The organism is Streptomyces sp. NPDC052043, assembly GCF_044548235.1.
GTDB lineage: Bacteria > Actinomycetota > Actinomycetes > Streptomycetales > Streptomycetaceae > Streptomyces.
Genome location: NZ_JBIUBT010000011.1, coordinates 56047 through 111121, shown reverse-complemented (window position 1 = coordinate 111121; position 55075 = coordinate 56047). Strand labels below are relative to the sequence as shown.

At 71.6% G+C, this 55075-nt stretch carries 56 protein-coding genes and 2 pseudogenes (2 of these 58 running past the window's edge); 22 read left to right on the top strand and 36 right to left on the bottom strand.

Annotated elements, in window-relative coordinates; genetic code table 11:
* On the bottom strand, window positions 1-103 hold the 5' portion of the coding sequence (locus ACIHCX_RS26310) for an FAD-dependent oxidoreductase (protein WP_400033520.1). 1514 nt of this gene lie to the left of the window's left edge; the window shows 103 of its 1617 coding nt (coding positions 1-103); the start codon lies at window positions 101-103; the stop codon falls past the left edge of the window.
* 294 nt (window positions 104-397) lie between these two features.
* Here ACIHCX_RS26310 and ACIHCX_RS26305 point away from each other — a divergent pair, with 294 nt between their 5' ends.
* On the top strand, window positions 398-1657 hold the full coding sequence (locus tag ACIHCX_RS26305; RefSeq protein WP_400033928.1) for a cytochrome P450: 1260 nt from the start codon (window positions 398-400) through the stop codon (window positions 1655-1657).
* A gap of 90 nt (window positions 1658-1747) precedes the next feature.
* Here the strand turns inward: ACIHCX_RS26305 and ACIHCX_RS26300 are convergent, their stop codons facing one another.
* The 3 genes from ACIHCX_RS26300 to ACIHCX_RS26290 form a co-directional block, all read right to left on the bottom strand.
* Window positions 1748-1876, bottom strand: coding sequence for a hypothetical protein (locus ACIHCX_RS26300; protein WP_400033518.1), 129 nt, complete (start codon window positions 1874-1876; stop codon window positions 1748-1750).
* Window positions 1851-3176 carry an OFA family MFS transporter gene (locus ACIHCX_RS26295; protein ID WP_400033516.1) on the bottom strand — a complete coding sequence of 442 codons (1326 nt, stop codon included), beginning with the start codon at window positions 3174-3176 and terminating at the stop codon, window positions 1851-1853. Before ACIHCX_RS26295 ends, ACIHCX_RS26300 begins: the two co-directional genes overlap by 26 nt.
* Before the next feature lie 106 nt (window positions 3177-3282).
* Entirely contained in the window at window positions 3283-4269 is a 987-nt protein-coding gene (locus ACIHCX_RS26290) for an NAD-dependent epimerase/dehydratase family protein (protein ID WP_400033926.1), read from the bottom strand.
* Window positions 4270-4408: 139 nt separating this feature from the next.
* On the opposite strand from ACIHCX_RS26290, the gene ACIHCX_RS26285 reads away from it, so the two are divergent.
* Window positions 4409-4978: a GNAT family N-acetyltransferase gene (locus ACIHCX_RS26285; protein WP_400033514.1), complete on the top strand. Its 570-nt coding sequence runs from the start codon at window positions 4409-4411 to the stop codon at window positions 4976-4978.
* Window positions 4979-5073: 95 nt separating this feature from the next.
* On the opposite strand, the gene ACIHCX_RS26280 is transcribed toward ACIHCX_RS26285, so the two are convergent.
* Window positions 5074-6984, bottom strand: coding sequence for an SMI1/KNR4 family protein (locus tag ACIHCX_RS26280; RefSeq protein ID WP_400033512.1), 1911 nt, complete (start codon window positions 6982-6984; stop codon window positions 5074-5076).
* A gap of 177 nt (window positions 6985-7161) precedes the next feature.
* Here ACIHCX_RS26280 and ACIHCX_RS26275 point away from each other — a divergent pair, with 177 nt between their 5' ends.
* Window positions 7162-8100: a GlxA family transcriptional regulator gene (locus ACIHCX_RS26275; protein ID WP_400033510.1), complete on the top strand. Its 939-nt coding sequence runs from the start codon at window positions 7162-7164 to the stop codon at window positions 8098-8100.
* Window positions 8101-8212: 112 nt separating this feature from the next.
* Window positions 8213-9088 carry a PhzF family phenazine biosynthesis protein gene (locus ACIHCX_RS26270; protein WP_400033508.1) on the top strand — a complete coding sequence of 292 codons (876 nt, stop codon included), beginning with the start codon at window positions 8213-8215 and terminating at the stop codon, window positions 9086-9088.
* 35 nt (window positions 9089-9123) lie between these two features.
* Here ACIHCX_RS26270 and ACIHCX_RS26265 read toward each other — a convergent pair whose 3' ends face one another.
* The 4 genes and pseudogenes from ACIHCX_RS26265 to ACIHCX_RS26250 all read right to left on the bottom strand — a co-directional run bounded on the left by ACIHCX_RS26265 (window position 9124) and on the right by ACIHCX_RS26250 (window position 12473).
* Window positions 9124-10092 (bottom strand): nitrilase-related carbon-nitrogen hydrolase, encoded by a 969-nt coding sequence (locus ACIHCX_RS26265; RefSeq protein ID WP_400033506.1) that lies wholly within the window; start codon window positions 10090-10092, stop codon window positions 9124-9126.
* 113 nt (window positions 10093-10205) lie between these two features.
* Window positions 10206-11021 (bottom strand): SAM-dependent methyltransferase, encoded by an 816-nt coding sequence (locus tag ACIHCX_RS26260; RefSeq protein ID WP_400033504.1) that lies wholly within the window; start codon window positions 11019-11021, stop codon window positions 10206-10208.
* A gap of 97 nt (window positions 11022-11118) precedes the next feature.
* A pseudogene (locus tag ACIHCX_RS26255) lies at window positions 11119-11643 on the bottom strand (SDR family NAD(P)-dependent oxidoreductase); the annotation flags it as partial.
* Between the two features lie 176 nt (window positions 11644-11819).
* Entirely contained in the window at window positions 11820-12473 is a 654-nt protein-coding gene (locus ACIHCX_RS26250) for an NADPH-dependent F420 reductase (RefSeq protein WP_400033502.1), read from the bottom strand.
* Between the two features lie 203 nt (window positions 12474-12676).
* Here ACIHCX_RS26250 and ACIHCX_RS26245 point away from each other — a divergent pair, with 203 nt between their 5' ends.
* The 4 genes from ACIHCX_RS26245 (at window position 12677) to sufC (ending at window position 16207) form a co-directional block, all read left to right on the top strand.
* A complete protein-coding gene (locus tag ACIHCX_RS26245; protein ID WP_400033500.1) occupies window positions 12677-13285 on the top strand; it encodes a TetR/AcrR family transcriptional regulator in 609 nt (202 codons plus the stop codon).
* Window positions 13286-13638: 353 nt separating this feature from the next.
* Window positions 13639-13992: a YciI family protein gene (locus tag ACIHCX_RS26240; protein ID WP_400033498.1), complete on the top strand. Its 354-nt coding sequence runs from the start codon at window positions 13639-13641 to the stop codon at window positions 13990-13992.
* Window positions 13989-15242, top strand: coding sequence for an RNA polymerase sigma factor (locus ACIHCX_RS26235; RefSeq protein WP_400033496.1), 1254 nt, complete (start codon window positions 13989-13991; stop codon window positions 15240-15242). The genes ACIHCX_RS26240 and ACIHCX_RS26235 overlap by 4 nt, the downstream gene beginning before the upstream one ends.
* Before the next feature lie 200 nt (window positions 15243-15442).
* On the top strand, window positions 15443-16207 hold the full coding sequence (sufC, locus tag ACIHCX_RS26230) for a Fe-S cluster assembly ATPase SufC (protein ID WP_400033494.1): 765 nt from the start codon (window positions 15443-15445) through the stop codon (window positions 16205-16207).
* 142 nt (window positions 16208-16349) lie between these two features.
* On the opposite strand, the gene ACIHCX_RS26225 is transcribed toward sufC, so the two are convergent.
* From ACIHCX_RS26225 to ACIHCX_RS26180, 10 genes are all read right to left on the bottom strand, one after another.
* Entirely contained in the window at window positions 16350-17111 is a 762-nt protein-coding gene (locus ACIHCX_RS26225) for a sugar phosphate isomerase/epimerase family protein (RefSeq protein ID WP_400033492.1), read from the bottom strand.
* A gap of 517 nt (window positions 17112-17628) precedes the next feature.
* Window positions 17629-18645, bottom strand: a complete 1017-nt coding sequence (locus ACIHCX_RS26220) for a metallophosphoesterase family protein (RefSeq protein WP_400033490.1) — start codon at window positions 18643-18645, stop codon at window positions 17629-17631.
* 194 nt (window positions 18646-18839) lie between these two features.
* Window positions 18840-18968 (bottom strand): hypothetical protein, encoded by a 129-nt coding sequence (locus ACIHCX_RS26215; RefSeq protein ID WP_400033488.1) that lies wholly within the window; start codon window positions 18966-18968, stop codon window positions 18840-18842.
* A gap of 185 nt (window positions 18969-19153) precedes the next feature.
* The gene (locus ACIHCX_RS26210; RefSeq protein ID WP_400033486.1) at window positions 19154-20050 is read right to left on the bottom strand and encodes a methylenetetrahydrofolate reductase; all 897 of its coding nucleotides are present in this window, start codon (window positions 20048-20050) and stop codon (window positions 19154-19156) included.
* 252 nt (window positions 20051-20302) lie between these two features.
* Complete coding sequence (locus ACIHCX_RS26205) at window positions 20303-20746, bottom strand: VOC family protein (RefSeq protein ID WP_400033484.1); 444 nt, start codon at window positions 20744-20746, stop codon at window positions 20303-20305.
* 69 nt (window positions 20747-20815) lie between these two features.
* Window positions 20816-21211, bottom strand: coding sequence for a helix-turn-helix transcriptional regulator (locus tag ACIHCX_RS26200; protein WP_400033924.1), 396 nt, complete (start codon window positions 21209-21211; stop codon window positions 20816-20818).
* Window positions 21212-21326: 115 nt separating this feature from the next.
* A complete protein-coding gene (locus ACIHCX_RS26195; protein ID WP_400033922.1) occupies window positions 21327-22472 on the bottom strand; it encodes an RNA polymerase sigma factor in 1146 nt (381 codons plus the stop codon).
* Window positions 22473-22480: 8 nt separating this feature from the next.
* Window positions 22481-22888, bottom strand: a complete 408-nt coding sequence (locus tag ACIHCX_RS26190) for a YciI family protein (RefSeq protein WP_400033482.1) — start codon at window positions 22886-22888, stop codon at window positions 22481-22483.
* 154 nt (window positions 22889-23042) lie between these two features.
* Complete coding sequence (locus ACIHCX_RS26185) at window positions 23043-23837, bottom strand: SDR family NAD(P)-dependent oxidoreductase (RefSeq protein WP_400033480.1); 795 nt, start codon at window positions 23835-23837, stop codon at window positions 23043-23045.
* A gap of 149 nt (window positions 23838-23986) precedes the next feature.
* The gene (locus ACIHCX_RS26180) at window positions 23987-24514 is read right to left on the bottom strand and encodes a MarR family winged helix-turn-helix transcriptional regulator (protein ID WP_400033478.1); all 528 of its coding nucleotides are present in this window, start codon (window positions 24512-24514) and stop codon (window positions 23987-23989) included.
* A 40-nt stretch (window positions 24515-24554) separates the two neighbouring features.
* Here ACIHCX_RS26180 and ACIHCX_RS26175 point away from each other — a divergent pair, with 40 nt between their 5' ends.
* Both ACIHCX_RS26175 and ACIHCX_RS26170 read left to right on the top strand, forming a co-directional pair.
* The gene (locus tag ACIHCX_RS26175; protein ID WP_400033476.1) at window positions 24555-25517 is read left to right on the top strand and encodes a DMT family transporter; all 963 of its coding nucleotides are present in this window, start codon (window positions 24555-24557) and stop codon (window positions 25515-25517) included.
* Window positions 25518-25570: 53 nt separating this feature from the next.
* Window positions 25571-27040: an MFS transporter gene (locus ACIHCX_RS26170; RefSeq protein ID WP_400033474.1), complete on the top strand. Its 1470-nt coding sequence runs from the start codon at window positions 25571-25573 to the stop codon at window positions 27038-27040.
* 200 nt (window positions 27041-27240) lie between these two features.
* Here ACIHCX_RS26170 and ACIHCX_RS26165 read toward each other — a convergent pair whose 3' ends face one another.
* The 4 genes from ACIHCX_RS26165 to ACIHCX_RS26150 all read right to left on the bottom strand — a co-directional run bounded on the left by ACIHCX_RS26165 (window position 27241) and on the right by ACIHCX_RS26150 (window position 30741).
* The gene (locus ACIHCX_RS26165) at window positions 27241-28458 is read right to left on the bottom strand and encodes an MFS transporter (protein ID WP_400033472.1); all 1218 of its coding nucleotides are present in this window, start codon (window positions 28456-28458) and stop codon (window positions 27241-27243) included.
* Window positions 28452-29093 carry an ankyrin repeat domain-containing protein gene (locus tag ACIHCX_RS26160; RefSeq protein WP_400033470.1) on the bottom strand — a complete coding sequence of 214 codons (642 nt, stop codon included), beginning with the start codon at window positions 29091-29093 and terminating at the stop codon, window positions 28452-28454. Before ACIHCX_RS26160 ends, ACIHCX_RS26165 begins: the two co-directional genes overlap by 7 nt.
* Before the next feature lie 97 nt (window positions 29094-29190).
* Complete coding sequence (locus ACIHCX_RS26155) at window positions 29191-29475, bottom strand: hypothetical protein (RefSeq protein WP_400033468.1); 285 nt, start codon at window positions 29473-29475, stop codon at window positions 29191-29193.
* Window positions 29476-29478: 3 nt separating this feature from the next.
* The gene (locus ACIHCX_RS26150) at window positions 29479-30741 is read right to left on the bottom strand and encodes an MFS transporter (protein ID WP_400033466.1); all 1263 of its coding nucleotides are present in this window, start codon (window positions 30739-30741) and stop codon (window positions 29479-29481) included.
* A 329-nt stretch (window positions 30742-31070) separates the two neighbouring features.
* Between ACIHCX_RS26150 and ACIHCX_RS26145 the strand changes: the two genes are divergently transcribed.
* Together ACIHCX_RS26145 and ACIHCX_RS26140 are read left to right on the top strand one after the other, a co-directional pair.
* A complete protein-coding gene (locus ACIHCX_RS26145) occupies window positions 31071-31853 on the top strand; it encodes an acetamidase/formamidase family protein (RefSeq protein WP_400033464.1) in 783 nt (260 codons plus the stop codon).
* Window positions 31735-32253: a substrate-binding domain-containing protein gene (locus tag ACIHCX_RS26140; protein ID WP_400033920.1), complete on the top strand. Its 519-nt coding sequence runs from the start codon at window positions 31735-31737 to the stop codon at window positions 32251-32253. The genes ACIHCX_RS26145 and ACIHCX_RS26140 overlap by 119 nt, the downstream gene beginning before the upstream one ends.
* Here the strand turns inward: ACIHCX_RS26140 and ACIHCX_RS26135 are convergent.
* Both ACIHCX_RS26135 and ACIHCX_RS26130 read right to left on the bottom strand, forming a co-directional pair.
* On the bottom strand, window positions 32142-33479 hold the full coding sequence (locus tag ACIHCX_RS26135) for a PP2C family protein-serine/threonine phosphatase (protein ID WP_400033462.1): 1338 nt from the start codon (window positions 33477-33479) through the stop codon (window positions 32142-32144). The two genes, ACIHCX_RS26140 and ACIHCX_RS26135, sit on opposite strands and share 112 nt — an antisense overlap.
* Window positions 33476-33646, bottom strand: coding sequence for a hypothetical protein (locus ACIHCX_RS26130; RefSeq protein ID WP_400033460.1), 171 nt, complete (start codon window positions 33644-33646; stop codon window positions 33476-33478). The genes ACIHCX_RS26135 and ACIHCX_RS26130 overlap by 4 nt, the downstream gene beginning before the upstream one ends.
* A gap of 249 nt (window positions 33647-33895) precedes the next feature.
* Here ACIHCX_RS26130 and ACIHCX_RS26125 point away from each other — a divergent pair, with 249 nt between their 5' ends.
* On the top strand, window positions 33896-35191 hold the full coding sequence (locus tag ACIHCX_RS26125) for a condensation domain-containing protein (RefSeq protein WP_400033458.1): 1296 nt from the start codon (window positions 33896-33898) through the stop codon (window positions 35189-35191).
* 46 nt (window positions 35192-35237) lie between these two features.
* On the opposite strand, the gene ACIHCX_RS26120 is transcribed toward ACIHCX_RS26125, so the two are convergent.
* A complete protein-coding gene (locus tag ACIHCX_RS26120; RefSeq protein WP_400033456.1) occupies window positions 35238-35837 on the bottom strand; it encodes a TetR/AcrR family transcriptional regulator in 600 nt (199 codons plus the stop codon).
* Between the two features lie 128 nt (window positions 35838-35965).
* Between ACIHCX_RS26120 and ACIHCX_RS26115 the strand changes: the two genes are divergently transcribed.
* Entirely contained in the window at window positions 35966-37657 is a 1692-nt protein-coding gene (locus ACIHCX_RS26115) for an amidohydrolase (RefSeq protein WP_400033454.1), read from the top strand.
* Entirely contained in the window at window positions 37650-39125 is a 1476-nt protein-coding gene (locus ACIHCX_RS26110) for an APC family permease (RefSeq protein WP_400033452.1), read from the top strand. The genes ACIHCX_RS26115 and ACIHCX_RS26110 overlap by 8 nt, the downstream gene beginning before the upstream one ends.
* A 127-nt stretch (window positions 39126-39252) precedes the next feature.
* On the opposite strand, the gene ACIHCX_RS26105 is transcribed toward ACIHCX_RS26110, so the two are convergent.
* Window positions 39253-40458 carry an MFS transporter gene (locus ACIHCX_RS26105; RefSeq protein ID WP_400033450.1) on the bottom strand — a complete coding sequence of 402 codons (1206 nt, stop codon included), beginning with the start codon at window positions 40456-40458 and terminating at the stop codon, window positions 39253-39255.
* A 211-nt stretch (window positions 40459-40669) separates the two neighbouring features.
* A complete protein-coding gene (locus ACIHCX_RS26100) occupies window positions 40670-41836 on the bottom strand; it encodes a PP2C family protein-serine/threonine phosphatase (RefSeq protein ID WP_400033448.1) in 1167 nt (388 codons plus the stop codon).
* Window positions 41837-42158: 322 nt separating this feature from the next.
* Here ACIHCX_RS26100 and ACIHCX_RS26095 point away from each other — a divergent pair, with 322 nt between their 5' ends.
* Both ACIHCX_RS26095 and ACIHCX_RS26090 read left to right on the top strand, forming a co-directional pair.
* Complete coding sequence (locus tag ACIHCX_RS26095; RefSeq protein WP_400033446.1) at window positions 42159-43862, top strand: SulP family inorganic anion transporter; 1704 nt, start codon at window positions 42159-42161, stop codon at window positions 43860-43862.
* 108 nt (window positions 43863-43970) lie between these two features.
* Window positions 43971-44324 (top strand): ArsR/SmtB family transcription factor, encoded by a 354-nt coding sequence (locus tag ACIHCX_RS26090; RefSeq protein ID WP_400033444.1) that lies wholly within the window; start codon window positions 43971-43973, stop codon window positions 44322-44324.
* A gap of 131 nt (window positions 44325-44455) precedes the next feature.
* Here the strand turns inward: ACIHCX_RS26090 and ACIHCX_RS26085 are convergent, their stop codons facing one another.
* The 4 genes from ACIHCX_RS26085 to ACIHCX_RS26070 all read right to left on the bottom strand — a co-directional run bounded on the left by ACIHCX_RS26085 (window position 44456) and on the right by ACIHCX_RS26070 (window position 47956).
* The gene (locus ACIHCX_RS26085) at window positions 44456-44947 is read right to left on the bottom strand and encodes a hypothetical protein (protein ID WP_400033442.1); all 492 of its coding nucleotides are present in this window, start codon (window positions 44945-44947) and stop codon (window positions 44456-44458) included.
* A 179-nt stretch (window positions 44948-45126) separates the two neighbouring features.
* Window positions 45127-45999, bottom strand: coding sequence for an amidohydrolase family protein (locus tag ACIHCX_RS26080; protein ID WP_400033440.1), 873 nt, complete (start codon window positions 45997-45999; stop codon window positions 45127-45129).
* 83 nt (window positions 46000-46082) lie between these two features.
* Window positions 46083-46751, bottom strand: a complete 669-nt coding sequence (locus ACIHCX_RS26075; protein WP_400033438.1) for a response regulator — start codon at window positions 46749-46751, stop codon at window positions 46083-46085.
* On the bottom strand, window positions 46748-47956 hold the full coding sequence (locus ACIHCX_RS26070; RefSeq protein WP_400033436.1) for a sensor histidine kinase: 1209 nt from the start codon (window positions 47954-47956) through the stop codon (window positions 46748-46750). Before ACIHCX_RS26070 ends, ACIHCX_RS26075 begins: the two co-directional genes overlap by 4 nt.
* 226 nt (window positions 47957-48182) lie before the next feature.
* On the opposite strand from ACIHCX_RS26070, the gene ACIHCX_RS26065 reads away from it, so the two are divergent.
* Entirely contained in the window at window positions 48183-48887 is a 705-nt protein-coding gene (locus ACIHCX_RS26065; RefSeq protein ID WP_400033434.1) for a class I SAM-dependent methyltransferase, read from the top strand.
* A 66-nt stretch (window positions 48888-48953) separates the two neighbouring features.
* On the opposite strand, the gene ACIHCX_RS26060 is transcribed toward ACIHCX_RS26065, so the two are convergent.
* Entirely contained in the window at window positions 48954-49757 is an 804-nt protein-coding gene (locus tag ACIHCX_RS26060; RefSeq protein ID WP_400033432.1) for an SAM-dependent methyltransferase, read from the bottom strand.
* A gap of 262 nt (window positions 49758-50019) precedes the next feature.
* Here ACIHCX_RS26060 and ACIHCX_RS26055 point away from each other — a divergent pair, with 262 nt between their 5' ends.
* Entirely contained in the window at window positions 50020-50652 is a 633-nt protein-coding gene (locus ACIHCX_RS26055) for a hypothetical protein (RefSeq protein WP_400033430.1), read from the top strand.
* A gap of 208 nt (window positions 50653-50860) precedes the next feature.
* Here ACIHCX_RS26055 and ACIHCX_RS26050 read toward each other — a convergent pair.
* Window positions 50861-51319 (bottom strand): annotated as a pseudogene (locus ACIHCX_RS26050) (IS5 family transposase); the annotation flags it as partial.
* Between the two features lie 10 nt (window positions 51320-51329).
* Here ACIHCX_RS26050 and ACIHCX_RS26045 point away from each other — a divergent pair.
* Window positions 51330-51512, top strand: coding sequence for a hypothetical protein (locus ACIHCX_RS26045; protein WP_400033951.1), 183 nt, complete (start codon window positions 51330-51332; stop codon window positions 51510-51512).
* A 41-nt stretch (window positions 51513-51553) separates the two neighbouring features.
* On the opposite strand, the gene ACIHCX_RS26040 is transcribed toward ACIHCX_RS26045, so the two are convergent.
* Window positions 51554-52207: a hypothetical protein gene (locus tag ACIHCX_RS26040; RefSeq protein WP_400033428.1), complete on the bottom strand. Its 654-nt coding sequence runs from the start codon at window positions 52205-52207 to the stop codon at window positions 51554-51556.
* Between the two features lie 237 nt (window positions 52208-52444).
* Here ACIHCX_RS26040 and ACIHCX_RS26035 point away from each other — a divergent pair, with 237 nt between their 5' ends.
* Both ACIHCX_RS26035 and ACIHCX_RS26030 read left to right on the top strand, forming a co-directional pair.
* Window positions 52445-53422: a Gfo/Idh/MocA family protein gene (locus ACIHCX_RS26035; RefSeq protein WP_400033426.1), complete on the top strand. Its 978-nt coding sequence runs from the start codon at window positions 52445-52447 to the stop codon at window positions 53420-53422.
* 1 nt (window position 53423) lies between these two features.
* A complete protein-coding gene (locus ACIHCX_RS26030; protein ID WP_400033424.1) occupies window positions 53424-54491 on the top strand; it encodes a Gfo/Idh/MocA family protein in 1068 nt (355 codons plus the stop codon).
* 112 nt (window positions 54492-54603) lie between these two features.
* On the opposite strand, the gene ACIHCX_RS26025 is transcribed toward ACIHCX_RS26030, so the two are convergent.
* Window positions 54604-55075, bottom strand: the 3' portion of a protein-coding gene (locus ACIHCX_RS26025; RefSeq protein ID WP_400033422.1) for an FAD-dependent oxidoreductase. Its footprint extends 695 nt past the window's final position; 472 of the gene's 1167 nt are visible here — the last part of the coding sequence; its start codon lies beyond the right edge, outside the window; its stop codon occupies window positions 54604-54606.

Genomic DNA, 55075 nt, shown 5'->3' with positions numbered 1-55075 from the left:
GGTGCGGGATGCCCAGGCGCCCAAGGAACACGGATGCGGACAAGCCCACGAGTGAGCCCCCCACAACCAGGACGGGCACATACTCGTTGCCGCGATCATTCATCGCGTTCACTCCTCTGGAATCAGCATCTCCGCAGCACGGTGGCCGATGGGTTCCGTGACTCGCTCTCATCTCTTGTGCCATGTACGGCGAGCCGATAAGCAGTGATCACCCGAACAGCGGAGAATCCGCCTCGCCGCGGCCCGTACGCACGGCCCCGACGACCGTGCGGGATGCCGGTGGGTGCGATCGGGCGAATCGCGTTTACGTAAGGGATCCTTCCGGGGACCCGTGGATCGTCAGTCGTACATCTGCTGTCCCGTGCCCGGGGCGGAAGCTTTGAGAAAGGCCGGGATGATGACTCAGCTCGACGAACGGGACACGACGGACTCGACGGCGGACGCGATCGCGGCGGCCTCGCGCGGTGCGATGGCGTATCGCGCCAACCCCTATCCGGTGTACGCGTGCCTGCGCGAGTCGGCCCCGGTGTGCCGCCTGTCTCCCCCGCACGGGGTGGAGACGTACCTGATCACCCGGTTCGACGACGCCAAGGCCGCCCTGACGGACCCGCGCATCAGCAAGGACATGTACGCGGCGATGGACGCGTACCACACCATTTTCGGTGACTCGTCCATCGCGCTCGACGACAACATGCTCTTCTCCGACCCGCCCAAGCACACCCGGCTGCGCCGCATCGTCAACAGGGCGTTCAGTCCGCGTCGTATCGAGTCCTTGGGTCCTCGGATCCAGCAGATCACCGACGAACTGCTGGACCGCTGCTCCACCGACGCGCCCGTCGACCTGCTGTCGTCCTTCGCCTTCCCGCTCCCCCTCATCGTGATCTGCGAGCTCATGGGAATTCCCGAGGACGAGCGCGCGGAGGTTCAGAAATGGTGCACCATTGTCGCGCGCACCGGATTCAGCAAAGAGGACAAGGAGAAACTGGCCCAGGCCGAGGGAGCGCTGCGCGACTATTTCGCCGAACTCATCCTGCGCAAGCGTAAGAACGCGTCCGACGACCTGCTCAGTGATCTGATCCGGACGCAGGACGAGCAAGGGGCCATGACCGACGGCGAGCTTCTGTCGACCCTGTGGGTGCTGCTCTTCGCCGGCCACAAGACGACCGCGTACCTCATCGGCAACGCCGTGTTCAACCTGCTGACCCACCGCGACCAGTTGCACGAGGTTCTGGAGGATCCGGAACTCCTGCCGAACGCCATCGAGGAGGTCATCCGCTTCGAGGGATCGGTGGAGAACGCGACGTTCCGGCACGCGCTGGAGGACATCGACATCAGAGGCACGCTCATTCCCAAGGGTTCCCTCGTGCAGATCGCGATCGCCTCCGCGAACCGGGATCCGGAGAAGTTCGCGTGCCCTGACGCCTTCGACGTCAAGCGGCAGGGCCTGCAGAGCGCGCACCTCGGCTTCGGCAGCGGGGCGCACTACTGCCTCGGCGCGCCGTTGGCCCGACTGGAAATGCGGACGGCGTTGACCACGCTCTTCCAGAGGTTCCCGAAGATCGACCTCGATTTCCCGGCGTCCGAGGCGGAGTGGCTCAAGGTCCCGTTCCCCGCGTTCCGGGGACTGGAGAGGCTTCCCGTCGCGCTGGTTCCGTGACCCCCTCCCCCGCAGGGACTGGACGCCCGTGTGGTCGGCTTCGCGCCGACCGCCGGGCGTCCGGGCGTCTCCCGTGCGGTGCCCGCGGCCTCACCCGGTGAAGAGTTGCTTGGCCTTCAGGACGAGTTCGTAGAGGCCGTAGCACAGGGGCGCGCCCACCCACAGCCAGGACAGGACGATCAGTGCTCGCCGGTCAGGCGGGCTGCTCGCGTCGGCCATCGGCGGCCTCCTTCGATGCGGGAACGTGGTGGCGGGGATGGACGGGCCGTACGAACTCGTTGGCGACGAACCCGACGACCAGCAACCCGATCATGATCATGAAGGAGAGGCCGTAGAGGGCCGAACCGTGCTTGCCGGCCTCCTCCTGGCGGTCGGCGATCCAGTTCACGATCAGTGGGCCGAGGACTCCGGCGGTCGACCAGGCGGTGAGCAGCCGGCCGTGGATCGCGCCGACCTGGTAGGTCCCGAACAGGTCCTTCAGATAGGCGGGGATCGTCGCGAAGCCGCCGCCGTAGAAGGAGAGGATCACGAAGGCGCACAGGACGAACAACGGCTTGGACGAGTCGCCGAACGACGCGATGAGCAGGTACATGAGCGCGCCGACGCCCAGGTAGACGCGGTAGATGTTCTTGCGTCCGATCAGGTCGGAGGTCGAGGACCAGCCGATGCGGCCCGCCATGTTGGCCGCGGACAGCAGGGCGACGAAGCCGGCGGCCGCGAGCGCCGACACCGGGGCGGAGGTGTCCGCGAAGAAGTCCGTGATCATCGGGGCGGCCTTCTCGAGGATGCCGATGCCGGCGGTCACGTTCATGCAGAGCACGAGCCACAGGCACCAGAACTGCGGGGTGCGCACGGCGCTGCGGGCGGAGACCTGCACGCCGGCGAGGGCGCTCGGCCCACTCTCGACCGGCTTCCTGGCGCGCGGGACCCGCACCAGCAGGACGCCCAGGGACATGAAGACGGCGTAGGTCAGCCCGTGCACGAGGAAGGCGAGAGCGATCCCCGAGTGGTCGGCGCCGAACGAGTCCAGCATCTGCGCCGACCAGGGCGAGGCGATCAGCGCGCCGCCGCCGAAGCCCATGATGGCGATGCCGGTGGCCATGCCGGGCCGGTCCGGGAACCACTTGATCAGGGTGGAGACGGGCGAGATGTAGCCGATGCCCAGTCCGATGCCGCCGACGAACCCGTAGCCGAGGACGATCAGCCAGTACTGCTCGGTCTGCGCGCCCAGTGCGGCGAGCAGGAATCCGGAGGAGAAGCAGACGAGGGCGACGGTCATCGCCCAGCGCGGTCCGTTGCGTTCCACGAGCGTGCCGCCGAACGCGGCGGACAGACCGAGCATCACGATGGCCAGCTGGAACGGCAGCGCGCTTTCGGTGCCGTCGAGGTGGAGCGCGGACTCCAGGGGTGGTTTGAACACGCTCCAGGCGTAGGCCTGGCCGATGGACAGGTGGACCGACAGAGCGGCGGGCGGAACCAGCCAGCGGCTCCATCCCGGGGGAGCTACAGGAGGACTCATGATCCCGGACGGTACGAACCCCGTGCCTGCTTGAACACCGCGCGGTCGACCGTATGCGGTAAGCGGTATCCATCGTGCGACGAACGGTCGTACCGGCCGGTTTCTCCTATCCCAGGGCCGCCAGGAGCGCGCGCTCCGTGTCCGGGGCGAGTCCCGCGCGGCGTGGCCGGTCGAGTCCCAACTCGTGTTCCCAGCGCAGGGTGTCGACAAGGAGGTCGGTGCGGGAACGGTGGCGCAGGCCTGCGGCAGCGGCGGCGGATCCGTCGCGCGCCGCCCAGCCCTCCCATCCCGGTTCGACCACCCACATGGGCAGTGAGTCGGGGCCCATGTACTGGGCCACTCCGTGCGCGAGGAGCTGCTGGGAGGCGACGGTGACGACCGGTCCGGTGTGCCCGCCGACGTCCCGGGACAGCTCGATCCACTCGGCGAAGGACACGGTCGGGCCCACCGCGTTGTACGTTCCCGTGGTGCGGCGTTCCGCGGCGTCCAGGAGCCAGGTCGCCAGGTCGCGCACGTCGATGGTCTGCGTCGGCGCCTGCGGGGTGTCGGGGACGAGCAGCGGTGCCCGGGGGGCACGGGCGGCGCGGGCGACCCAGTAGCCGGCGCGGTCGCTGCGGTCACCGGGCCCTCCGATGAGTCCGGCGCGTGCGATCAGGAGTCGGTCGGCCAGGGCCGTCCGGGAGAGCGTTTCGCAGGCGGACTTGGCCTCGCCGTACAGCTCGCGCTCGGCCTCTTCCCGCTCTGTGGCGGCCAACAGGGCGGCGGACTCGTCCGCGCCGGGCTCGCCCTGGGAGGCGTACGCGCTGACCGAGGAGACGTAGATCCAGTGCCGTGCCCGCGCGCCCAGGGCCGCGACAGCCCGCCGTACGAAGCCGGGTTGCCAGGACACCTCGAGCACGGCGTCCCATTCCCGGTCGGGCAGGCCCCCGTACGCGGCGGGGTCGCGCCGATCCGCGGCCACCAGATGCGCGCCTTCGGCCACGGGCCCGCTGTCGCCGCGCGCCAGACAGGTCACCCGGTGGCCGCGGTCGAGGGCCTGTCGGGAAACCTCACGCCCGAGCCAGGCCGTACCGCCGAGGACAAGGATCTCCATGCGTTCCATGACCGCACCCCATCAGCTCGGCCCCGGTCACGCCAAGGGGCTTCTGCCGTCGGCAGAAAGCGTCCACGGCTCCTGGTTCAGGCCCACTTCTCGTTGCGGTGACCCGTTCCACGAAACAATCATGGCGGTCATGGACCGACCGAGTCAGATCATCGAATGTGGAGACTTCGTCCTGCGGCGCTGGCGGGAGCGGAGCGATTTCGATCAGGTGTTCACGTTGATCGAGGAGTCTCGCGACCACCTGCTCCCGTGGATGCCGTGGGTCGCCCAGCACAGCGAGAAGACCACCCGGGACTTTCTGGCGAAGTCCGAGTCGAGGTGGGCGAGCGGCGAGGTCTACAACTACGCCGTGGTCAAGGACGGTACGCCCGTCGGCATGTGCCAGACCTACCGTGGGGCCGAACCTCAGGGGTGGAGGATGGGGTACTGGCTGCACCCCGCCGCCGCCGGCCGGGGCATCGCCACGAGAGCGACGGCCGCCCTGGTCGCCGAGATGTTCACCCTGCCGGACGTGGAGTACGTGGAGATCACCCACGACCTGGCCAACACCCCCAGCAGTGCCATACCGCGTCGGCTGGGGTTCACCGAGGTCCGGCGTGAGCAGGCACCACCGCCCACGGCTCCCTCCGGCTGCGGCATCGACGTGGTCTGGCGTCTGAACCGCCCCGCACAGCCCGTCAACGGCACTGCCTCCCCTTGAGCATCCTGACCGCCGCCGGCGCGCGATCAGCCTGAGCCGAGCCGTGGCCGATCGCGCCGGCGGGCCCGCCCTGGCAGGGGCGGGCCCGGCCGCGTTCAGCCGCGGTGCCGCACGAAGCCGAGGTAGGCGTAGGCGAACCCCTCCCCCGCGCGTGGCGCCCGCGTCCAGGATCGGGTGGTGAAGGTGCGCAGTCTGCCTCGGGTCAGCGCGAAGCGGGGCAGGGAGAGCCCGAGTTCGGTGTGCAGGGCCTCCAATATGCGCCGTTCGCAGTCCACTTCGGTGTCCTCCGGGCGGAACAGCCGTACGGGGTCCAGGGCCTCGGGTATCTCGCCGGTGCGCTGCATCTCCGTCCCCCGCACGGTGAACGCGTAGAGTTCCTCGCCCTGTTCGGCCACCGACAGGTGGAACGCGGTGGGGTGGTCACCCGGGGACGAGTGCCTCGGGTCGCGCCACACCTCCACCGCGCGGCCGGACGAGGAGGCGTCCGGCGCAAGGGACCGGAACCGGTTGTTCAGGTGCTGGCCGCAGTGGCCGTCGACGGCGAAGGCCCACGCTTCGGCGGTGCGGCCGACGGCGACCACGGCCCGGTCCTCCCAGAGTTCCACGCCCTCCCGCTCGTGGGGCCTGGGTGCCCGCCAGGACGCCCTGTACGCATCCATGGGCGCGCTCAGTTCCGCGCCTTCCTCACCGATCAGAGCGGGCAGGCGATCGGGGTCGACCCCCTGGACCCAGACACAGCGGTATCCGGCGCGCGGCCACTGGTTCGCCGCGGGCTCCGTCAGCCAGGCCAGGCCCGGCGGGTCGAGATCGGGCAGCGGCTCGGGAGCGGGTCCCCTCTCCCCGCACCGGGGTGTCGCGAGGATTTCCCGCCCGCGTTCCGGGGTGATCAGCGGACCCAGGACCGGATCGGCGAGCAGGCCGATCGGGGCGATCAGCAAGGGCCCGGGCGCCTCCCACAGCGGGAGCGCGTCCCGCAGCGCCCGCCACGCGGCGTCGGTCGCCCCCCAGCGGGCCGACTCCCGGGCCTCGGCGACGGCCCGGCCCCATGGACCGGAAGGCTCGTAGTGATGGGTGCCGTCCCGCAGCGCGCCCAGTACGGCCTCGGCGGTCCTGCGGGCGACCCCGCGGGCGGCCATCATCCCGAGCCAGTGGTCGTCCCCGCCCAGCCGCCATTCGCCACCGGCCGGCGTCATGGCCTGCAGAGGCAGGATCTCGGGCAGGTAGCGCGGGTCGGCCGCCAAGGTGCCGTAGTCCCTGATGTTGCCCGGAGCCAGCAGCTGCCGGAGCTGGTCCAGCAGGACGGCGCTCCGTGGCCGTCCGAAGGACAGCGCCTCCTCGAGCAGGGGCAGGGCCTCCTCGTAGCGCCCGCGCAGGGCCAGCAGGCGGGCCTCCTCCACCTGGGCGTCCTGGGCGCGGGTGGTCGCGTTCACGAAGTCGGGCCTGTCCACCCGGTTGGCGTGGAAACCGCGGTACATGACCTCCATGTACGCGCGGAACGAGGGGTAACGGTCCGGGAATTCACCGCTCCAACCCTTGTAGACGTAGAGCGCCCACTCGCCGTCCTGGTCGCTGTCGCCCGGGTCGAGCAGGGCGTACGACATGTCGGAGTCCGTCTCCAGCTGGAGCGCCCGCTGCCACATCCCGGCCAGCAGGACGTCCTCCTCGCTCGGGTTGTCGCCCAGGTTCTCCTCGTACAGCGGGGTCAGGTCGTGCGGATCCCGGAACCAGTCGATGTCCGCGGCGCCGCCGAGCTGATAGACCCCGGCCGTCTGCTCCACGTGCCACCCGTCGCTCACGGCCAGGAACTCCCGGTACGAGGGTGGCAGCCGCCGCCCCAGCCGCTCCTCGGCCGCGGCGATGGCCGCCTCGTCCGCCCCGGGCCTGCCCAGAGGGACGACGCTCTGCCCGCCGTCCTCGTCGACGTCCTCGTCCGCGCCCGCGCGCGGCACCCACTCCTCCTGCCAACGTCCCAGGAACCGGTGCCAGTTGAAAGACTCGTCGCTCATGACGGGATGGTGTCACCGGGCACTGACAACGGCGCCCCGGCCCTTCCCTCGTGGCATTCACGGCGGGTGCCAACGGGATACCGCCAAGCCGCGCGGAGTGGTCGTTCGGCGGCCCTCAGGTGCCGGTGGCGAGGTAGCGGCGATGGCGGGAAGACGTCGACGCGGTATGTTCTCGCCATGCGCACCATCGCCGTCCTGGCGCTGGATCAGGTGATCCCCTTCGACCTGTCCACGCCGATCGAGGTCTTCTCCCGTACTCGGCTCCCCGACGGGCGCCCCGGATACCGGGTCCGGGTGTGCGCCGAGCGCCCCGAGGTCGACGCCGGCGCGTTCACCCTCCGCGCGCACCGCGCACTCGACGGCCTCAAGGGCGCGGACACGGTCATCGTGCCGGGCACGGCCGCCCCCACCGCACCGCTCACACCCGCGGTCCGCGAAGCGCTGCTGGAGGCCGCCGCGGACGGCACCCGGATCGCGTCCATCTGCACGGGCACCTTTCCGCTGGCCGCCACCGGACTCCTCGACGGGCTGCGCGCCACGACGCACTGGATCGCGGCGGACCTGCTGGCCTCGCTGTACCCGAAGGTGACGGTCGACCCCGACGTGCTGTACGTCGACAACGGCCGGCTCCTCACCTCCGCGGGCGCCGCCGCGGGCCTCGACCTGTGTCTGCACATGATCCGCGGCGACTACGGCTCGGCGGTGGCCGCCGACGCGGCCCGGCTCTCCGTCATGCCGCTCGAACGGGAGGGCGGGCAGGCGCAGTTCATCGTCCACGACCACGCGCCCGCACCGCAGGGATCCTCCTTCGAACCCCTCCTCACCTGGCTCCAGGACAACCTGGACCGGAACCTGACCCTCGCCGACATGGCCGCGCACGCCGGGGTCAGCACCCGCACCCTGATGCGCCGCTTCCGCGAGCAGACCGGCACCACCCCGTTGCAATGGCTGCACCGGGCGCGCGTCCGGCGGGCCCAGCACCTCCTGGAGACCACACAGCACCCGGTGGAGCGGATCGCGGGGCAGGTCGGGTTCGGCTCGCCCACGGCGTTCCGCGACCGCTTCAAGCGGACGACGGGTGTCAGCCCGCAGGCGTATCGCCGCACATTCAGTTGAACCGGGTCGGGTACAGGGCGCCCCCCGCCTACCCCTCCCCCACCTCCGCCTCCGCCTCCGCCTCCGCCGGCGTCCAGGAATAGCCGCAGTGCCGGCCTGCGTTGCCGCGCGTATGACGACGAATGCTCCGCGGCCCGAGGTGTTGCGCTACACCGCCTTCTCCAGTGACCCCGACGGCGGCAATCCCGCCGGCGTCGTTCTGGACGCCACCGCCCTGGACGAGAGCCACATGCTGGCCATCGCCGCCGACCTCGGCTACTCGGAGTCCGCGTTCCTGACCGCGCCCCCGGAGGGCCTCGGCGGCCAGGTGGGACGGGCGTACAGCATCCGTTACTTCAGCCCCAAGGCCGAGGTGCCGTTCTGCGGGCACGCCACCGTCGCGACCGCCGTCGCTCTCGCCGAGCGGACAGGCCCAGGAAAGCTGGTGTTCGCGACCCGCGCCGGCACCGTGCCGGTGGAGGTGACCGAGGAGGGCGGAACGCTCAGGGCCACACTCACCAGTGTCGAGCCGCACCTCGAAGAGATCGCCCACCCCGACCTCGCGGAGGCACTCGTCGCGCTCGGTTGGCCGGCCGCGGATCTCGACCCGGCGTTTCCTCCCCGTGTCGCGTTCGCCGGCGCCCGTCATCTCGTTCTCGGGGCGGCGACTCGCGCGCGCCTCGCGGATCTCGCGTACGACTTCGCGCGCCTCGAAGCCCTGATGCACCGCCTGGACCTGACCACGGTCCAGTTGGTGTGGCAGGAGTCGGCCACCGTCTTCCACGTCCGCGACCCGTTCCCCGTCGGTGGCGTCGTCGAGGACCCGGCAACCGGTGCCGCGGCCGCCGCGTTCGGCGCGTACGCCCGTGAGTTCGGCCTGGTCCCCGAGGACGCCGTCCTCACCCTGCGTCAGGGTGAGGACCTGGGCCGCCCCGGCGAGCTCACGGTGACGCTGCGCGCCGGTGACCCGCGTGTCCGCGTCAGCGGCACGGGTGCTCGCATCGGCTGAGGCCCCGGACCGGGACCTCCGAGTGCGGTCGCCCGTCAGGTGCTGGTGACGGTGGTGCGGGCGGACTCGTCGACACGGAGGGTGAAGACGTCGGGGCGCGCGTAGTGGCCGGTGGGGTCGAAGTCGAAGCGGGCGCGTGCGAGGTCGTCCAGGTCGAGTGCGGCGGTCAGGATGCCCTCGCTGCCGCGCAGCGGGCCGGCGAGGACCTCACCGAGCGGGGAGACGATGACGGAGCCGCCGTCGATCAGGACGGTGTCGGGCGCGTCGCCCTGGACGGGGTGGAGGTCGGCGGGCAGGGCGTCGCGGCGCAGGTACTGGTTGGCACTGAGCACGAAGCAGCGGCCCTCCAGGGCGATGTGCCGCATGCTGGCCTGCCAGGCGTCGCGGTCGTCCACCGTCGGCGCGCACCACAGGTCGACGCCCTTGGCGTACATGGCCGTACGGAACAGCGGCATGTAGTTCTCCCAGCAGATGGCCGCGCCGAGGCGGGCGGCGCCGGTGTCGACGACCGGGAGGGTGGAGCCGTCGCCCTGGCCCCACAGGTAGCGCTCGGCGGCGGTCGGCATCAGCTTGCGGTGCAGTCCCAGGTAGCCGTCGGGGCCGAAGAAGAGGGCGACGCAGTAGAGGGTGCCGCCCTGCCGTTCGACGGCGCCGACGACGGCGTGGCAGCCGAGTTCCCGGGTGAGCGCGGCCAGGGTGTCGGTCTCGGGGCCGGGGACGTCGATGGCGGCGGCGTGGTAGCGGCGGAACAGTTCACGGCCGGCCGGGGTGCGGCTGCCGACGGTGATGTCGAAGTCCAGGCCCTTGGGGTAGCCGCCGAGGAACGCCTCGGGCAGGACGACGACCTCCGCGCCTCGGTCACTGACGGCCTCCCGGACGAGTTCCTCGGCGCGGTGCAGCGCGGCCTTGGTGTCGAACAGCGGGGCGGCCGCCTGGACGACGGCGGCGGTCACGGTACGGCGGGACTCGGGGACCACGGCAGCGGCGTGGGGCAGCGACGTCATGGCACCGAGAGTAGGAAGCCCCCGGATCCACGGGCAAGGCACCGCCGGTGGCCCGGACGAGTCCCGGTCCGGGTCCGGGGCCGGGTCCGGGTCCGGGTCCGGGTCCGGGTCCGTCAAGGCTTGCGGCCGACCCCGCACCACATCGGCAGCGGGCCGGCAGACGGACCGTCGGCGGGGTCGGGACGCCATGCGGGCAGTTGGACGACGCCCGGGTCCAGGAGATCCGCGCCGTCGAAGAACCGGGCGACCTCGGCATGCGTGCGGGGCGTGGCTCCCGCGTGCGCGGCCGCCCGGTCGTTGTACGCGCGCATCGACTCGGCGACCTCCTCGGCTCCGATGTCCGCGGCCGGGTGGGAGAGGACGATGTGACTGCCGGGGGCGAGCGCGTCGAGGAGACGCCGGGCGATGCCGTAGGGGTCGTCGGCGTCCGGAACGTACTGCAGGACCGCCACGAGCATCAGGCCCACGGGCTGCGACAGATCCAGCGTCTTCCGGGCCGCCGCCAGGATGCTGTCCGGGTCACGCAGGTCCGCCTCCAGATACTCCGTCGCCCCTTCCGGGGTGCCGGCCGGCAGCCCACGGGCATGAGCCAGGACGATCGGATCGTTGTCGACGTAGACCACCCGGGCGCCGGGATCGACCCGCTGCGCCACCTCGTGCGTGTTGTCAGCCGCTGGAATCCCGGTGCCGATGTCGAGGAACTGCCGGATCCCCGCTGTCCCGGCCAACTGCCGTACCGCCCGCCCCAGGAAGGCCCGGTTGGCCCGGACCGCCGGAACGATCTGCGGGTTGGCCGCGGCGGCCAGTTCGGCCGCCTCCCGGTCGGCGGGGTAGTGCTCCTCGCCGCCCAGCCAGACGTTGTACACCCGCGCGGGATGCGCCACCGAGGAGTCGATCGGCACCGGCCCACCCGCTGAACGCTCGTTCATCCGCATCCGCTCCCCCTCACCTGCCCGGCCATCTGCCCACCGTAGCCAACCTGAGCCAACTCCCTTGCACAAGAGCCCTCAAGGGCACCACCATCCCGCGGATGCCGCGTCCCTTGAGTTCGTTGGCCCAGGTCCGGGCGAACGATCGGGTGGCCGCCTTGGACGCCGCGTAGATGCCGAACGCCGGCGCGCCGGAGTCCGCGTTGGTGGAGCCGTTCAGGATGATCGAGGCGCCGTCGTTGAGTACCGGCAGGGCCTTCTGGACGGTGAACAGGGTGCCGCGGACGTTGACGCCGAACTGGACGTCGAAGTGTTCTTCGGTGATGTGCTCCAGCGGCACGAACTCGGCGACGGAAGCATTCGCGAACAGCACGTCAAGTCCTTTGCCCCGGCCGCGGATCGCCTCGTACAGCCGGTCCAGGTCTTCCAGGTTTGAGATGTCACCCACCACCGCGGTGGCCGCCGCCGAGCCGATCGCTTCGACGGCCGCGTCGAGTTCGGCCTTGCGCCGGCCGGTGATGAACACGTGTGCACCCTCGGCGGCCATCCGCTCGGCGGTGGCCAGGCCGATTCCGGTTCCGCCGCCGGTGACGAGGGCGGTCTTTCCTTCAAGCAGTCCCAGGGTAATCATTTCCTTTCGATTTATGTATCGATCACTACGGAATATGGACAGCAGTGCTCCCGTGCCGGATGGGCACAGAAGGGATACCTGGGGTGATGCCCGTTGCCGCCGGGACGGACGGGCCGGCCGGGTCAGGCGGGTCAGGCGGGTCAGGCGGGTCAGGCGGGTCAGGCGGGTCAGGTGATGACGATCGGACGCGCCTGGGCGAGATGGGCGGCCAGTTCCTCACGCGTCTGGTGCAGGTGCGCGTTCCATGCGGGCTGGCCGGGGCCGCTGCGCCAGGACTCGCTCAGCGGGCTGTTGTCGACGGTGTCGAAACCGAACTCGTCGTACAGGCGCGTCACCAGTTCCACGGCCTCGGGCACGTCGCTGGAGACCGACAGCGCGTGGCGGCCGGGCGTGCCCGCAGGACTGCCCGAGGCGAACAGCCGTGGAGCCTGGATGTGCGTGAAGGCCTTCGCCACCTTCGAGGTGGGAAGCTGCTCCTGACGGAGCTCGTGAACAGTCTTCTCGCCCGAGTCGACAGCGGGGAAGTGGCCGTCGCGCCAGGGCATGTAGTTGTTCGTGTCGAGCACGATCTTGCCCGCGAGTTGTTCCACGGGCATGTCGTTGACCAGCTTGAGCGGGACCGCCACGATGGCGAAATCAGCCGCCGCAGCGGCGTCGGCGGCGTTCGCGGCGCGTGCCGAGGGTCCGAGCTCGGCGATGAGCCGGGTCAGGGTCTCGGGGCCGCGGGAATTCGCGATGACGATGTCGTAGCCCTGCTTGATCGCAGCACGCGCGAGCGTGCTGCCGACCTCGCCCGCGCCGATGATGCCTATCACGGTCATGGATCCATGCCTCAACTTCCGGTGGGACGATCGCGCCTTCGCCCCGGGCCTGGTTTCGGCCGAGGCTGCCGGTCCGCGCGTATCACGTGGGTGACCTCCTGAAAGTTCCGTAGCGATCGATGCGGAACCAGACCATAGCACTTCTGTAGCGATCGATGCGGAAAGTTCTGCATCGACCGCTGCGAAGAGGTAGAGTCCACGGCGTGGCGACCAAACAGAGCGGTCCGATCGGCCGACCTCGAGCATTCGACACCGAGGCAGTGCTGGAGCGAGCCATGCTCTTCTTCTGGGAGCACGGCTACGAAGGCGCCAGCCTGGCCGGTCTGACCAAGGCGATGGGCATCTCCACCACCAGCATGTACGCGGCCTTCGGCAACAAGGAAGAACTGTTCCACAAGGCCTTGGAGCGCTACACCGAAGGCCCGAGCGCCTACCTGGCCCGGGCCCTGGAAGAGCCGACCGCACTCGGCGTCGCAACCGCGATCCTCACCGGCACCGTGCGCACCACCACCCGGCCGTCTCAACCTCACGGGTGCCTGGGTGTCCAGGGCGCCCTGTCCACCGGCGCCTCCAGCAGCAGCGTCCGCGACCTCCTCGCCGCCTGGCGCAACGACGGCTGCAACCGCCTCCGTGAGCGGTTCCAACAGGCCGTGGACGAGGGCGACCTGCCTGCCACGACCGATGCGGGACTACTGGGCCGGTACGTCAGCACCCTGGCCTTCGGCATCGCCGTGCAAGCCGCAAGCGGTATCGGTCGCGACGAACTCCAGGACATGGCCGATGCCGCCTTGAAGGCCTGGCCACCCTTCTGAGCCAATGCCCTCCGACCAGGGCACCCCGAGGCGGTCGAGCAGGCCCACGCCGGCTTCGCCGCCCTCACCTGCAGCGAAGTCCCTGAACCCCGCACAGACTCACCGGGCGTGGTGATCGGCAGCGGCGGCGGCGTCGGCAGCTGACGGCCGCCTGCGGCACGGCGGGGCAGAGCGTCGCACACTGGTCTCGACGCGGATGAGCGTGCTCTTCGGCCACGGTGACCACATGGACACGCGCGGTCACAGGGCAGGGTCTGGGACGCCCGGACAAGATTTTTTCGGGCATCCTGTCGATTCGCCCTCCGGCCATTCGTCATCTCCACGCAACCAACCCCATGCACGAGGAGCGGACCGTGAAGTACCTGCTGTTGATCAACACCCTGTCGCCGGACTCCACCGAGGAGCGACCCGCCGAGGGACCGACGATGGAAGAGTTCATGGCGTTCGACAAGGCCGTCTGCGACGCCGGCGTCAAGCTCGACGGGAACGCCCTGGACATCACGAACGCGACTACCGTACGCGTCCGCGTGAACGGTGAGCGTGTCGTGACCGACGGACCGTTCGCCGAAACCCGGGAGATCGTCGGCGGCTACTACCTGATCGACGTTCCCGACCTCGACGCCGCGCTCGACTGGGCGGCTCGGTGCCCCGGGGCCCGGCACGGCACCGTCGAGGTGCGCACGGTCTGGGAGCCGCATCAGTCGTGAACGAGCAGCGAGCGGCCCGCTCCGTGGAGGCGGTGTTCCGCGAGGACCGGAGCCGGCTGCTCGCCCTCCTCGCGGCTCGGTTCAAGGATCTCGACCTGGCCGAGGAGACCGCGTCCGACGCGATCGAGGCCGCGCTGGAGCGGTGGCCGGTCGACGGAGTTCCGGACAAGCCACTGGCCTGGCTGCTCACCACGGCACGCCGCAAGGCCATCGACCGGATCCGGCGCGACCGCGCGTACGCGGAGCGGCTGGCGGTGCTCCAGGTGGAAAGCGACCGGGCCGCCGCCGCAGTCCCCGCCGAGCCCGGCTTCGACGACATCCCCGACGAGCGGCTGCAACTGTTCTTCACCTGCTGCCACCCCGCGCTCTCACCGGAGGCACGGACCGCGCTGACACTGCGCTTTCTGGCGGGCCTGACCACACCCGAGGTGGCCCGGGCCTTCCTGGTGCCCACCGCGACGATGGCCCAGCGCATCGTGCGCGCGAAACGCAAGATCCGCAGTGCGCGCATCCCGTTCCGCGTCCCGGGGCCGGACGAGCTGCCCGCGCGGCTGCCCAGCGTGCTCCGGGTCGTCTACCTCGTCTTCACCGAGGGGTACGCCGCCAGCTCGGGCCACGACCTCGTCCGTCCCGACCTGGCCGACGAAGCCATCCGGCTCGCTCGGATCCTGCATCGGCTGCTTCCCGGAGAACGAGAGGTGACGGGACTGCTCGCGCTCCTCCTGCTCACCGATGCCCGGCGCGGGGCCAGGACCGACGCCGCGGGCGGCCAGGTGCTGCTCGAGGACCAGGACCGCGCTCTGTGGGACGCCGACCTCATCGCCGAGGGGCGGCGGCTCGTCGTGCCGGCTCTGACCGGGCCCGGCGTCGGACCGTACGCGGTGCAGGCGGCGATCGCGGCGCTGCACGACGAGGCGACCGGCTTCGAGACGACCGACTGGCCGCAGATCGTCGCGCTCTACGACGTGCTGTTCCAGATCGAGCCGTCCCCGCTGGTCGCACTGAACCGGGCCGTGGCCGTCGCCATGCGCGACGGCCCCGAGGCGGGACTCGCCCTGCTGGACTCCCTGACCGAGGCCGAGGAACTGCGTGGCTACCACCTGCTACCCGCGGCACGGGCCGACCTGCTGAGCAGGCTGGGCCGCACCACCGAGGCCGCCGCCGCCTATCGGGCCGCCCTCGACCTCGTCGGCAACGAGTCGGAGCGGGCCACGCTCGCTCGCAGACTCGCGGAGATCACCGACCGGTGATGGGCCCGCCCAGGTAGTGCTCGTGAGTAGCACCTTCCGCCCTCCCACGCAGGAGGCGTCCGGCGGCCACCGCCGCGTACGCCACCGGGCGCGCGCCGCAGCGGCCGAGGAACAGCCCGGAGCCGACGTAGGTACGCGCCTGTGCGGGCATCACCTGTAGGGGGCACGCGGCTCGACAAGGTGAGGCAGGTGAGGTTCCCATGGCCACACTCGACATCCGCGACCTGCACTGTTCGGTGCACACCGACGCCGGACCTCGCGAGATCCTTCACGGGGTCGACCTGGTCGTACGCCAGGGCGAGACCCACGCCATCATGGGTCCCAACGGCTCCGGCAAGACCACCCTCGCCTACGCGCTCGCCGGGCACCCGAAGTATCTGGTCACGTCCGGCAGCGTCACCCTGGACGGCGAGGACGTGCTCGCGATGAAGGTCGACGAGCGGGCGCGGGCCGGGATCTTCCTCGCCATGCAGTACCCCGTCGAGGTTCCCGGCGTATCCATGTCCAACTTCCTGCGCGCCGCCGCCACCGCCGTCCGCGGCGAGGCCCCCCGGCTGCGCACCTGGCTCAAGGAGGTGCGCGCGGCGATGGAACGCCTCCAGATCGACCCCGCCTTCGCCGAGCGCAACGTCAACGAGGGGTTCTCCGGCGGGGAGAAGAAGCGCCACGAGATCCTCCAGCTCGAGCTGCTCAAGCCGAAGATCGCGATCCTGGACGAGACCGACTCCGGCCTGGACGTCGACGCGCTGCGCGTCGTCGCCGAGGGCGTCAACCGTGTCCGCGTCACGGGACAGGTCGCCACCCTGCTGATCACGCACTACACACGCATCCTGCGCTACGTCCGCCCCGACCACGTCCACGTCTTCGCCGACGGTCGCATCGCCGACTCCGGCGGCCCCGAACTCGCCGACCGGCTGGAGGACGAGGGCTACGAGGCCTACGTGAAGGGCAAGGCGCGAGGCTGAACAACCCGTTCCGCGTGCGTCGATCCGCGTTGCCGGGCCGATGGGGCCTGCCCTGCGGAAGGCCGCGAAGGCCACTCGTACGGTGGATGGGAGACGGACGGTGGAGGACACCGCCCGCCGCGGCGCAGGTCGAGGTTGGCGGCTACAGCCTCTGGGCGGCGGCCCCGCCGGGACCATGCCCCTTGCCCGGAGGGCCCACGCGGATCGTGCGGAAGTAGTCGTAGGACACGTGGGCGGTGCGGACCGGGTCGGGTTGCTGGTCCCTCTCGATGATGTAGTGGTGGTGGGGCAGTTGCCGCAGGTTGGCGAAGATCCCCGCGAAGTCGATCTCGCCCTCTCCCAGGTCGGTCTCGATGTCGTTCCACGGTGCGCCGTCCTTGACGTGGAGCATCGGGAACCGCTTCTCGTACGACCTGAGGTAGGGGGCCGGGTCCGCACCTGCCCGCAGGATCCAGTAGAGGTCCATCTCGAACCAGACCAGGTCCGGGTCGGTCTCCTCCAGCCACACGTCGAAGAGGGTCTGCCCGGACTGCGGATCCGCGTGGAACTCGTTGTCGTGCAGGTGGGCATACCAACGCAGCCCCCGGGCCCTGGCGGCCTCGCCCCACTGGTTCATCTCCCGGGCCATCGCACGGTAGCCCTGGGCGGTCTGGGCGCCGTCCATGTAGGAGACACCGACGTACTCCTGTCCGAGCGCCACCGCGTTGTCGAAGGTCTGCTGCGCCTGGGCGCCGCGGAAGTCACCGGGGTTGTGATGGCTGCCGATCACCCGCAGCCCGTTCGCGTCGGCGATCCTGCGGAACTGCTCGGCGGTGCGCCCGCCGTAGGTGTAGGCGGGCTCGATCTCGGCGTAGCCCGCGTCGGCGATCATCTCGAGTGTGCCCTCGGGATCGACGGCGAGCATGTCGCGCACCGTGTACAGCTGGAGACCGATGCGGCCTGCCGGAACTCGTCTGCCCGCTCCGGGGGCCGGGGCCGCCTGCGCCGGCCAGGCCTGCGATCCGATGGCCAGAACGGCGGCGGAGGCCGCTGCGCCACGGAAGAATTGACGGCGACCGTGTGACTTTCCTTGAGCGGAGTTCATCTTTGTCCTTCTCTCAGCGAAAGTTGAGAGGATGCTATGGACACATCAACTGCGGGCACAAGGCCCTCGACATCGACCGCAGGCCCACTCCTGTGTCCTGAACGCGCGCAAGGCCGTCCCGGCGTACGCGGACGACCGGCCAGAAGCCGACCACTCACCGCGTCTCGCGGATCCCTGGCGTCGACACCGGCGTTCGCGAACACGGCGACGCGCCCGAGGGCTCCGGCACGGAGGCGACTCCCCCTTGACCCAGCCCGGCTCACCGGCACGGTCGCCGTCGTGACGGGTGCGGCCGGGCAACGCCGCCGGGCCCTGGCGGCGTTGCCCGGTCCGGGGGTCAGATCCGCGTGGCGAGCGGCACGGAGATCTGCTTCATCCAGCTGCCGGTCGCGAAGTCACGCGCCTTGATGACGACGTGGTCGCGGTACACGTCCACCTGGAGTCCCTGGTTGAAGTGTCCGGGAACCGTGACCTCGCCGCCCTGGCCGTTGTCGGCGAAACCGGTCTGCACCGCACCGGTGTTGATGACCGAGAAGCCGTCGAGGTTGGCGGTGCCCGGCACCACCCGGCGCACGTACCAGTCGGACAGGGTCAGGTCCCAGTGGGTGTGGCCGCTGAAGAGGAACACGTCGCGGTAACGCCCGAGGAGGCCGAGGAGGCGGTCGGGCTGGAGGTAGTCGCTCGTGTAGATCTTGCTGCGGGTACCGGAGACGGTGTTGGGCAGCGGGTGGTGGGTGATCACCATGACCGGCTTGCGGCGCCGCGCCCAGTACCGCAGGCGGTCCTCGAGCCACTGGAACTGAGCCTCACTGATCCACACCTCGTCCCAGAGGGAGTTGTCGTGGTACTTCATGTAGCGCTCGGTGCCGATGGTCAGGATCGGGATGCCGCCGAAGGTCGTCTCCGCGTAAATCTTGGAGCGCTTGGCGAAGTTGTAGAAGCTGCGGAAGAGGGATTCCTCGGTGGTGCCGTTGGGCCAGGTGTCCTGGGCGAGGGTGTCCGGGTCGGCGTACTTGGGGACGTAGAACTCGTGGTTGCCGATGGCCCAGGCCACCTCACGCGGCTTCGGGCCCTGGTCCAGCACCTTCTGCACTTCGGCGTACTCGAAGTCGTAGCCGCGCGGGGTGATGTCCCCGGCGACGGCCATGCCGGAGGAGCGCGGGTTGGTGGCCTTGATGTCCTTGAGCGCCTCGGCGAAGTCGCTGAGGTCGCCCTGAATGTCGCTGATGACGTTGAACGTGGTGACAAGCCCGCCGGCACCGCCGGCGGCCGGCGCGGCCTCGGCGGGCACCTGGGCGAGTCCTCCGAGCACCAGGGCTCCGGCGGTCGCACCCAGCAGGGATCTGCGTTCCACGGTCGTTCCTTTCGGCTGTCGCGCGGGGCACGGGGCATCCACCCCACGCGATGGACTAGACCCGTTATCAATACGCGACCGAGCGGGCGGTCAAGTGAACGCGATGCGACATTTCCACCGTAGGCGCGACAGTCACTCGGATCCGGTCGACGTCGCGCCCTCCCCGGGGGCACGACGTCGACCGCCGCTCCTGGTCAGTCCGTCCGACGAGTGCGGTTGTCGAACAGGGCCAGTCCGGCAGCCGTGTTGGAGACGGGCACGTGGTAGGCCGTGTGCACCTTGCGGACCTGCTCGTTCATCGCGTCCCGCATGACGAGCCACATGATCAGTTCGATGCTGCCACGTCATGTCGAAGTCGCCGGCGACGTGCCCGATCCTCTGCCGCAGGGTGTCCAGGTCGAGGGCCGTGCCGTCGGCGTGGGCGAACTTGGCGGGGAGTGGGTTTCCGGGAGGTCCGGTCGGCCCGTGGGGGCCCGGTGTGCCGTGGCCGGGGTGTGCGGGAGACGCGTCAGGACAGGCGGGCGAGCCAGGCCTGCCGCCAGGCCTCGGTGCTGTCGAGGTCGTTGAAGGTGAACACGTGGAAGCCGTGCAGCCGGTTGTCGGGCCTTCCGAAGGCGGGTGTGAGCCGTTCTATGAGCTTGTTCGGGCTGTAACCGCCCGGCAGGAAGAAGCGCCAGAGCATGTTCTGCTGCTTCCTCAGGAAGCGTGCCGACTGTCCGAGGCCGAGGCCGGCCGAGACACGGATCAGCTTCTGGCGGCTGATCGCGCCGGGAATGCCGATCCGGACGGGCAGTTCGACCCCGGCTTCCCGCACGGTGCGTGCCCAACGGATCGTGGTGTCGGCGTCGAAGCACAACTGCGTGATGACATGGCTGGCGTGAGGCGCCTTGGCCCGCAGGGCCTTCTCGATCAGTTCGTCGCGGATGCTGCCGTGGCCCTCGGGGTAGCCGCCGATCCCGATGGACGCGAAGGAATGTCCCCCTGTCCGCAGGGCCTCGATCAGGCTCAGTGCGTCCGGGAAGGCACCCGCCGGTTCGGGGGCGTCCCCGGCGATGACGAAGAGCCGGTCGACACCGGATTCACGCAGGCGCGACACGATGTCGGTGAGGTGGGCCCGGTCGCGTACCAGGCGCGCCGCTATGTGCGGGGCGGCGCGGTAGCCGTGCTCGCTGAGCCGAACGGCCAGGTCGACCGTGGGCCCCAAACCCTTGGCCTCGGTCGTCGTCACCGTGAGTGCCACGTCTTGGGGCACATGGGCCAGTACCTTCTCCTCCGCGCTCCTGAACGGCAGGATCTCGTACGAGGCGTTGCGCAGCGCGTCCGCCAGCGCCGCCTTGGCCGGGCGGGCGAAGAAGCCGTTGGCGGGTCGGGAAGCGGGCTCCCGCGCGGTTCTCGCGGACGTCATCACGTACTCCGTTGGTTGGTGCGATGGACATGCAGGGCCGAAGCGGCCCTGCCATCCTCGCCTGTGTGCGCGGCGCGTTCCGTGCAGGCCCCGGGTCAGGACCTGCCCCGCAACACTAGAAGTCCGCGCCTCACCGCGGATCACGCGGATGACCTCATCCGTCCTTGGCGACCGTCGCGACCGGACCGGGACATGTGACGTAGGCGTGGGCCACGGCCCCTCGCGGTTGCTCCCTGGGAACCGGCTCGAGTGTCAGCAGCTCCAGTCCTTGTCGAGATCGAGTTGCTCGCTGCGCTGGGTGAAGGAGAACCAGTTACCGGAGTCGTCACGGAAGATGGCCTCGGTGCCGTACGGCCGTTCCTGCGGTTCCTGGAGGAACTCCACGCCGCGCGCCTTCATCGCCCGGTAGTCGGCGTGGATGTCGTCGGTGGCGAACACGCCCGCGCCCAGCACGCCCTTGGCGATCAGCTTCTTCAGCTCCTCGGCGGACTCGGGGTCGAGCGCGGGCGGACCGGGGACCATCAGCGTGAGTTCGAGATCCGGCTGGTCCTCGGCACCGACGGTGAGCCAGCGCATCCCGCCCTCGCCCATCGTCATGTCGGTACGGACCTGGAGCCCCAGCTTCTCGGTGTAGAACGCCCTGGCCCGGTCGTGGTCGAGGACCCAGACGTTGGCGATGGACAAGCCCTTGATCATGGCCGACTCCCTGTGCTCGGCGGGGCACCTTTCGCCCACGCGCTGCGGCCCACCGTAGTTACCGCCGGCTCACCGGGCTTCTCCAAAGTTGCGCTCTTCGGTGCCGCGCTCCCGCAGTCCCTTGAAACCTCCGTGCCAGAGCAGCGCGTAACACCCGGGAACCAGTGCCGACCTCTGCCCGACATGCCGGGCACGGTACTCGCTCGGGGTGAGGCCGGTCTGTTTCTTGAAGCTCGAGGAGAAGGACCCCAGGCTGGTGAAGCCCACCAGCGTGCAGATCTCGGTGACCGACAGGTCGGCGGTGCGCAGCAGGTCCTCCGCGCGCTCGATGCGGCGGCGGCTCAGGTACTGCCCCGGTGTCTGCCCGTACGCGTCCCGGAAGACGCGGACGAAGTGGTGGCGCGCGTACCCGGCGTGTGCGGCGACCGCGCCCAGGTCGATGGGTTCGGCCCAGTCACGGTCCATGACGTCCTTGGCCAGGCGGAGCCGCCGCAACCGCGACAGCCGGCCGTCGCGCGTCGGGTCCGGCGTGCTGCTCACCCCTCGATGGTGGCACAGCCTGCCGGGCCCGCCCGCCCCGTCAGCGGCGACGGCGGGCGTTGAGCCGGGCCGCCTGGCGTGTCAGGTGGTCGCGTTCGGCGAGGTTGGCGGCCTTGTGGGCCGCTTCGGCGTACAGCCGTGCCGCCGTCGCCAGGTCGCCGTCGCGCTCGTGGAGGTACGCCGCCACGGCGGCATGGCGGGGCAGCGAGGCGTCCAGCGCCGCGAGCGCCGCCAGGCCGGCGCGCGGTCCGTCGGCCTCGCCGACGGCGACCGCGCGGTTGAGCCGGACGACCGGGCTGTCGGTCAGGCGCGCGAGTTCGTCGTACCACTCGACGATCTGGACCCAGTCGGTCTCCTCGGCGGTGGGCGCGTCGGCGTGGAGTGCCGCGACGGCGGCCTGGGCCTGGAACTCGCCGAGACGGTCGCGGGCGAGGGCCCTCTGGAGGATCTCGACGCCCTCGGCGATCGACTTGGTGTCCCACCGGCCGCGGTCCTGCTCGGCGAGCGGTACCAGGCTGTCGTCGGGCGCGGTCCGGGCCGCGCGCCGGGCGTGGTGGAGGAGCATGAGGGCGAGCAGCCCCGCCACCTCGGGGTGGTCGATCGCGGCCGCGAGCTGCCGGGTGAGCCGGATGGCCTCGGCCGCGAGGTCGACATCGCCGGAGTACCCCTCGTTGAAGACGAGGTAGAGGACGCGCAGCACGGTGGCGACGTCGCCCGGCTGGTCGAATCGCGCGCCGGAGACCGTGCGCTTGGCACGGCTGATCCGTTGCGCCATGGTCGCCTCGGGCACCAGGTAGGCCTGGGCGATCTGGCGGGTGGTCAGCCCGCCGACGGCGCGCAGGGTGAGGGCGACCGCGGACGACGGGGTCAGCGAAGGGTGGGCGCACAGGAAGTAGAGCTGGAGCGTGTCGTCCACGGCGGGCGTGGGCCCGGGCGCCGGTTCCTCGTCGACGAGGTCCTCGCGACGGCGGCGGGCGGCGTCCGCCCGCATCGCGTCGAGGAAGCGGCGCCAGGCCACGGTGACCAGCCAACCCTTGGGGTCCCGGGGCGGGGCGTCCGGCCAGACGCGGACGGCCTCGACCAGCGCGTCCTGCACGGCGTCCTCGGCCGCCGCGAAGTCGGCTCCGCGGCGGACGAGGATCCCGAGCACACTCGGTGTGAGGCTCCGGAGCAGGGCCTCGTTCATCGACGAGGTCACTCCGCGATGGTGGGCGGCGCGGTCAGGAACGGGCGGACCTCGAGCCACTCGTGGATCGGCCTTCCGCCCGCCCCGGGGGCGGCCGACAGTTCCCCGGCCAGTTCGACGGCGCGCTCGTAGTCGTCGACGTCGATCACCATCCAGCCGGCGATGAGGTCCTTGGTCTCGGCGAACGGGCCGTCGGTGACCGGCGGGCGTCCCTCACCGTCGTACCGGACCCACGTCCCCTCCGGGGCGAGCGCCTGGCCGTCGACGAACTCGCCGGTCTTCTCGAGCCGGGCCGCGAAGTCGTTCATGTACTGCATGTGGGCTGAGATCTCCTCCGGCGTCCACTGGTCCATCGGCACGTCGTTGACCGCTGCCGGGGCGCCTCGGTAGTGCTTGAGAAGCAAGTACTTCGCCATCGTGGTTCTCCTTGGTGCTGGTGCGACCCCTTGTGGTCACGTGCACCCCGGGGACGGAGCCGGTCGCGGGTTCTCGACAGCCGCCCGAACTTCTTCGGGAAGCGGCCGATGTCCTTCATCTCGACGACTTCCGCGCCGCGGAGCGTGGTACCACTCAGGGCAGGATGGAGTCGACGTAGCCGCCGTCGACGCGCACGGCGCCGCCGGTGGTGGCGGAGGCCTGGGGCGAGGCGAGGTAGACGACCATGTTGGCGATCTCCTCGGGCTCGATGAGCCGCTTCAGCAGCGACTGGGGACGGTGTTTGACCATGAACTCGCGCTGCGCCGCGTCCCAGGGCAGTTCGTCGCCGACGAGTTCGCGCACGAATCCCTCGACACCGCCGGTGTGGGTCGGTCCGGCGATGACGGAGTTGACGGTGACGCCGGTGCCGGCGGCGCCCTTGGCGAATCCCCGGCTGACGGCCAGCAGCGAGGTCTTCGTCATGCCGTAGTGGATCATCTCGGCGGGGATGACCACGGCCGAGTCGCTGGCGAGGTTGAGGACGCGCCCCCAGCCCCGTTCCTTCATGCCGGGCAGGTAGGCGCGGATGAGCCGGACGGCGGAAAGGACGTTGACCTCGAAGTAGCGGCGCCATTCGGCGTCGTCGATCTCCAGCGGGGCGGCGGAGCCGAAGATGCCGAGGTTGTTGACGAGGATGTCGACCATGGGCTCGGCCTCCCGTACGGCGGCGGCGCCCTGCTCCGTGGCCAGGTCGCCCGCGGCGCCGGTGACGTCGCCGCCGCCGGAGTCGGCACTTACGGTGCGGACGGCTTCGGCGACGCGCTCCTCACCGCGGCCGTTGACGACGACACGGGCGCCCGCGCGGGCGAGGCCGGTGGCGATGGCGTGGCCGATGCCCTGGGTGGAGCCGGTGACCAGAGCAGTGCGGCCGGAGAGATCGATGCGCATGATGCCTTCCCCTGGTTGAGCCTGCGGAACTGCCGCGGCGGTGCGGGTGTCCCCCCGGAGCGCCTCCTCGGACGTGCACGGTTGAGTGTCGTCATGATGCCGATTGGGTCGATGAGCCGCCACAGGTGGAGGGTCCGGGGGGCGGCGGGTCACTCGCTGTCGTCGCAGGGGCGCGGATCGTCCATGCGGGAGAGCCAGGTGGTGAGCAGCGTTTCGAGGGTCTCGGCCTCGGTGGGTGTCAGCAGATCCAGCAGTCGGCGTTCGTTGCGCATGTGGTCGGTGAACGCGCGGTCGATCAGTTCGCGTCCGGGCCGGGTGAGGGCGACGATCCGGCCGCGCTGGTCGTCGTGGGAACGGCGGCGGGTGACGAGTCCGGCCTGCTCGAGGCGGTCGACTCTCTTCGTGATCGCACCGGTGGTGACCATGGTGTACGCGGCGAGTTCGCCGGGTGCCCTTTCGTAGGGCTCACCGGCGCGGCGCAATGCGCACAGGACGTCGAACTCGCCCTCGCCGAGACCGTAGCGGCCGTAGACGAGGCAGAGTTCCTCGGTGAGCCGGCCGGCCAGGCGGTGCAGTCGGCCGATCACTCCTTGCGGAGTGATGTCGACGTCGGGTCGTTCGCGGCGCCAGTCGGCCTGGATGCGGGCCACGCGGTCCGGTGGTTGCGGATCGTCCATGGACACCATAGTAGCTTCCACGGAAGCTATATTGTCTTCCATGGAAACCAATCTTCGCTGGGTCGCGCTGACCGCCATCGCTCCGGTGGTCTGGGGAACCAACTACTTCGTCACCCGCGAGTTCCTGCCGGCCGACCGTCCGCTCTTCGGGGCCGCCCTGCGGGCGCTGCCCGCCGGCCTGGTGCTGCTGGGCCTGTGCAGGCAGCGGCCACGCGGCGCGTGGTGGTGGCGGTCCGCCGTGCTCGGACTGCTCAACGTGAGCGTGTTCTTCGTGCTCGTCTACGCCGCCTCCCAGCTGCTGCCGACGAGCGTCGCCTCGACCGTCATGGCGGTGTCCCCGCTGGCGATGATGCTCATCGCCTGGGCCCTGGTGTCCGAGCGGCCGGGCGTCTCACACCTGGCCGGCGCCGCGATCGGACTCGTCGGGGTCTGCCTCATGCTGCTCACGGGGGCGGGAGGGGTGAGCGTGCCCGGAGTCCTCGCCTCGGCCGCGGCCATGCTCGTGTCGTCCTTCGGCTACATCCTGGCCAAGCGGTGGAGCGCCGGAGCCGACGTGCTCGCCTCGACCGCCTGGCAGCTCACCGCCGGCGGTCTGTTCCTGTTGCCGGTCGCCGCGGTCGTGGAGGGCCCTCCGCCCGCGCTCGACACCCCGGCACTCCTGGCGTTCGGCTACGTCGCCCTGGTCGCCACCGCCGCGGCCTTCACCGCGTGGTTCACCGGGTTGCGGCACCTGCCGGCGGGAACCGTGGGACTGATCGGACTGCTGAACCCCGTCACGGGCGTGCTGCTCGGCACCGTGGTCGCCGGAGAAGTGCTGACGGGCCGGCAACTGTGCGGGCTGGCACTCGTCCTGGCCGGGGTCGTCCTGGGCCGTCCCACCCGCGCGGGCCGACGCGGCAGCAGCCACGCGTCCTCCCCGCCGTTGGACCGGCACGACACGGACGGCCACCGGTCGAACCGGCGTCGCCGATTGACACCGCCGCCCCGATCCCGCCGCTTCTGACGCGAGGGGTCGCGCTTGGAATCCCATTCCGATTTTTTGGTATACAGAAAAGCATGCACGCCACACCGACCTCGACCCCCGTCTCTCAGCCACAGCTTCCCGGCTCCCGGCGCTGGTGGGCGCTGTGTGTCCTCGGGCTGGCCCAGTTGATGATCCTGCTGGACAGCACCATCGTGAACGTGGCGTTGCCGTCCATGCAGACGCAGTTGGGGATGGCGGACGGGGACCGGCCCTGGGTTGTCACCTCGTACACCGTCGCGTTCGGTGGGCTGCTCCTGCTCGCCGGTCGTATCGCCGACCACGCGGGGCGCAAGCGGGTGTTCATGTGGGGGCTGCTGGGCTTCGCGGTGGCCTCGGCCGCCGGGGGCGTCGCGCCCACCGCTCAGGTCCTGTTCGCCGCTCGGGCCGTGCAGGGCGCCTTCGCGGCTCTCCTCGCCGCCTCGGCGTTCGCTCTGGTGGCCACCACCTTCACCGACCCGCGTGAGCGGCGCAAGGCCGTCGCGATCTTCGGTGCTCTCGGCGGCGCCGGCGGTTCCCTCGGAGTGGTCCTCGGCGGGCTGCTGACCCAGTGGGCGGGTTGGCGCTGGTGCCTGCTGGTCAACGTGCCTATCGCCCTTCTGGCGCTGCTCGGCAGCATATGGACACCGCGCGAGCGATCGCGGCGCCCGGCCGGACGCCTGGATGTCGCCGGGGCCGTGCTGGGCTGTGGCGGTCTGACGACCGTGGTGTACGGCTGCAGCCGGGCCGAGGCCCAGGGCTGGACCTCGGTGTCCGTGCTCGGGGCGCTGGCCGGAGGGATGGCGCTGCTCGTGGCCTTCGCCTGGTGGCAGACCCGTGCCGCCACCCCGCTGCTGCCGCCGCGACTGCTGCGCGACCGCCGCCGCGTCGCCGCGCTGCTGGCCGGTGGCGCCCTGATGATGGCGCAGCTTTCCGTCTCGCTGTTCCTCACCTACTACCTGCAGACCGTGCTGGGGTGGTCGGCGGTGGCGAGCGGACTGGGCTTCCTGCCCATCAGCCTCGTCACCACCGCGACCGCCACCCAGCTCGGCACGCGCCTGCTGCCCAGGCTCGGTCCCCGCGTCATGATGACGGCCGGCCTGTCCCTCGCCGCCTGCGGACTGTTCCAGCTCACGCTGCTGACCCCGAACTCCAGCTACGCCGCGAACGTCCTCCCTGCACTGGTCATCTTCAGCGTCGGCAACGGCGGCAGCTTCCTTGCCATCATGACCAGCGCCACCGCCGACGTGCCGGCCCAGGACTCGGGGATCGCCTCGGCCTCGGTGAACTCCGCGCAGCAGATGGGGGGTTCCATCGGCTCGGCCGCCTTCAACACCGTGGCCGCCAGTGCCGCCGTGGCGTTTCACGGCGGTACGCGCGCCGCTGCCGTGCACGGCTTCACCACGGCGATCCGGGTTCCCCTGGCCGTGCTGCTGCTGGCAGCCGCAGCGACGGCCGCGCTGGCGGGCGCGCGGTCGCCCCGCCGCACGAGACCGGACGCGCGGACCGAGGTCTCCGTTGCATGAGGTCGGGCACGTGCCCCCGGGTTCCCCCCGCGTAAGGGCGCGATATCACCCCGCCGCGTGAGGGCGGGCTCGCAGCCCCGGGATCCCTCCCCGTGAGGCAGGGCACGTGCCTCCGAGTTCCCTCCGCGTGAGAACGGGCACGCATCCCGGGGTATCCGCTGGGCGGGGTCGTCAGGTCGTCGAGGCGTTCAGGACGCGGCTCACTCTGTCGCGCCGCGGTTCCGCCACCGCGCGCCCGCCCAGCAGGCACCCACGACGGCGGTGGCGGCGGCGAGAACCGCGTAGGCGACCATGTAGGAACTCACGGTGACGACCGCGCCTGCGGCGAAGGCGCCGAGTCCGGTGCCCGCGTCGAAGCCGACGTTCCAGGCGATGCTGACGGAGGAGCGGGCCCGCTCCCCTGCGGCGGCGAAGGCCTGCACCAGCGTCAGGTTCTGGAGGCCGCCGTAGGCGACGCCCACGACGAGCATGCCGGCCACGACCAGGACCAGCCCGCCTGCACCGGATCCGAACGTCGTACCCGCGCCGATCACGGCGAGCCCGGCGGCGCCGACGAGCAGCAATGGGGCGATTGCCGGGGCGGCGCCCCTGCGGTCCGCTACGTGTCCGAACCCCCAGCGGCACAGCGCCGCCGTCGCGGTGAACGCCAGAAGCGCGAGGTATACGGCGACCGGGTCGGACAGCAGACGGGGGGTGAAGGTGAGGATGGCTCCGCCGGCCGCGGTGATGGCGAGCAGCGCGGCGATCGGACCGATCAGGACGCGGCGGAGCCGGCTCGTGCCCCGCGCTTCAGCGGATGATGTGGACACGTCGCCGCTGTCGTGCAGGGCGCGTGCCACGCGCGGTGCCAGTGGGATCGCGAGCAAGGGCACGGCCGCGCAGGTGAACACCAGCCAGAATCCCACGCTTTCGGCGAGCCAGGGCGCGATCGGGATGAGCAGGCACTGCGGGGCCGCGATGGCGAGCCCGTAGGCGCCGACCGCCCGGCCGCGGCGGGCGGGTTCGACGAGCGCGGCCACTCCGGTGGCACCGCACACGGTGAGGATCCCGAAACCAAGGCCCCGCACCGCCGCGAGGGCCATGACGGCTCCCGCCTGGCTGGTGGCCAGATGCCCCAGGGCGGGGAGTCCGAGCAGGCACGAACCGAGGGCCAGTGACCTCTGCCAGCCAAGTCGTCTCAGGATCCTGCCGACCCGCAGCTGGGCGATCACCGTGAAGAGCATCAGCACGGTGTTGACCAGGCCCGCGCCCAGTTCGTCCGCCCCGCCCTCGAGTGCCCACAGGGGCGCGACCGGCATCAGCAACGACAGGCCGGCGAAGCCCAGCGCCGTCAGGGCCAGCAGCGGTCGCATCCCCGGCACGCGCCACACCGGTACCTCGCTCCGGCCGGCGAGCCCGTCAACTTGTCGCTTCAACATTCCGTAGATGGTATGCCGTTCGCGCTGCCGTTCACGCTGCCTGCCCCGGTCAGGATGCCCGGTCGATCTCTGTGTTCGCCGGCGGGAATCAGGGCGGTCCCGCCGAAACGGTTTGTGCTGCGCACGTCGGCGCCGTACTGGAGGGTCAGTTGGAGAATCTCGTTGAGACCCTCCGCGCCGGCGTACAGGAAGGCGGAGTCCTGGATCTCGTCCTTCACGTTGGGATCCGCGCCCGACTCCAGCAGCAGGCGTGCCAACTTGACGTGATGGGCCTTGGTGGCCATGACAAGCGGGGTCCGTCCCTGGTCGTTGCGCACTTCGAGGTTCGCGCCTGCCCTGATGGCCTTGGCCGCGATGCTCGGATTGTTGTCCGCCACCGCTTCCAGGAGCTGCGCGGTCGCCTCCTTGCTGGTACCGGTGCCGATCGAGCGGCTCGTCGCCGCGGCGGGCACCGAAGGCGATGAGCTGCTCGTCGCCGGGGCCGGCATCGGAGGCGACGAACTGCTGCCCGGCGGCGCCGAGTCCGTTGTCGCCGCGCAGGCGGCAAGGGTCAGCGCGGCGGCAGCCGCCGCCAGCGCGCGGCGGGCCGCCTTCCGGCGGGCCGAGGAGGTCTTGTTCCGCGGGGTGGCAACCATGTGCAGGTCCTCGTTTCTGCGGGCAGTCGGGCAGCGGGCCCCGCACAGGACCGGCTGCCGGGCGGGGAACCGCTACGACCGCGGGAGCAGCCCGGCGTCAGGCGTGGACGATGCCGTCGGCGACGTCCACGCGGATCTCGGTGCCGACCTTGCGGGCCAACAGATCGTCGAGCCGGTCCAGCGGCCCGATGAGCGCAGGTCCTCCGGCCCTCGCGACGTGGATCGCGGCGTCGATCTTGGGCTGCATCGCCCCCTCGGCGAACAGGAGTTGGGAAATGGCGTCGGCGAACGCGGTCTCGATGTCCCGCTGCTGCGGGGTGCCCCGGTTCTCGTTGCTGTAGTCGCCGTCCGTCAGCATGACGAGGGTGTCGAGACGCCGCACTCGTCACGGAGTACGGCGGCCACTGAACGTCAGCAGTGCCGGCACACGCAGCGCCAGAACCCCGAGTCCGCAGACAAGGAGGAGAGCCGCGCAGAAGACCGTTCTGGCCACCCCTGCCCGCTCCGCCGTCGCGCCGAGGGCAAGGGTGGCGACCGGCATGACGCCGATGCAGAGTTCCTGGAGGCCCAGTGCCCGGCCGTGGACGGCCGAATCGGTCGTGAGGAGCAGCAGCGTGGTCTGGAGCACCCCGAAGGCCGCGCTGGTGAGGCCGATGACGCACATGAGCACGAACGACAACGGCACCGTGCGGGACAGGGCGAACACCGCCCACAGGGCGGCCCAGACCGCCGTGCCGAAGACGAACAGGCCACCTTTGCAAGGGAAGTCACCCAGACCGGCGATGACGAGTGAACCGACCAGTCCCCCGACGCCGCAGCACGTCAGCAGTGCGCCGAGTCCCACGGCGTCGAGCCCGAGGGACTCCTCGGCGAAGACCGGCATGAAGGCCTGGTACACCGGCCACAACAGGGTGTTCGCCGCCAGGGTGACGACGAGCACCGCCACCGCGAGTCGGCTGCGCGCGATGATCCGCAGTCCGCCGGCGACCATCTCACGGACCGACTGCGCGTGGTCGTGGACGGCCTTCCCGTACCCGCGCAGAGGCAAAAGCAGCACCAGTGAGGCTCCGTACCAGGCGGTCGAGACCCACAGTGCAGCCGGAACACCCATCGTCGCGATCATGGCTCCGCCGAGCCCCGGGCCGATCACCTGCGTCATGTTCATCGCCATCGCGTTGAGCGCGTTGGCGTTGGAGAGCTTCTCCTGCCCCACGAGTTCGAGCACCACCGAGGCTCGGGCCGGCTGCGACGGGGACTGGGCAAGGCCGATGGCGAGGCCGCCGACGACAAGGACCCAGTACGGCAGCAGGCCCGCTGTAGCCAGTGCCGCCACCACGGTGCCCGCGCCCGTGGCCCAGGCGCAGGCGACGACGAGCAGCCGGACGCGGTTGTGCCGGTCGGCGAACGCGCCGGCCACCGGGCCGAGGAGCATCGGTGCCAGGCGAGCGGCGGTGAACACCGCGACGAGGAACTCCGAGTGCGTCAGCTCGAACGCGAGCCAGCCGAGCACCAGGGTCTGGGTCCACACTCCGCCGAAGAAGAACACGTTGGAGAGCCACAACCGCTGGAAGGGCCGGTTGCCCCGCATGGAGGCGAGCGCGCCACGCAGGCCCGGCCCGTGAGTGGAGGCGTCTGACGCAGACGGCACCTGAAGAACCTCTCGGGTGAAGATGTGGACGGGAAGGGTTCGCAGCAGGCTCTGCCCATCGCGGGCGGCGACCTTGCCACCGCAGATCACGAGCCTGCGCACGGGAGCACGCGGGCACAGGCAAACGGTATACCAATTCGCCACACCCACGAGCGCCGTGACGTCCGGCTCCGCATCCACGCACTCCCCGCCTCTTTGGTCTACAACATATCGTATGCAATACTGCCGAGGTTGACCCCTCGACAACGTGAGGTGCCCCCGCCGTCCCGGTACGTACGGCGGCCAGCAGGCAGCAACACCAGGTTCCTCGTACGAGTGCCACACCACGGATGACATTCCTTCAGGCCGAGCCGCGCCTGCCCTACGGCGTCAACTTCCAGGCCAACTGGGGGCTGCTGTACGGACCGGTGCGCGCCCCGCTCGACCACGCGACGGCCACCGATCTGGAGTCCCACGAGCACGTGGTGGTCTACGAGGCCGACTGGCAACAAGGCACCGCCAAGGGCCTGTTCCAGTACGCGTACCCCTACGCCGACGAGCCGCCGCACCCCGGCACACTCATCGAGCCGCACACCGTCGTCCGCCAATCCGTGCTGCGCGGGGTCAGTGTCCCCTTGCGCCCCCACATGGGCACCGCCGGGGTGGCACTGGCCCGGAGCGGCCGGATCCACACGGTGCCACCGGGAGAGTTCGGCGGCAACGTCGACAACCGCAGCTTCGTTCCGGGGACCCGCATGTTCTATCCCGTCCAGGTTCCTTCGGCGCTGTTCTGGGCAGGCGACACCCACTTCGCCCAAGGCGACGGCGAAATCTCCGGAACGGCGATCGAGGGGCATCTGAACGTGATGCTCCAGTTCGTCCTGCACAAGAACCTGCGCATCCGCACACCGCTGCTGGAGACGGACACGGAGATGATGGTGCACGGCTTCCACGAGAACCTCGACGAAGCGATCGGAGCGGGTGGGCGTCGTGCTGGCGCGCTCCCCGATCGACGTGCAGGCGGCCTACGACAGCGTGGCTCGCGACTGGCCCTCCTGGCGCGACGCGGGAGTGACCGCGCTGGTGTGCGGCTCCGACCTCCAGGCGTTCGGCGCACTGGCGGCGCCGCGTGACCTCGGGGTCGGGGTTCCCGAGGAGGTGTCCGTGGCCGGCTCCGACCACCGGCCGATGTCCCGGATCGTGCAGCCGTCGCTGACGACGGTCAAGCTGCCCTCGTTCGAGCTGGGCAGCCTCGGTGCGCGGGAGCTGCGCAGGGCCATGGACGGCCGGGACCCGGTCGCGGGGCGGCCGTTGGTGCTGCCGACCCGGCTGGAGATCAGGGAGTCGAACCGGCAGCGCGCCGGGAAGCGTGCCGCTCTGACGCGGACGCCGCGGCGCGGGTGGGTGGCGGTGCGGCGTGCTCATGCGGGAGGTGGGGTGCGCAGGGCGAGGATGGCCATGTCGTCGTGGCCGTCGCTGGGGTGGTGGGCGGCGAGGGTCCGTACGAAGTCCTCCAGCGGCTGGTCCGCGTAGGTGGTGGCGAGTGCCGCCAGGGCGTCGAGGCCGTCGTCGATGGAGTGGGCGGGGTGCTCGATCAGTCCGTCGGTGAAGAAGATCACCACCGACCCGGCGGGCAGAGCCCGGGTGTGGTCGGGGCGGACCTCGTCGGTGCTGACGCCGAGGGGGACGCCGGGGGCGGCGTCCAGGTACACGGCCCGCCCGTCCGGGGTGACCAGCAGAGGGGGCAGGTGGCCCGCGGTGCTCCACTGCAGCGTCCAGCCACCGTGCCCGTCGGGTTCGATACGGGCCAGCAGGGCGGTGGTGACCGGGTTCTCGGTGGTGGCGTGCAGGGTGATGTCGAGCTGGCGGAGGATGCCGCCGGCCGGGGTGCGGCGGTCGTAGAGCAGAGCCCGGAGCATGCTGCGGGTCTGGGCCATGGCACCGGCCGCGTGGAGGTCGTGGCCGACGACGTCTCCGATCACGACACCGAGAGCCCCGTCGGGCAGGATGACGGCGTCGTACCAGTCCCCGCCCAGGCGGTTGGGCTCGGCGGCTGGCTGGTAGATCGCGGCGGCGGTGAAGGGTCGCAGGTCCGGGAGCGTGGGCAGGAGCATGCGCTGGAAGGTCTCGGCGCTGTCGCGGATCTGGCCGAACAGGCGGGCGTTCTCGATGGCGATGCCCGCGGCGCTGGCGAGGGCGACGAGAACCTCCTCGTCCGCCCGGTCGAACGGGCGCCCGTCATGGCGTTCGGAGAGGTAGAGGTCGCCGTAGATCTCGCCGCGGACGCTGATGGCCACCCCGAGCAGGGTGCGCATGTAGGGGTGTCCGGCCGGGAATCCGACGGAGGCGGAGTGGGAGCCGATGTCGGCGACGCGCAGCGGTTCGGGGTGATGGATCAGGAGCCCGAGCACCCCACGGCCGTGGGGGAAGTCCACGTCGCCCAGGGCGGCACGCTCCTCCTCGGACAGTCCGGCGGTGACGAAGGCCTCCAGGTGGTCGCCCGACTCGTGCAGCACCCCCAGGGCACCGTAGCGGGCGCCGACCAGGTCCATCGCGGTGGTGACGATGCGGTGCAGCACGGACGGAAGGTCCAGTTCCCGGCTGATCGCCAGCACGGCGTTCAGCAGGCCCTGCAGCCGGTCCTTGGCGGCGGCCAGTGCCTGGAGCCGCTCGCTGATCTGGTCCAGCTCCTCGTTCAGGCGCTGCCCCAGGTCGGGGATCGCCGGCCGCCGCGGCTCGTCGTCGCGCCCGGCCATCATGACCGCCCGGTGGACCGTGGACCGCTTTCGGTGAGCCGGGCAGGGATCGCCGCGCGGAGCCGGGACTCGGTGGAGGTCTTGAACACCAACTTGGCGCCCTTCTTGTCCAGGTCCGGGTGGCCGACGTCGCCCCGGTGCACCCGGCCCCCCGGCACGACCGGGATCACACAAGATCACAGCGTGACACGAGCAGACAACTCATACCGCACATTACTCCGAAAGCGGCATGCCCCACCCCGCGGAGCCGTGAGGCTCCCCCGCCCCCGGTGCCACCCCGCCGGCGTCTCGCCGCACGGTGCGCTCCCGTGCGCCCGCCGTGACCCCTCCTGCTCACGCGGGGCCCGTGGTCGACTGTGCTTCCGCGGGCCGGCGCGCGGCCGGCCCGGCGGGTGAAGGAGTCCACGGGAGGGGCGGAGTTGAGTCTGCAGCGTGCACTGGCTCCCAGCGAGGCGGCGATGGCCGCGACCGGCAGTCCCACCGTCGCCGGCTGGACGCTCCACGGGGACCTGGACACCGGATTGCTGCGCGACGCCGTCCAGGTGCTGGCTCACCGGATGCCGGTCCTGTCGGCTCGCATCGCCGAGGGATCCGACGGCCTCGTCCTACGGCGCGACACCACTGACGAGCCGGTCGGCTTGGGCTTCGCGTCCGACGGGTGGGCCTCGCACGACGCCCATTTCCTCCGGCCCGGCGACCGGGTGCTGCGCGTCCTGCTGCGTCGCGACGGTCCCCGCGAGCACACGCTGGCCCTGCTGGCCTGGCATGCCGTCAGCGACGGCGCCTGCATGCTGGCGCTGCACCAGCGGTTGTGGCGGATCTACCGCGAGCTGGCCGCGGGCGGCGGCACCACACCTCCCGCCGAGTCCGCCGGACTGCCCCGGCCGCTGGAGGAGCACCTGCTCACCCGGCACAGTCCCGCCGACGTCACCGCCTATGCCGCGCACTGGTCGGCGCGGCTGGACGCGTCGCAGCCGGCCGTCCTCTTCCCGCGGGCCGCCCGCGACGGCGGACCGGGGCCGGTCGACGGAGCCCACCGCCACCGGTTCACCCTGTCCGCTCAGCAGACCGAGGCGCTGACCCGTGCGGCGCACCGCCACGGCACGAGCGCCAACAACCTGCTCTGCGCCATGACGGTGACCGCGGTCCGCGGCCTCCTCTCCCCCAAGGACGGCCTGGAACAACTGACCTGTCTCGTCCCGGTCGACCTGCGGTCACGACTGCGTCCTCCCCTGCCGGCGGACGAGTTCGCCTTCGCCGCCTCCACCGCCTCCGCCACCGTCACCGTCGGCCCCGAAACCGGCCTCGGCACGACCGCCGCGGAGATCGGCCGCCAGCTCCGAACGGCCCTGGACGCCGGCCACGCCGAACTCGAGTACCTGGCCACCGCGCACATGCTGAGCCGGCTGGCCTCCGCGGCCGTCACCGCGGCCGTCAGCAATGTCGCCCCCTACTGCGCTCCGCCCGTGCTGCCGGCCGGCCTGACCGCCACGCGCCCGCACGTCCTGACGATCCCTCCCGGTCCCGTCCCCACGCTGTTCGTCACCCGCCACGACGAGGCGCTCTGCCTGGACCTCGTCCAGCCTCGCGCCTGGTACACCCGCGAACAGGCCGGCCACCTGGCGAACGCTCTTCTGCGGACCCTGACCGTCACCATCGGCGCACCCGGCATGGAGGACCTGGACCTCACCCGCCCCGCACCGCCCGCGAGATGACGGTCGGGGCCGGCCTACGAGCCGGTGCCCCCGGCGGACGCGGTGTTCACGCGGCCGGTGCGCCGAACGCCCGCGCGGCGTCGCACATCGCCTCGACGGCCCGCCGCACGCTGATCTGGCCGTTGCCCGCCACGATGTGCAGTCCGTAGGCGTCCTCCAGCGCCACCAGGTTCAGGGCCGCCGTCGGCATGTCCAGGATGAGGTGGAACGCCCCGGCGTCGACGCCGAGTTCGAGCACGGTCCGGTACGTGACCAGTTGCCGCTCGTACATCGACTCGACCAGCTTGGTGTGCAGCGGGGAACTCTCCGCGAGCACGTCGAACTCGTACAGCAGGCGCATCAGCGCGTCGTCGGGTCCCGTCGGGAGTCCGGCGCGGATCGTCTCCCCGAGGAGTCGCGCCGGGTCCTCGATCGTGCCCCGCAGCGCGTCCCGCCGGTCGCAGAAGCGTTCCATGCCCGCGCGATAGGCCTCGCTCAGCAGCGCGTCGAGGTCGTCGTAGTAGTAGAGGACAGCTCCTCGGGTCAGCCCCGCCTTGCGCGCCACGTCCGCGAGTGAGAGGGAGCGCAGCCCGGTCTCTCCTGTCGTGTCGATGACCGCCTGGATGAGGTGGGCGCGGCGTTCGTCCTGTTTTTTTGGGCGGGCCATCCCTTGACAGTAGCCGAGATGCTCATGAGACTCGAAACATTCTTTGACGCCAATGACAAAAAACGCGCGCATCGTCTCGGCGCACCTTCGCCGCGCGTGCGTGGCGCGGCTCAGAACCAAGGACGACCATGCTGGACACCCTGATCACCGGCGCCCGTGTGCGCACGTTCGACGACGCCCGGCCGTGGGCCGGCGCCGTCGGCGTCACCGGCGGGCGCATCGCCTTCGTGGGCGAGGAGGCCGACGCCCCCGCGGCCCGGGAACACCGCCGCCTGGACGGCGGCCTCCTCACTCCGGGCATCGTCGACAGCCACAACCACCTGCTGCTCGGCTTCGACCCCGACGCGGTCAGCCTCGAGGGCGCCGAGACCCTCGAGGAGGTCCGCCGCCGCATCGCCGAACTCGCCGACGCCCGCCCTGACCTGACCTGGGTCTGCGCCGAGAACGCCGTGTACTCGGTGGTCCACGGCCGCCGCCCCCACGCCCGCGACCTGGCGGGCATCACCTCCCGCCCCGTCTTCGTCACCACCTACGACCAGCACTCGGTGTGGCTCAACGACGCCGCCGTGCGCGCGCTGCGTCTGGACGACGGCGGCGACATCCCCTGGGGCCGCCCGGAGCGGGACGCCGACGGCCGCGCCACCGGATGGGTCACCGACTTCTACACGAGCGCCATGACGACGGCGGGCCTGGCCGGCCTCCAGCGCGACATCCCCATGTACTCGCCCGAGCGGCGCTACCGCAAGCTGCTGGGCAGCCTCGAGATGGCCACCGCCGCCGGCATCACCACCGTGGTGGAACCGCAGGTCCCGCTGGCCGAGATCGACCTGTTCCGGCGCGCCCGGGACGAGGGGCGCCTCAGCTCCCGCGTCATCGCGGCGCTCTTCCACCCCATGGGGTCCGACGGCGCGTTCCGGAAGCAGTTGCGTGCCGCGGCCGACGCCGCCCCGAGCGGTGACCGCCTGGCCTTCGGCCCGGTCAAGCTCTACGCCGACGACGTGATCGAGCCCCACAACGCCTGGATGCTGGACGACTACGCCAACCGGCCCGGGCACCGCGGCCACCCCTCCGCACCACTGGGCGAACTCACCCAGGTCATCACCGAACTGGACCGCCTCGGCTTCCAGACCCACACCCACGCGACGGGCGACGGCGGCATCCGCCTGGCCCTGGACGCCATCGAGCACGCCGCGCGCACCAACGGCACGCGCGACCGCCGCCACGGGATCGTGCACGTCGAGTGCCTCGCCCCGGAGGACCTGCCGCGCTTCGCCGATCTGGGCGTCACCGCCTGCATGCAGCCGCGCCACTGCTCCCCCGACCTCGTGGCCGGCACCTGGATGGAGAACGTCGGCGAGGCCCGCTGGGAGCGTGCCTGGCGACTGCGCTCGCTGATGGCCTCCGGTGCCCATGTGGCCCTCTCCAGCGACTGGCAGGTGGGAGAGATGGACCCCCTGATCGGGATCTACTCGGCCCTGACCCGTGCCGGTCTGCACGGCGGCGACGCCTGGACCCCGGCGGAGCGCCTGGGGCTCGACGACACGTTGCGCGGCTACACCGCCGAGGGCGCCTGGGCCTGGCACCGGGAGGGCGAGTACGGCGTGATCCGCGAGGGCGCCAAGGCCGACCTCGTCGCGTGGTCCGAGGACCTCTACGCGCTCGAACCGGACCCGGCGGCGCTGCTCCAGCAGCGGGCCGAGGTCACCTGGGTGGGCGGCGAGGTGGTCCACGAGGCCGCCACGGCACGCGCCACCGCCGGCCACTACAGTGCGCTCACCTCCTGCTCCACCCACGCCGAAGGCGGTCACGCCCATGTCTGACGGCAACCTTCCCCCACACACCGCCGAGGGCGCCGCGGCACAGGCCACGGCGCACCGCCCGCCCGTCGCAGCGGACGGCACCGGGCAGGGCACCGCGACCGCCGCCGGCCCCGACCGGGCCCAGGACGCCCCGGACAGCGCACAGTTGCGCCGCAGCCTGAAGCTGCGCCACATCGTCTTCCTGGGCCTGGCCTTCATGGCGCCGCTGGCGGTGTTCGACACCTTCGGTCTGGTCTCCGAGGCGACCGACGGCCATGTGCCGCTGGCGTACCTGGCCGTCCTCGTCGCGGTGGGGCTCACGGCGCTCAGCTACGCGCGGATGGCCCGGCGCATCACCTCCGCCGGATCCGTGTACACGTACGCCGGCAAGTCGCTGGGGGCGCCCGTGGGCTTCCTGGTGGGCTGGTCCGCGACGCTGGACTACGTCCTGCTGCCCATGCTCAACGCCCTGCTGGCCGCGATCTACATGGGTGCCGTGCTGCCCGGCGTCCCGGCGTGGGTGTGGGTGCTCTCCACCGTGGTGGTCTGCACGGCGCTGAACCTGGTGGGCGTGAAGCTGGCCGCCAAGGTGAACGTGGCGCTCGTGGTCATCCAGGCCGGCGTGGCCATCGCCTTCCTGGTGTTCGCCGTACGGGCCATCACCACCCACGGCGAGTCCTTCGGAACCACCGGCTGGGACCCGGCCTCGGTACCACTGCCCGCCCTGCTCAGCGGCGCCTCGCTGCTGGCCCTGTCCTTCCTGGGCTTCGACGCCGTCTCCACCCTCTCCGAGGAGGCCGAGCAGCCCCGCCGGGACATCCCGCGGGCCATCCTGCTCATCGTGGCGGCGGCCGGGGTGTTCTTCCTGGCCATCACCTACGCCATGCAGACGCTCTTCCCCGATGTCTCGGCCGTGGGCAACATCGTGGGCGCCTCGCCGGAGATCGCCAAGTACATCGGCGGTGCCGCGTTCCAGGCGGTGTTCGTGGGCGGTTACCTCACCGCGGTCCTCGGGTGCGGCCTGACCCAGCAGATGAGCGCGGCACGGCTGCTGTTCGCCATGGGCCGTGACGGCATGCTGCCGCGCGCGGTCTTCGGACGGGTCGATCCGCGCACCGGCGTCCCCGCCGCCAACGTGCTCGTCGTGGGTCTCATCGCCGCCTCCGCCGTCTTCCTGGACCTCGGCAGCGCCGCGTCGCTGATCAACTTCGGCGCCTACGTCGCCTTCGCCGCGGTGAACCTCGCGGTGATCGGGTTCTGGGTGCGCGACCGGCGGGCCGGGCGGGCACAGGCCCGCGGACCCATGGCCGCCGTACTGCAACTGCTGCTGCCGGCTCTCGGATTCGTCGTGAACGTGGCCCTGTGGGTCAGCCTGGACACCCCGGCCAAGGTCGTGGGCGTCGTCTGGGCGCTGGTGGGCGTGGGGATCCTCACCCTCCGCACGGGCGGATTCCGCCGCCCGGTGCGGACGCTGAACCTGGAGGAGTGAGCCGTCGGCAGCGCTCGGGCGCGTGAGCGGCCCGGGCGCACCGCACCGACGGCACCGGCGGGGACACCGCTGTGCCGGTGACGCGCCGGTCGGGCCGGCGAACCCGTCGACGAAGTGCCACCCGCGCTCACTGTGCGGGCAGCCCCGCAACTGTGCCGGTGCCGGACGGTCTCCTCAGGGCGCGCATGGCGAAGGCGCCGGCCAGGGGGCCGGGGCCCAGGAGGAGGAACGCGTAGCGCCAGCCGACGGCGTCGGCGAGGAGGGGGGTCAGCTGGATGCTGACGACCGTGAGGGCGAAACCGATCGCGGTCTGGGCCGTGAGGGCCGTTCCGACGTAGCGGGAGTCGGCGACTTCGCTGAGGGCGGTGGAGAACACTCCGGAGTCGGCGATCACGGCGGCGCCCCAGAGAGCGCAGAACGCGACCAGGAGCGCCGGCGGACAGTGGACGAGCAGCGGTGAGAGCAGGCAGCACAGACCGCTGGTGAGCAGGGCCGCGACGGCGGCGGGTGAGCGTCCGAAGCGGTCGGCGCCCCAGCCGCCGAGCAGGCAGCCGATCACACCGCCGACGCCCATGGTGAGGAACACGGTGACCTCGACCGATCCGGGAAGGTCACGGGCGCGGTCCGTCGCGGCGAGGAAGGCGGGGATCCAGGTCCACAGGGCGTACAGCTCCCACATGTGCCCGAAGTATCCGAGGTTGGCCGAACGGGGGCCGCGCTGGGTGAACATGGTCAGGGCGTAGCGGGGGTTGCGGGTGGGCGCGGCCGGGGCGGCGTGGGGGCCGACGCGGATGAAGGCCAGCGCGACGCAGGAGGCCAGGAGTCCGGCGGCCGACGCGACCAGGAGCACGCCCCGCCAGGGCAGTGACCCGATGCCGGCGATGAGGTGCGGCAGGGTCGAGCCGAGTGTCAGGGCGGCGATGAGCACCCCCATGGACCTGCCGCGTGCGGCGCCGGGGGCCCAGGAGGCCATGAGTTTCATGCCGACCGGATAGACGCCGGCCAGGCACACCCCGGTCACGAAGCGGAGGGGAACGGCTGTGGCGAGCCGATCGACCGACACGGCCAGCAGCACGGTGCACACGGCGGCCGCGGCAGCTCCGCCGCCCAGCAGGCGCTGGGGTGGAAGACGGTCGGCGAGCGTGAGCGCGGCGGAGGTGAGCGCGCCGGTGACGAAGCCGAGCTGGACCGAGGCGGTCAGCCACACGGCGTCGGCCGAGTCGAGCCCCCACTCGCCGCGCAGGGTGGGAACCACCGCCGACATGGAGAACCAGACGGCGAGGCCGAGGACCTGTACGGCGGCGATCGCGCCGCGCTGCGTAACGGCGTTCATGGTCTCCCCCCGGGCCGGTGGGTGTCCGGGCTGACGCACCGGTCGGTCTTCCCGTACAGGACCGGCCCCCTTTCGCGAACTGCTCGGCCATCGGTGCCGCGCCGGGCACCGCCGCCACCGCGGCGCCCGCCCCAGCGGCGGCGACGTGTGGCGGCAGAAGCCTACGGGGCTGTCCACCGGCCGCTCCGCCCGGCTCCCACAGCTCGGCCGCTCAGGCCCTGCGCACGTCCGTCCGGGAGGACAGCTCGTCGAACCGGCGCTCGCCGGGCGGCACGGACGAGCGCTGGATGGCGAGAAGCGCGGCGTCGTCGCTGAGTGCCCGGTCGGCATGATCGAGGAGATCCCGGTGGAGGTGCCGTACGAGCGTTTCGGGACCGCTCCTCGCCCACTCGGTGACCCGCTCCTCCAGGGGATAGAAGGCCCGGTCGCGGTCGCGTGCCTCCACCACGCCGTCGGTGTAGAGGAGGAGGGTGTCGCCGGCGTCGAACGTGAACGTGTGCGAGGTGCGCACGTCCGGCCCCAGCACGAACATCCCCAGGGGAGGCGAGGGGTGGGGAGGCATGACGCTCGTCACCCGGCCGTGCCTGATCAGCAGGGGCGGCGGATGCCCGCAGTGGGTCACCCGCGCGACGCGGCCGTGGTCGGGGATCTCCAGCAGCAACGCGGTGATGAAGTGCTCCTGGGCCTCGTCGTCCGCTTCGGGGAACTGGGTGAGGTAGCGGCACACACTCCGGTCCAGGGCGTCGGCGAGCGCGGGCAGCGTGGCGTGGTGGTGGGCGGCCTCCTGGAACGCGCCGAGCAGCGTGGCCGCCTCGCCGATCGCGGCCAGACCGTGCCCCCTGACGTCCCCGATGATCACGCGCGTGCGGCCTTCGGTGCGCGCCACCGCGTACAGGTCACCGCCGATGCGGGCCTCCTTCTCGGCGGCCAGGTACGAGTACGCGATGTGCAGCGGGCCGAGCCGGTGGGGCAGCGGGCGCAGCAGGGCACGTTGGGCGGCTTCGGCGACGGACCGCACCTGGGCGAGCTCCTCCTGCCGCCGGTCGCGCACCCAGCACACGAACACGGCGAAGACCGAGAGGATCGCGAGGCCGGTGATCGCGGCGATCTGGGTCACGGCGGTGAGCCCGCCCTGGAGTGAGGAGATGAGGACGTGCGCCCCCACCGCCAGCACTCCGATCAGTCCGGTCAGTCGCGGTCCCGCGAAGGAGGTGGTGATGGCGGGTGCCGCGACGAGCAGCGGACCGAGGCTGATCGATTCGGGCGTGCGCAGATCCGCGACCGTGATGACCAGGATCAGCCCGAGGGGGATCGCCACCAGCGCATGGCTCGACTGCCAAAGGCGCCGTACACGGCCGAGGTGCTGCCCAACGTGCATGCATCCAATGTGCACGATTCGCCCCGGAAACTGGATGTCTGTCCGGACACACCGGGCCCGGGGCCGCCCGGGCGTGGTCGGTGTCTGCCCGGTTCGGCGACACACCATCGATAAATCCACACAAACGGAACACAACGGATTTCGCAATTGCCAAATTTCGCAATTGCTTAGATGCTGTGTTCGCTGTGCCCCTAGGTAGCCGGGGGCACAGCTTCTGTGTGGCTCGCCCCCGAGGGGGCTGTACGAGGGGAAGCTGAGGGGGCGTGTCGGTTCCGCTGTGCGAGGCGAAGGCCGAAATCAAGGAAGCCGGGGTCACCGCCGGATGAGCACGACTCCCGCCGGCGCGGTCCGGGCACGGATCACGTCCTCGCTTCCCTCCCGCTCCGATCTGTCCCAGATGCGGCGTGATCCGCGCCGAGACCTGCTCGCCGGGCTCACGGTGGCGATCGTGGCCCTGCCGCTGGCCCTCGGCTTCGGGGTGTCCTCCGGGCTCGGTGCCGAGGCGGGCCTGGCGACCGCGGTGGTCGCCGGCGCGCTGGCCGCCGTGTTCGGCGGGTCGAATCTCCAGGTGTCGGGCCCGACCGGGGCGATGACCGTGGTCCTGGTGCCGATCGTCGGCCAGTACGGTCCGACCGCCGTCCTCACGGTGGGTCTGATGGCGGGCGTGATGCTCGTCGTCCTCGCCGCGTTCAGGGCCGGCCGCTATATGCAGTACGTGCCGGCACCGGTGATCGAGGGCTTCACGCTCGGCATCGCCGGAGTGATCGGACTCCAGCAGGTGCCGAACGCGCTGGGCGTGCCCAAGCCCGAGGGCGACAAGGTGCTCGTCATCACCTGGCACGCGGTCGAGGAGTTCGTGAAGGCGCCGAACTGGACCGCCGTGGGGCTCGCGGTCTCCGTGGTCGTGGTCATGCTGGCCGGCGCACGGTGGCGGCCGACCGTGCCGTTCTCCATCGTCGCCGTGATCGCCGCCACCGTGGTGGCCCAGGTCGCCGGGCTGGACGCGAAGCCGATCGGCGACCTGCCCGCGGGGCTGCCGGCGCCTTCCCTCTCCTTCTTCGACGCCGGCTCGCTCGGCTCACTGCTCGCCCCGGCCGTGGCGGTGGCCGCGCTGGCCGCACTGGAGTCGCTGATGTCCGCGGCCGCCGCCGACGCGATGACCGTGGGGCAGCGGCACGACCCGGACCGGGAACTGCTCGGCCAGGGCCTGGCCAACATCGCCGCCCCGCTGTTCGGTGGCGTCCCGGCCACCGGAGCCATCGCACGCACCGCCGTGAACGTCCGCACGGGTGCCCGCTCCCGGCTGGCCGCCCTCGTCCACGCCGCCGTCCTCGCGGTGATCGTCTTCGCGGCGGCACCCCTGGTGTCGAAGATCCCGCTGGCGGCGCTGGCCGGCGTGCTGCTGGCCACCGCGATCCGCATGGTCGAGGTCGGCTCGCTGAAGGCGATGGCCCGGGCCACGCGGTCCGACGCCGTGATCCTCGTCCTGACCGCGGCGGCGACACTGGCCCTGGACCTGGTGTACGCGGTGATCATCGGCCTGCTGACCGCCGGGGCCCTCGCGCTGCGGGCCGTGGCCAGGGAGACCCGCTTCGACCAGGTGTCCCTGGACCGGGGGGATCACACCGACGAGGAGCACCAGCTGCTCGCCGAGCACATCGTCGCGTACCGCATCGACGGTCCGCTGTTCTTCGCCGCCGCGCACCGCTTCCTGCTGGAGTTGACCGAGGTGGCGGACGTGAAGGTCGTCATCCTGCGGATGTCGCGGGTGTCCACGATGGACGCCACCGGCGCCCTGGTCCTGAAGGACGCGGTGGAGAAGCTGAACCGGCGCGGCATCGTCGTCCTGGCCTCCGGGATCCGTCCCGAGCAGCGGCAGGTCCTCGGCTCCGTCGGCGCTCTGGAGCTGCTGCGGCACGAGGGCCGCGACTACGCCAACACGCCCGAGGCGATCCACGCCGCCCGCGACCACCTGCACATCGCCGGAGTCCTGCCCGCCGAGCCGACGGCACCGGCTGGACAGTGACGCGGCGGGACACGCGAGGATAGGGCGCATGTTCTTGACGAGTAGAGGGATGCGATGCCCAGTGGTCCAGCCGTTCCTGTCGTGCGGTACCGGGAAGGGGACGGCAGGGTGAGTACGCCCCTGTACCAGCTGAAGGCCGAGTTCTTCAAGACGCTCGGGCACCCGGCGCGCATCCGCGTCCTGGAGCTGCTCAGTGAGCGCGAGCACGCGGTCGCGGAGATGCTGCCCGAGGTCGGGATCGAGCCGGCGCACCTGTCCCAGCAGTTGGCGGTGCTGCGGCGGGCGAACCTGGTGCGGACCCGCAAGGAGGGGTCGAACGTGTACTACTCGCTCGCCGATCAGGAGGTGGCGGAGCTGATGCGGGTGGCGCGTTCGATCCTGTCGGGTGTGCTGGCGGGGCAGGCGGAGCTGCTCGCCGATCTGCGGGCGGGCCGGCCGGAGAGGAAGCCGCCGTCCCCGTGACGGTCGCCGGACAGCGGCCGTCCCCGTGACGCGGTCGCCGGACGGCCGCCGGCCCCGGGGAGGCGGCCCGTGCGGTGTCGCGGTCGGGGCCAGGGCCTGTCACGGGGCAGGCGGGACGTCCGCAACCGGCCCTACGCCCTGTGGGCGGTGTCGTGTTCCGCGCCCTGCGGCCAGAGCACCTCGACGGCCACACCGTGGCTGCGGGCGTAGGCCACGAGGTGCGCCGTCGCATCCCTCCCCGAGGAAGGGGAGCCGTCCCAGACGGCCAGCACCCGCGCGCACGAGCGCAGCAGGCCCTCGTCGGCCGTCACGCACGAGGTGCGGTCACCGGGGTCGTACTCCACCAGCCGCACCTGCTCGGACAGCAACAGCAGTTCCCCGGCCGCCTTCCGGTCCGGCTCCGCGACATGCGCGGGCACTTCGCCGCAGGACGGCAGGACCGTCACCAGGGCCAGTCCCGCCTTCCGGGCGGCCCGCCCGAACGCCACCGGCAGTCCCTTCCCGGCGCGCACCAGCCCGGACGTTCCCGCCTGGGCGAACGCGGCCAGACGGGAACGCAGTTCCTCCTCCAGCAGAGCCAGCGTCGAGGCGGTGAGATCGGCGTGCCCTACAACAGCGATCACTGGTGGCTTTCCCTTCTCCCCATGCGCTTGATCATCGTCATGACCGGCGGGCGCGCGCAGGGGTCCGTCGGCCTCGAAAGCAGGGGTCCGTCGGTCTCGAAGTCGGGCTGTTCGGCCCTGGCGCACTCCACCGCACAGGTGCGGCCCGCGCTCTCGCGAAGGCTGTCCGCGGGTGCGGGTCACACCCCGAACAGCTGTGCCGCGTTGTCGTGGCACACGGCCCGCAGCCACTCCTGTCCGAGCCCCAGGCGTTCCAGGGCATGGAGCTGGTCCACGTAGGGATAGGGGATGTTGGGGAAGTCGGAGCCGAGCAGGATGCGGTCGCCGAGTCCGGCCAGCCGGGGCAGGGCCCGGGCCGGGAACGGCATGAACCCCTCGGTGAAGTCGGTGAACGCCATCGTCGTGTCGAGCCGTACCTGCTCGTACCGTTCGGCGAGGCCGAGGAACTCCTCGTACTCGGGCATCCCCATGTGCGCGACGATCAGTCGCAACCCCGGGTGCCGCTCCAGCACCCGTGCGATCGGCTCCGGTCCGGTGTGCTTGCCGGGCGCGGGCCCCGAGCCGCAGTGGATCACCACGGGCACCCGCGCCTCGGCCAGCAACCCCCATGCCCGCTGGAGGAGTTCGTCGGCCGGGTCGTAGGCCCCCACCTGTACGTGCGCCTTGAACACGCGCGCACCCGCTTCGACGGCCTCGCGGACGTACGTCTCGACGTCCGGCTCCGGATAGAGGGTGGCGGTGTGCAGGCAGTCAGGGGTGCGGCGGGCGAAGTCGGCCGCCCATCCGTTCAGCCAGCGGGCCATGCCGGGCTTGTGCGGATAGAGCATCGCGGTGAAGGCCCGGACGCCGAACTCCCGCAGGACGGCGGTCCGTTCCGCCTCGTCCGCGCGGTAGGTGATCGGCCACTCGAGCCCGCCGGTCAGCGGTCCCTGCGCACCGAAGTAGTCCCAGACCTTGTGCAGGACACGCTCGGGCATGAAGTGCGTGTGGACGTCGATCAGCCCGGGCAGACCGAGCCGTTCCCAGAAGCGGCGGACCTCCAGGGATGCCATGCGGTGATCGTTCATAGCGCCCACGATCGGCCCCGGTGAGGGGGTGGGCCAGCATTTCCCCAAGGGGCGCGGTGAGGGATCCGTCACATGCCGCGAGGGGTAACCAGGCCGGACTCGTAGGCGGCCACGACGAGTTGGGCGCGGTCGCGGGCGGCGAGCTTGGTCATGGCGCGGCTGACGTGGGTCTTGACCGTGGAGGAGCTGATCACCATCCGGGCGGCGATCTCGTCGTTGCTGAGGCCGCGGCCGACCAGGGCGAGGACCTCGCGCTCGCGCCGGGTCAGCACCTCCAGTCGGGAGTGCGTGCCCGGGCCCGGGTACAGGGGCCGGGACGTGTACTCGGCGATGAGCTTGCGGGTGATGGCCGGGGACAGCAGCGCGTCGCCGCGGGCGGCGACCCGGACCGCCTGGAGCAGGTCGGCGGGTTCGATGTCCTTGACGAGGAAGCCGCTCGCGCCCGCGCGCAGCGCGCTGTAGACGTACTCGTCGACGCCGTAGTTCGTCAGGATCACCACGTGCACGGCGGACAGGGCCGGGTCGGAGGCGATCCGGCGGGTGGCCTCGATCCCGTCCACCACCGGCATCGAGACGTCGACGAGGGCCACGTCCGGGAGGTGCTCGGCGGCGAGCGCGGCCCCGGCCGCGCCGTCGGCGGCCTCGGCGACGACCTCGATGTCGTCCTCGGCGTCGAGGAGCGCGCGGAAACCGCCCCGGATGAGCGGCTGGTCGTCGACGAGCAGGACCCGGATCACGAGGTGCCGCCGGGGCCGGTGCCGTTCAGCGGGAACTCGGCGCGGACGGTGAACCCGCCCTCCGGCCGGGGCCCGGCGTGCAGCCGCCCGCCGAGCCCTGTGACCCGCTCGCGCATACCGGTCAGGCCGGTGCCCGGCTCCGGCTGCGCCGCGGGGGTGGCCCTGCCGTCGTCGTCGACGCGCACGGCCAGCGAGTCCGGCCGGAAGTCGAGACGGATCCGGGCCGAGGCGGCCCCCGCGTGCCGGGCGGTGTTCGTCAGCGCCTCCTGGACGACCCGGTAGACGGCCCGGTCGAGTTCGGGCGGCAGCTCCCTCGGCTCGCCCTCGACGGTCACCGTGGCGGGCAGGCCCGTGGAACTGGTCCGTTCCACCAGCACGGGCAGGAGACCGAGTCCGGTGACCGGGGGCCCGGGCCGGCCGGGTACGGCCTCGCCGGGTGCGCGGAGCACGTCGAGGGTGGCCCGGAGTTCTCGGGTCGCGTCGCCCGCGGCCTCCTGGATGGCCAGCAAGGCCTCCGGCACGCTCTCACCGCGCTTGCGCGCCAGATGGACGGCCACTCCGGCCTGCACCTTGATCACGGAGATGCTGTGGGTGAGCGAGTCGTGCAACTCGCGGGCGATCCGCAGCCGTTCCTCCCCCGCGCGGCGACGGGCGGACTCCTCGCGGAGCCGCTCGGCGTCGGCCGCCCGCTGCTCGGCGTCGGCGGCGCGCTGCTCGGCCTGCCGGAGGTTGCTGTTCCACTGGCGCCGGACCTCCGCCGCCATCACCGCGGCCACCACCCAGCCGACCAGCAGGAACCGTCCCTCGACGATCTGCCGGGCGGACTGGCCGCCGGAGGATGTGAGGCTCAGCGCCACCGTGCCCGCGACGAACGCGCCCGCGCCCAGGACGACCGTCACCAGCCGGTGGCCCGCGAGGACGGCGGTGTAGACGGCCACGAGAACCGGCAGGGCCGCCCCGTCACCCGGGTAGCCGCGCAGGTGGTAGGCGAACAGGCAGCCGACCGTGGTGGCCACGACCGCGACGGGGAAGCGGTTCCTGGCGGTGAGCGTGAGACCCCCCACCAGCACCAGCAGGGATCCGGGCACGTCGAGGCCCGTGCGGTCGGGGACGGCCACCACCGAGCCGACCAGCGAGACCACGGCGACGACACCCGCCGTCACCGCGTCCCGCGCACAGCCGCGCAAGCTCAGCCGCATACCCATCCCCGCACGGTAGCGCCGCTGCGCGCGCCAACACGTCACCTCGTAGGGCCATTTCGCACCTACTCCCGGCGCAGTAGCCGCCGGGCCGGGTGGTCCCGGTGCGGCAGCGCGCAGTCGCACCGCCAGGGCGACGACGGCGGCCCCGGCGCCCGCCCATCATCGAAGGACGTCTCGGCCGGCACCGCGGACAGTGGGTTCGGCGAGGGCATCGGAAGGAGAACTGGTCATGAGGAGTCACGGAGTCGACACGACAGGCGCCGGGGTGCGGGAGCCGGAGCAGCCCGGCCTGCTCATCCCGTGGGCGCGCCGGTACAACCTGCTCGTCACGGTGATCTTCGGCGGCCGCCGGGGCGCGCTGAACACGACGCTGATGGCGGCGAGCGGCGTCCGCCCGGGCGACCGGGTGCTCGACATCGGCTGCGGTCCGGGGGTCTTCGCCGGGCGGCTCGCCGAGGCGGTGGGGCCCGGCGGCCGGGTGGTCGGCGTCGACCCCTCCGCGCCGATGGTCGCGTACGCGACCCGGCACGCGGGCCGGGCGGCCAACTGCCGCTTCGTACGCGGGGCCGCGCAGTCGCTGGACCTGCCCGACGGTGAGTTCGACGTGGTCACGTCGACGTTCGCGATGCACCACATCGCCGAGGCGCACCGGGAGACCGCGCTGGCGCAGATGTACCGCGTGCTGCGGCCCGGCGGGCGGCTGCTGGTCGCGGACGCCTTTCCGACCGGTCCGGTGGCCCCGCGGGTGACCCGCGCCATGGCCGGGATGATGGCCCACGGCACCGCGCACGGGAAGGTGACGGAGGATCCCATGTCCGCCGCCGATGTGCGCCAGTACGCGGAGACGCTCCGTTCCGTCGGGTTCACCGAGCCGCGGTACGCCGACGTGCGGCCCTGGACGCGTTATCTCCTGGCGGAGCGGCCGGCGGCGTGACCGCGGGAGGGGCGCCACCGCGGGGGAGCGGCGCCGCCCCACCACGTTCGGGCATGCGAGGACGTCCTACTCCTTCAGGCCCACGGCCCCGGCGGCGTGGCCCTGCTCCCGGGTGACGCCGGCGGACTCGGGATCCGGACGCCAGTCGGCCGACCTGACCAGGCCCGGTTCGACCAGACGCAGCCCCTTCAGGAAGCTCCCGATGTGCTCGGGCGAGCGCAGGTGGTACGTGTTGACGGATTGCGCGTTGTACGCCTCGACGGCCGCCCTGAGTTGGTCGCTGGTGTCCGTGCCGTCGCTCAGGGCCACGTAACTGCCCCGGGGCAGGGCGTCGATCAGCTCGGCCACGATGCGCTCGGGCTCCTCCTCGTCCGAGAGCTGGCCCATGATGTTGAGCAGCATCAGGCCGATGGGCCGGTCGAAGTCCAGCGTCTCGGCCGCCTGGGTGAGGATCCTTCGCGGATCGCGCACATCGGCTTCCAGGTAGGCGCACTTGCCCTCCGGCGTGCTGCGCAGCAGCGCGCCGGCGTGGGCGAGGACGATGGGGTCGTTGTCCACGTAGACGATCCTGCTGTCGGGTGCGATGCCCTGGGCGACCTCGTGGGTGTTGTTCGTGGTGGGCAGTCCGGTACCGATGTCGAGGAACTGGCGGATTCCCGCGTCGCGGGTCATGAACCGCACCGCCCGCACCAGGAAACTCCGTTGCAGGCGGGCGATGGCCGCGAATTCGGGGAACGTCCGCAGGATCATGTCGCCGGCCTGGCTGTCCACCGGATAGTGGTTCTTACCACCGAGCAGGTAGTCCCACACACGCGCGGAGTGCGGGCGATCGGTCTGCAGTCCTGTGTTCCGGTCGTCTCGGTCAGTCATGATCGAAGCATGTCACACGGCACATTTTTTGACGCTCAACTCCTTTGACTTCGATGAGAGTTACTCGGCCGCGCCCGCCCATGAAGAACTCCTCTTCCGAATCGCACGGAGGGAGTTTCCCGTCATCCGCCGCGCAGTCGGTCAGCGAGTGATATACCCGGCCGTATCATCTTTGGGCCAGCCCCCGCGGCCGGAGTACCTGCCGCCCGACTCTCGACACCTGGCACGCAGGCTTCGCCCGGCACGAAGCAAGGAGAGAAGGATGCCCCGAAATACGGCTCAGGCCACCGAGTTGACGTCGCAGTACATCAACCAGGTAACCAGCGACCTCGAGCGCAACGTCAAGGAACAGGAACGCATCACGGCGGAAATCACGGCGCTGCAGGACCAGTTGGCCGCCCTTCAGCACGACCACACCGTCCTGGTGAACATGCAGCAGGCACTCGGAATCGCGGCGGCAGCCGCTGAGCCCGCGACCGCCGACAGGGTCTCCGTGCCCTCTCCCCGGAAGAAGGCCACGGCCGAGCCGCGTAAGAAGGCCAGGACGGCGGCCGTAAAACAGTCCGCGGCGAAGAAGCCTTCCGCCAAAAGCGCCGCACCCAAGAACGACGCCGCCGCGAAGAAGGCGCAACCCACGCTGGCGGAGCTCGTCCGCCGCCACCTGAGCGGACAGAGCGAGCCGCGTTCCGCGGCGGAAATCGCCACGGCACTCGGCGAGGCGCATCCCGACCGCGGCATCAAGACCAACGTCGTGCGCACCACGCTCGAAAACCTGGTGGCCCGGAGCCAGGCTCAGCGCAGCAAGCAGGGCACGTCCGTCTTCTACACCGCTCCGAACCCGCCGGAGCCCAAGGCCGCCCCCAAGGGCCAGGCGCAGCCCGAATCCGCCGCTTAGGACCACGCCGTCGTGTGCTGAACCGCCGTAGTCCCGGCGGGGACCCCTCCACTGCGGGGTCTCCGCGTGGGCTGCGGCGCGGCCGGTACCTCACGCTTGACTTCCTCCCCCCTCGTGAACGAGGGGGATTCCTATGGCTCGCGCCGTGGGGTTTCCTGCTTCGTCGCCGACTGCCTGCCCGGAGCGCTCCGTTGAGGTCTTGGAGGTCCTAACAAAGGTGTCGAACGTGGCGGTAGGTGATGAGGCAGATGGCGAGGCCAAGGAAGGATTCGTCGATGTCGTCGCGTCGTTCCCAGCGGACGCGTAAGCGGCGAAAGCCGTGCAGCCAGGCAATCGTCCTCTCGACCGCCCAACGGAATACGCCCAGGCCAGAGCCGTGTCGCTGACCGCGCTCGGCGATGACCGGACGAATGCCACGCTGCCACAGCAGGCGCCGGTACTTGTCGTGGTCGTAGCCGTGGTCGGCAAGCAGTGCGTCCGGCCTGCGCCTGGGTCGGCCCACCACCCCGGCCACGGCAGGAAGCTTGTCCAGCAGAGGTAGGAGCTGGGTGACGTCGTTGCGGTTGCCGCCGGTCAGCGACACCACGAGCGGGATCCCCTGGCCGTCAGTGAGGACGTGGTGCTTGCTGCCCGGACGTGCACGGTCGACCGGACTGGGACCGCTTTGGGGGCGCGGTGTGGTCCGCGACGGTGCTGTCGCCGACCTGGTGGTACTCGATCCGGCCGCCGTCCGCGACGGCGCCACCTTCGACCGGCCGCTGGAGGCTCCGGAGGGCGTCGGCACCGTCGTGGTGGCGGGGCGGGTGGCCGTACGCGGCGGCCGCCCGACCGCGGTGCGGGCGGGAGAGGTCCGGGCCTGAGCCTCAGGAATCCCGATGCTCGGGCCGACCGGGCTCCCCGCTCAGTAGCGTTGGGCCTTGGTCAGCCGGGGTGTCAGCTTGGGCTCCGGAGGTTTCCTGCTGAACACGATGGGCTGCTGGCGCTTGCCGGGCTCCAGGTTCTCCGCCCCGGTGTAGCGGGTCTCGACCACGTGCCCCTGCGCGTCCAGGTAGTCGACCTGCACGGCGTAGGACGCCCTGCGGTTCGTCTTGTTGGTGATGGTGACCAGGGAGGCCAGCACACCTCCGGTCTGCGTCCTGGGCACGCCGGTCAGGCTCACCTCCGACCGCGCGTTGCCGCCTCCCTTGACCCCCTTGAGCTCCTTCTCGGCCACCGCGGCCCGGCGGGCGGTCTCGGCCGACACCGACGCCTCGAACTCCGAGGCACGCGCGGACGCGGAGGACGCCGCCGCCGACACCGAGGCGCGGGCGGAGGCGATGGCCGAGGACGCGGAGGACTCCAGCGCCGACGGCAGCGGGTGGGGCGAGAAGGAAGCGGTGGCGGGCGGGGTCGGCCTCGGGCTGACCGTGGAACCGCCGCCGCCGTGGCCGCATCCGGTCAGCACACCGACGGCGAGAGCGAGCGTCACCGTGGCCGAGGCGCGGGCGAGGCACTGCCTGTGCGGGCGGACACGCTGAGGGGACGGCGGCAGGTCTTCCGTCGGCTGAGGGCGCATGACCTCATCGTCCGCACCGGGTGTCCGGTACGCGACGCGGGCCGTCCTGATGGGTGACCTTCCGAACGCTCGGACATAAGATGTCTGACGTCTGAACTCGAAAAGCGAAGAGTCGAGTGTGAGGAGCCGCGCGTGCGCTCTGCCCCCGTGTCCGGAGAGGGCCCCGTGCCCGCAGAGGGCCCCGTGCCCGGAGAGAAGGCATCGCCAGACGCTGGACGGCGGCCGAGCGACCACCGCGTGGCCGTCCTCGGCGCCGGTGCCATCGCCCGTGACCACGTCGCCGCGCTCGCGGCCGTCCCGGGAATGCGGCTGGCCCACGTCGTCGACCGGCATCCCGAGCGGGCCGCCGCGCTGGCCGCCCTCGCCGAGGGGGCCACCTGGTCCACCGACCCGGCGAGCGCGTGGTCCGACGGCATCGACGTCACCGCGGTGTGCACCTCCCCCGAATCGCACGCCGACTTCTCCGTGGCGGCGCTCCAGGCCGGCCGCGCGGTCCTGCTGGAGAAGCCCGCCGCGCTGAGGGTGGCCGACGCCGACCGGATCCTCGCCGCCGCGCAGACCGCCGACCGGCCCCTGCTCGTGGCCCAGACGGCCCGCTTCCAGCCCGTCCACCTGGACATCGCCCGGGCGGTCGCCGAGGGCGCGATCGGCACCCCCCGCCTGGCCCACCTCACCTGGTACACGGGGCACGTCTGGCCCGGAGGCTGGCGGGGCTGGCAGCTGAACCCGGCCCGTTCCGGGGGCCATGTCGCCCACAACGGCGTGCACGCCCTCGACCTGCTGACCTGGCTCATGGACGACGAACCGGTCCGCGTCTTCGCCCGCCCCTGCCGCACCTGGGCGCCCGGGATGCCGACGCCCGACAGCTTCCAGATCCTCGTACGCTTCGCCGGCGGCGCCCTCGCGACCGTCGAACTGTGCTACGCCCTCGCGGAACGCGGCACGTTCGTCCGCCGGCTCGTCCTGTCCGGCACGACCGGCACCCTGCACCACAGCAGCGAGGACGAGCCGAGAGCGCACTCGGCGACGCCCCTCGCCCCCGCCTCGATCGACGGCGCCATGACGGAGCAGACGAGGCACCTGCGCGACGTGCTCGACGGTGCGGCCGCCCCGCTGACCGCGCCCCGTCAGGTACGTGCCGCTCTGGCCGCCGCCCTGGCGGCACAGCTCAGCGCGGACGAAGGCCGCCCCGTCGACGTCAAGGAGGTCTGCTGAGATGAGGGTTCTCATCGCATCCGGGGTCCGGCACGCCCGTGACTACGTGCCACTGCTGCGGTCCCTGCCCGGCATGGAGGTGATCGGCTGCGCCGACACCGCCGACAGCCCCTTCGCCGAGGACAGTGCCGCCCTCGCCCGTACGACGGGCATGGAGCTGCTCGACCTGGACCAGGGCCTTGCCTCCTGCGACATCGCCCTCGTGTGCAGCGAACCCACGCGCCATGTCGAACTCGCGGTGAGGGCGCTCGAAGCGGACCGCCACGTCGTCGTCGACAAGCCCGCCGCGACCAGCACCCGCGACGCGGAGCGCCTGTGGGACGCCGCCGACCGCTCGCGCGGGCTGCTCACCGCCGTCCATCGCCTCCACTCCCCGCAACTGGCTCGGGCCCGGCGCATCGTGGACTCCGGCGCGATCGGTCTGCCCCTGGCCGTCGACGCGGAGTGGCTCGCGGCCGGCGGACTGGACGGAACCACGGTCGAGCGCCCCGAACTCGTCTGCGACCCGGAGTTGTCCGGCGGCGGCGAGCTGATGAACTTCGGGTGGTATCCGGCCCTGACGGTCCGGCACCTGACCGGCCTGGACGTGGAGGAGGTGGTCGCCTTCAGCAGTGCCGCGCCCCAGGCGCCGCTCTTCGACGGCCCGCACGGCACCCACGGTGTCGAGGACGCGGCGGTGCTCTCGCTCCGCCTGCGCAACGGAGTGGTGGCGACCGCCACGGTGGCCCGCACCCCCGCCGGCATCGGCCCGGCCCCCGTCTCCTCCAGCCTGCGCGTGCTCGGCTCGCACGGCCACGTGCTCGCCGACGAGGACGCTCCCTCCGTCTCCGTGCGCACAGCGGACGGCGGCAGCGCCTCCCGCCAGGTCGGCGGGCCCGCGGGCGTGACGGCGCTGCGGCGGCTGTTCACCGAGTTCCGCGACGACATCCGCCACGGACGCACTCCCCTGGTCACGGCGGCCGACATCCACGCGGCCGTCGCCGTGGTCGAGGCCGCCCTGGCCTCCGCACGCCGCGACGGCGCCCCCGTCGCACCGGCCGTCCGCACGGGGGGCACAACGGCGGCATGACGCTCCCGCGCCCCTCCCGCGGGGGCGGCGCGCGGCAGCACGCGGCCCCGGCGAGCCCCTGACCGCCGGGGCCGTGCGGCTCCGCTCGACGCGGGCCGTCCCCCGGCGGCACTCAGGCGGCGACGGCGGTGTCCCAGGGGATCCGGTGGTCGTACTGCCAGGCCGACTTCTCGGGGGTGGCGAGGCGGGCGAAGAGCGGCAGGAGGGCGTCGCGGAACACCCGGCCGACGGGCCCGGCGGCCTTACCGCTGTTGGTGCGGGCGGCCTGGGCGACGACCCGCTCGACCCGGGCGCGGCGGGCGCGCTCGTAGGCGGCGAAGGCCTGTGCGTGCGGCAGGTCCCGGAGCGCGCGGGCGAGTTCCACGGCGCTCTCCGCGGCGAGTGAGGCGCCCTGGCCGGAGCTGGGAGAGGTGGCGTGGGCGGAGTCGCCCACCAGCACCATCCGGCCGCGGTGCCAGTGCGGGACGTGCGGCAGGTCCTCCATGGGGCCCGCGGTGACCAGGGCTTCGGGCGGGGTGCGCCGCAGCAGGTCCAGGGCGGGGACGGTGTCACCGGCGAAGGCCTCGCCCAGCCGGCGCAGCCAC

Coding starts and splice junctions, on each gene's coding strand:
- ACIHCX_RS26250 (WP_400033502.1), bottom strand. CDS start 12,473: ATGACCGTGATAGGCATCATCGGCGCGGGCGAGGTCGGCAGCACGCTC.
- ACIHCX_RS26280 (WP_400033512.1), bottom strand. CDS start 6,984: ATGAGCGACGAGTCTTTCAACTGGCACCGGTTCCTGGGACGTTGGCAG.
- ACIHCX_RS26175 (WP_400033476.1), top strand. CDS start 24,555: ATGGAAACCAATCTTCGCTGGGTCGCGCTGACCGCCATCGCTCCGGTG.
- ACIHCX_RS26065 (WP_400033434.1), top strand. CDS start 48,183: ATGAGGAGTCACGGAGTCGACACGACAGGCGCCGGGGTGCGGGAGCCG.
- ACIHCX_RS26040 (WP_400033428.1), bottom strand. CDS start 52,207: ATGCGCCCTCAGCCGACGGAAGACCTGCCGCCGTCCCCTCAGCGTGTC.
- ACIHCX_RS26195 (WP_400033922.1), bottom strand. CDS start 22,472: ATGAACGAGGCCCTGCTCCGGAGCCTCACACCGAGTGTGCTCGGGATC.
- ACIHCX_RS26290 (WP_400033926.1), bottom strand. CDS start 4,269: ATGGAGATCCTTGTCCTCGGCGGTACGGCCTGGCTCGGGCGTGAGGTT.
- ACIHCX_RS26200 (WP_400033924.1), bottom strand. CDS start 21,211: ATGGACCGTGACTGGGCCGAACCCATCGACCTGGGCGCGGTCGCCGCA.
- ACIHCX_RS26100 (WP_400033448.1), bottom strand. CDS start 41,836: ATGCACGTTGGGCAGCACCTCGGCCGTGTACGGCGCCTTTGGCAGTCG.
- ACIHCX_RS26285 (WP_400033514.1), top strand. CDS start 4,409: ATGGACCGACCGAGTCAGATCATCGAATGTGGAGACTTCGTCCTGCGG.
- ACIHCX_RS26055 (WP_400033430.1), top strand. CDS start 50,020: ATGCCCCGAAATACGGCTCAGGCCACCGAGTTGACGTCGCAGTACATC.
- ACIHCX_RS26205 (WP_400033484.1), bottom strand. CDS start 20,746: ATGATCAAGGGCTTGTCCATCGCCAACGTCTGGGTCCTCGACCACGAC.
- ACIHCX_RS26300 (WP_400033518.1), bottom strand. CDS start 1,876: ATGGCCGACGCGAGCAGCCCGCCTGACCGGCGAGCACTGATCGTCCTG.
- ACIHCX_RS26305 (WP_400033928.1), top strand. CDS start 398: ATGACTCAGCTCGACGAACGGGACACGACGGACTCGACGGCGGACGCG.
- ACIHCX_RS26145 (WP_400033464.1), top strand. CDS start 31,071: ATGACATTCCTTCAGGCCGAGCCGCGCCTGCCCTACGGCGTCAACTTC.
- ACIHCX_RS26185 (WP_400033480.1), bottom strand. CDS start 23,837: ATGCGCATCGATCTCTCCGGCCGCACTGCTCTGGTCACCGGCTCCACC.
- ACIHCX_RS26080 (WP_400033440.1), bottom strand. CDS start 45,999: ATGGCATCCCTGGAGGTCCGCCGCTTCTGGGAACGGCTCGGTCTGCCC.
- ACIHCX_RS26060 (WP_400033432.1), bottom strand. CDS start 49,757: ATGACTGACCGAGACGACCGGAACACAGGACTGCAGACCGATCGCCCG.
- ACIHCX_RS26270 (WP_400033508.1), top strand. CDS start 8,213: ATGACGACGAATGCTCCGCGGCCCGAGGTGTTGCGCTACACCGCCTTC.
- ACIHCX_RS26170 (WP_400033474.1), top strand. CDS start 25,571: ATGCACGCCACACCGACCTCGACCCCCGTCTCTCAGCCACAGCTTCCC.
- ACIHCX_RS26095 (WP_400033446.1), top strand. CDS start 42,159: ATGAGCACGACTCCCGCCGGCGCGGTCCGGGCACGGATCACGTCCTCG.
- ACIHCX_RS26115 (WP_400033454.1), top strand. CDS start 35,966: ATGCTGGACACCCTGATCACCGGCGCCCGTGTGCGCACGTTCGACGAC.
- ACIHCX_RS26210 (WP_400033486.1), bottom strand. CDS start 20,050: ATGACGTCCGCGAGAACCGCGCGGGAGCCCGCTTCCCGACCCGCCAAC.
- ACIHCX_RS26165 (WP_400033472.1), bottom strand. CDS start 28,458: ATGTTGAAGCGACAAGTTGACGGGCTCGCCGGCCGGAGCGAGGTACCG.
- ACIHCX_RS26260 (WP_400033504.1), bottom strand. CDS start 11,021: ATGAACGAGCGTTCAGCGGGTGGGCCGGTGCCGATCGACTCCTCGGTG.
- sufC (WP_400033494.1), top strand. CDS start 15,443: ATGGCCACACTCGACATCCGCGACCTGCACTGTTCGGTGCACACCGAC.
- ACIHCX_RS26295 (WP_400033516.1), bottom strand. CDS start 3,176: ATGAGTCCTCCTGTAGCTCCCCCGGGATGGAGCCGCTGGCTGGTTCCG.
- ACIHCX_RS26030 (WP_400033424.1), top strand. CDS start 53,424: ATGAGGGTTCTCATCGCATCCGGGGTCCGGCACGCCCGTGACTACGTG.
- ACIHCX_RS26120 (WP_400033456.1), bottom strand. CDS start 35,837: ATGGCCCGCCCAAAAAAACAGGACGAACGCCGCGCCCACCTCATCCAG.
- ACIHCX_RS26180 (WP_400033478.1), bottom strand. CDS start 24,514: ATGGACGATCCGCAACCACCGGACCGCGTGGCCCGCATCCAGGCCGAC.
- ACIHCX_RS26275 (WP_400033510.1), top strand. CDS start 7,162: ATGCGCACCATCGCCGTCCTGGCGCTGGATCAGGTGATCCCCTTCGAC.
- ACIHCX_RS26160 (WP_400033470.1), bottom strand. CDS start 29,093: ATGGTTGCCACCCCGCGGAACAAGACCTCCTCGGCCCGCCGGAAGGCG.
- ACIHCX_RS26265 (WP_400033506.1), bottom strand. CDS start 10,092: ATGACGTCGCTGCCCCACGCCGCTGCCGTGGTCCCCGAGTCCCGCCGT.
- ACIHCX_RS26225 (WP_400033492.1), bottom strand. CDS start 17,111: ATGCTCGCCGTCGATCCCGAGGGCACACTCGAGATGATCGCCGACGCG.
- ACIHCX_RS26110 (WP_400033452.1), top strand. CDS start 37,650: ATGTCTGACGGCAACCTTCCCCCACACACCGCCGAGGGCGCCGCGGCA.
- ACIHCX_RS26135 (WP_400033462.1), bottom strand. CDS start 33,479: ATGATGGCCGGGCGCGACGACGAGCCGCGGCGGCCGGCGATCCCCGAC.
- ACIHCX_RS26215 (WP_400033488.1), bottom strand. CDS start 18,968: ATGTGGCTCGTCATGCGGGACGCGATGAACGAGCAGGTCCGCAAGGTG.
- ACIHCX_RS26105 (WP_400033450.1), bottom strand. CDS start 40,458: ATGAACGCCGTTACGCAGCGCGGCGCGATCGCCGCCGTACAGGTCCTC.
- ACIHCX_RS26070 (WP_400033436.1), bottom strand. CDS start 47,956: ATGGGTATGCGGCTGAGCTTGCGCGGCTGTGCGCGGGACGCGGTGACG.
- ACIHCX_RS26190 (WP_400033482.1), bottom strand. CDS start 22,888: ATGGCGAAGTACTTGCTTCTCAAGCACTACCGAGGCGCCCCGGCAGCG.